This window comes from Luteimonas terricola (assembly GCF_004352845.1).
Taxonomy (GTDB): domain Bacteria; phylum Pseudomonadota; class Gammaproteobacteria; order Xanthomonadales; family Xanthomonadaceae; genus Luteimonas; species Luteimonas terricola.
In genome coordinates, this window is record NZ_SJRX01000010.1 from 1 (window position 1) to 48,107 (window position 48,107).

General features: G+C 69.4%; 47 protein-coding genes. 22 read left to right on the forward strand and 25 right to left on the reverse strand.

Going from position 1 to position 48,107, the window contains the following annotated elements; all coding sequences use genetic code 11:
* Positions 1-129: 129 nt before the first annotated feature.
* Together E2169_RS14675 and E2169_RS12865 are read right to left on the reverse strand one after the other, a co-directional pair.
* Positions 130-429: a type II toxin-antitoxin system RelE/ParE family toxin gene (locus E2169_RS14675; RefSeq protein WP_132987021.1), complete on the reverse strand. Its 300-nt coding sequence runs from the start codon at positions 427-429 to the stop codon at positions 130-132.
* On the reverse strand, positions 426-701 hold the full coding sequence (locus tag E2169_RS12865; RefSeq protein ID WP_229659218.1) for a type II toxin-antitoxin system ParD family antitoxin: 276 nt from the start codon (positions 699-701) through the stop codon (positions 426-428). The genes E2169_RS14675 and E2169_RS12865 overlap by 4 nt, the downstream gene beginning before the upstream one ends.
* A 142-nt stretch (positions 702-843) precedes the next feature.
* Between E2169_RS12865 and E2169_RS14505 the strand changes: the two genes are divergently transcribed.
* From E2169_RS14505 to E2169_RS12880, 3 genes are all read left to right on the forward strand, one after another.
* Positions 844-1,272 carry a pyrimidine dimer DNA glycosylase/endonuclease V gene (locus E2169_RS14505; RefSeq protein ID WP_132987022.1) on the forward strand — a complete coding sequence of 143 codons (429 nt, stop codon included), beginning with the start codon at positions 844-846 and terminating at the stop codon, positions 1,270-1,272.
* A 21-nt stretch (positions 1,273-1,293) separates the two neighbouring features.
* The gene (locus E2169_RS12875; RefSeq protein WP_132987023.1) at positions 1,294-2,067 is read left to right on the forward strand and encodes a sulfite exporter TauE/SafE family protein; all 774 of its coding nucleotides are present in this window, start codon (positions 1,294-1,296) and stop codon (positions 2,065-2,067) included.
* Positions 2,068-2,330: 263 nt separating this feature from the next.
* Positions 2,331-2,552 (forward strand): hypothetical protein, encoded by a 222-nt coding sequence (locus E2169_RS12880; protein ID WP_132987024.1) that lies wholly within the window; start codon positions 2,331-2,333, stop codon positions 2,550-2,552.
* Between the two features lie 8 nt (positions 2,553-2,560).
* On the opposite strand, the gene E2169_RS14575 is transcribed toward E2169_RS12880, so the two are convergent.
* Positions 2,561-2,986 carry a hypothetical protein gene (locus E2169_RS14575; protein WP_308422606.1) on the reverse strand — a complete coding sequence of 142 codons (426 nt, stop codon included), beginning with the start codon at positions 2,984-2,986 and terminating at the stop codon, positions 2,561-2,563.
* Between E2169_RS14575 and E2169_RS14580 the strand changes: the two genes are divergently transcribed.
* The 5 genes from E2169_RS14580 (at position 2,981) to betT (ending at position 7,113) form a co-directional block, all read left to right on the forward strand.
* On the forward strand, positions 2,981-3,091 hold the full coding sequence (locus E2169_RS14580; RefSeq protein ID WP_308422604.1) for a hypothetical protein: 111 nt from the start codon (positions 2,981-2,983) through the stop codon (positions 3,089-3,091). The genes E2169_RS14575 and E2169_RS14580 overlap by 6 nt on opposite strands.
* 47 nt (positions 3,092-3,138) lie before the next feature.
* Positions 3,139-3,315: a DUF1203 domain-containing protein gene (locus E2169_RS14585; RefSeq protein ID WP_308422603.1), complete on the forward strand. Its 177-nt coding sequence runs from the start codon at positions 3,139-3,141 to the stop codon at positions 3,313-3,315.
* A 70-nt stretch (positions 3,316-3,385) separates the two neighbouring features.
* Positions 3,386-3,979 carry a M23 family metallopeptidase gene (locus tag E2169_RS12890; protein ID WP_165942425.1) on the forward strand — a complete coding sequence of 198 codons (594 nt, stop codon included), beginning with the start codon at positions 3,386-3,388 and terminating at the stop codon, positions 3,977-3,979.
* Positions 3,980-4,071: 92 nt separating this feature from the next.
* Positions 4,072-4,278 (forward strand): hypothetical protein, encoded by a 207-nt coding sequence (locus E2169_RS12895; protein WP_132987026.1) that lies wholly within the window; start codon positions 4,072-4,074, stop codon positions 4,276-4,278.
* 558 nt (positions 4,279-4,836) lie between these two features.
* On the forward strand, positions 4,837-7,113 hold the full coding sequence (betT, locus tag E2169_RS12905; RefSeq protein WP_132987027.1) for a choline BCCT transporter BetT: 2,277 nt from the start codon (positions 4,837-4,839) through the stop codon (positions 7,111-7,113).
* 40 nt (positions 7,114-7,153) lie between these two features.
* Here the strand turns inward: betT and E2169_RS12910 are convergent, their stop codons facing one another.
* Together E2169_RS12910 and E2169_RS12915 are read right to left on the reverse strand one after the other, a co-directional pair.
* Complete coding sequence (locus E2169_RS12910) at positions 7,154-10,015, reverse strand: TonB-dependent receptor plug domain-containing protein (RefSeq protein ID WP_132987028.1); 2,862 nt, start codon at positions 10,013-10,015, stop codon at positions 7,154-7,156.
* Positions 10,016-10,126: 111 nt separating this feature from the next.
* Entirely contained in the window at positions 10,127-10,924 is a 798-nt protein-coding gene (locus tag E2169_RS12915; RefSeq protein ID WP_229659219.1) for a sulfite exporter TauE/SafE family protein, read from the reverse strand.
* Positions 10,925-10,973: 49 nt separating this feature from the next.
* Here E2169_RS12915 and E2169_RS12920 point away from each other — a divergent pair, with 49 nt between their 5' ends.
* Positions 10,974-12,929 (forward strand): lytic transglycosylase domain-containing protein, encoded by a 1,956-nt coding sequence (locus tag E2169_RS12920; RefSeq protein WP_132987030.1) that lies wholly within the window; start codon positions 10,974-10,976, stop codon positions 12,927-12,929.
* A gap of 7 nt (positions 12,930-12,936) precedes the next feature.
* Entirely contained in the window at positions 12,937-14,217 is a 1,281-nt protein-coding gene (locus tag E2169_RS12925) for a multifunctional CCA addition/repair protein (protein ID WP_132987031.1), read from the forward strand.
* Here the strand turns inward: E2169_RS12925 and E2169_RS12930 are convergent.
* Together E2169_RS12930 and E2169_RS12935 are read right to left on the reverse strand one after the other, a co-directional pair.
* Positions 14,177-14,599 carry a VanZ family protein gene (locus E2169_RS12930; protein ID WP_370465153.1) on the reverse strand — a complete coding sequence of 141 codons (423 nt, stop codon included), beginning with the start codon at positions 14,597-14,599 and terminating at the stop codon, positions 14,177-14,179. The two genes, E2169_RS12925 and E2169_RS12930, sit on opposite strands and share 41 nt — an antisense overlap.
* A complete protein-coding gene (locus tag E2169_RS12935) occupies positions 14,596-15,780 on the reverse strand; it encodes a class I SAM-dependent methyltransferase (RefSeq protein WP_132987032.1) in 1,185 nt (394 codons plus the stop codon). The genes E2169_RS12930 and E2169_RS12935 overlap by 4 nt, the downstream gene beginning before the upstream one ends.
* 87 nt (positions 15,781-15,867) lie before the next feature.
* Here E2169_RS12935 and E2169_RS12940 point away from each other — a divergent pair, with 87 nt between their 5' ends.
* Entirely contained in the window at positions 15,868-16,605 is a 738-nt protein-coding gene (locus E2169_RS12940; RefSeq protein ID WP_132987033.1) for a pteridine reductase, read from the forward strand.
* Between the two features lie 26 nt (positions 16,606-16,631).
* Here E2169_RS12940 and E2169_RS12945 read toward each other — a convergent pair whose 3' ends face one another.
* From E2169_RS12945 to tsaD, 5 genes are all read right to left on the reverse strand, one after another.
* On the reverse strand, positions 16,632-17,465 hold the full coding sequence (locus E2169_RS12945) for a DUF6159 family protein (RefSeq protein ID WP_132987034.1): 834 nt from the start codon (positions 17,463-17,465) through the stop codon (positions 16,632-16,634).
* 67 nt (positions 17,466-17,532) lie between these two features.
* Positions 17,533-18,060, reverse strand: coding sequence for a 2-amino-4-hydroxy-6-hydroxymethyldihydropteridine diphosphokinase (gene folK, locus E2169_RS12950; RefSeq protein WP_132987035.1), 528 nt, complete (start codon positions 18,058-18,060; stop codon positions 17,533-17,535).
* On the reverse strand, positions 18,060-19,364 hold the full coding sequence (locus E2169_RS12955; RefSeq protein ID WP_132987036.1) for a mechanosensitive ion channel family protein: 1,305 nt from the start codon (positions 19,362-19,364) through the stop codon (positions 18,060-18,062). The genes folK and E2169_RS12955 overlap by 1 nt, the downstream gene beginning before the upstream one ends.
* 24 nt (positions 19,365-19,388) lie before the next feature.
* On the reverse strand, positions 19,389-19,745 hold the full coding sequence (folB, locus tag E2169_RS12960; protein ID WP_132987037.1) for a dihydroneopterin aldolase: 357 nt from the start codon (positions 19,743-19,745) through the stop codon (positions 19,389-19,391).
* A gap of 28 nt (positions 19,746-19,773) precedes the next feature.
* Complete coding sequence (gene tsaD, locus E2169_RS12965) at positions 19,774-20,832, reverse strand: tRNA (adenosine(37)-N6)-threonylcarbamoyltransferase complex transferase subunit TsaD (protein ID WP_132987038.1); 1,059 nt, start codon at positions 20,830-20,832, stop codon at positions 19,774-19,776.
* 132 nt (positions 20,833-20,964) lie between these two features.
* On the opposite strand from tsaD, the gene rpsU reads away from it, so the two are divergent.
* The 6 genes from rpsU to E2169_RS12995 all read left to right on the forward strand — a co-directional run bounded on the left by rpsU (position 20,965) and on the right by E2169_RS12995 (position 26,426).
* Complete coding sequence (rpsU, locus tag E2169_RS12970) at positions 20,965-21,180, forward strand: 30S ribosomal protein S21 (protein ID WP_132987039.1); 216 nt, start codon at positions 20,965-20,967, stop codon at positions 21,178-21,180.
* A gap of 104 nt (positions 21,181-21,284) precedes the next feature.
* The gene (locus E2169_RS12975; RefSeq protein WP_132987040.1) at positions 21,285-21,731 is read left to right on the forward strand and encodes a GatB/YqeY domain-containing protein; all 447 of its coding nucleotides are present in this window, start codon (positions 21,285-21,287) and stop codon (positions 21,729-21,731) included.
* A 125-nt stretch (positions 21,732-21,856) separates the two neighbouring features.
* On the forward strand, positions 21,857-22,801 hold the full coding sequence (locus E2169_RS12980; protein WP_132987041.1) for a YihY/virulence factor BrkB family protein: 945 nt from the start codon (positions 21,857-21,859) through the stop codon (positions 22,799-22,801).
* A 97-nt stretch (positions 22,802-22,898) separates the two neighbouring features.
* Positions 22,899-24,638, forward strand: a complete 1,740-nt coding sequence (dnaG, locus tag E2169_RS12985; RefSeq protein ID WP_132987042.1) for a DNA primase — start codon at positions 22,899-22,901, stop codon at positions 24,636-24,638.
* A 120-nt stretch (positions 24,639-24,758) separates the two neighbouring features.
* Entirely contained in the window at positions 24,759-26,009 is a 1,251-nt protein-coding gene (locus tag E2169_RS12990; protein ID WP_132987043.1) for a DNA/RNA non-specific endonuclease, read from the forward strand.
* 15 nt (positions 26,010-26,024) lie between these two features.
* Positions 26,025-26,426, forward strand: coding sequence for a hypothetical protein (locus E2169_RS12995; protein WP_132987044.1), 402 nt, complete (start codon positions 26,025-26,027; stop codon positions 26,424-26,426).
* A gap of 280 nt (positions 26,427-26,706) precedes the next feature.
* Here the strand turns inward: E2169_RS12995 and cyoE are convergent, their stop codons facing one another.
* Genes cyoE through E2169_RS13015 form a run of 4 tightly spaced genes read right to left on the reverse strand, consistent with a single transcriptional unit; the run spans position 26,707 to position 30,113 of the window.
* Complete coding sequence (gene cyoE / locus E2169_RS13000) at positions 26,707-27,627, reverse strand: heme o synthase (protein WP_132987045.1); 921 nt, start codon at positions 27,625-27,627, stop codon at positions 26,707-26,709.
* A 1-nt stretch (position 27,628) separates the two neighbouring features.
* Positions 27,629-28,807 carry a COX15/CtaA family protein gene (locus tag E2169_RS13005; protein WP_132987046.1) on the reverse strand — a complete coding sequence of 393 codons (1,179 nt, stop codon included), beginning with the start codon at positions 28,805-28,807 and terminating at the stop codon, positions 27,629-27,631.
* Positions 28,807-29,397, reverse strand: coding sequence for a hypothetical protein (locus tag E2169_RS13010; RefSeq protein ID WP_132987047.1), 591 nt, complete (start codon positions 29,395-29,397; stop codon positions 28,807-28,809). The genes E2169_RS13005 and E2169_RS13010 overlap by 1 nt, the downstream gene beginning before the upstream one ends.
* Positions 29,394-30,113: an SURF1 family protein gene (locus E2169_RS13015; RefSeq protein WP_132987048.1), complete on the reverse strand. Its 720-nt coding sequence runs from the start codon at positions 30,111-30,113 to the stop codon at positions 29,394-29,396. The genes E2169_RS13010 and E2169_RS13015 overlap by 4 nt, the downstream gene beginning before the upstream one ends.
* Before the next feature lie 62 nt (positions 30,114-30,175).
* Between E2169_RS13015 and E2169_RS13020 the strand changes: the two genes are divergently transcribed.
* A complete protein-coding gene (locus tag E2169_RS13020) occupies positions 30,176-30,394 on the forward strand; it encodes a twin transmembrane helix small protein (RefSeq protein ID WP_132987049.1) in 219 nt (72 codons plus the stop codon).
* 102 nt (positions 30,395-30,496) lie between these two features.
* Here E2169_RS13020 and E2169_RS13025 read toward each other — a convergent pair whose 3' ends face one another.
* The 5 genes from E2169_RS13025 to coxB are packed head-to-tail and all read right to left on the reverse strand — an operon-like array spanning position 30,497 to position 34,669.
* Positions 30,497-31,381: a cytochrome c oxidase subunit 3 gene (locus E2169_RS13025; protein WP_132987050.1), complete on the reverse strand. Its 885-nt coding sequence runs from the start codon at positions 31,379-31,381 to the stop codon at positions 30,497-30,499.
* Positions 31,382-31,400: 19 nt separating this feature from the next.
* A complete protein-coding gene (locus E2169_RS13030; protein ID WP_132987051.1) occupies positions 31,401-31,994 on the reverse strand; it encodes a cytochrome c oxidase assembly protein in 594 nt (197 codons plus the stop codon).
* Positions 31,991-32,131: a hypothetical protein gene (locus E2169_RS14290; protein WP_165942426.1), complete on the reverse strand. Its 141-nt coding sequence runs from the start codon at positions 32,129-32,131 to the stop codon at positions 31,991-31,993. Before E2169_RS14290 ends, E2169_RS13030 begins: the two co-directional genes overlap by 4 nt.
* Positions 32,115-33,776, reverse strand: a complete 1,662-nt coding sequence (gene ctaD, locus E2169_RS13035; protein ID WP_132987052.1) for a cytochrome c oxidase subunit I — start codon at positions 33,774-33,776, stop codon at positions 32,115-32,117. The genes E2169_RS14290 and ctaD overlap by 17 nt, the downstream gene beginning before the upstream one ends.
* Positions 33,777-33,805: 29 nt before the next feature.
* Positions 33,806-34,669, reverse strand: a complete 864-nt coding sequence (gene coxB, locus E2169_RS13040) for a cytochrome c oxidase subunit II (protein ID WP_132987053.1) — start codon at positions 34,667-34,669, stop codon at positions 33,806-33,808.
* A gap of 244 nt (positions 34,670-34,913) precedes the next feature.
* On the opposite strand from coxB, the gene putA reads away from it, so the two are divergent.
* Entirely contained in the window at positions 34,914-38,075 is a 3,162-nt protein-coding gene (gene putA, locus E2169_RS13045) for a bifunctional proline dehydrogenase/L-glutamate gamma-semialdehyde dehydrogenase PutA (protein WP_229659220.1), read from the forward strand.
* Positions 38,076-38,555: 480 nt separating this feature from the next.
* On the opposite strand, the gene E2169_RS13050 is transcribed toward putA, so the two are convergent.
* A complete protein-coding gene (locus tag E2169_RS13050; RefSeq protein ID WP_132987054.1) occupies positions 38,556-39,896 on the reverse strand; it encodes an OmpP1/FadL family transporter in 1,341 nt (446 codons plus the stop codon).
* Between the two features lie 208 nt (positions 39,897-40,104).
* Here E2169_RS13050 and E2169_RS13055 point away from each other — a divergent pair, with 208 nt between their 5' ends.
* Entirely contained in the window at positions 40,105-40,797 is a 693-nt protein-coding gene (locus tag E2169_RS13055; RefSeq protein WP_132987055.1) for a rhomboid family intramembrane serine protease, read from the forward strand.
* A 7-nt stretch (positions 40,798-40,804) separates the two neighbouring features.
* Here the strand turns inward: E2169_RS13055 and E2169_RS13060 are convergent, their stop codons facing one another.
* The 3 genes from E2169_RS13060 to gpmI form a co-directional block, all read right to left on the reverse strand.
* The gene (locus tag E2169_RS13060; RefSeq protein ID WP_132987056.1) at positions 40,805-42,250 is read right to left on the reverse strand and encodes a S41 family peptidase; all 1,446 of its coding nucleotides are present in this window, start codon (positions 42,248-42,250) and stop codon (positions 40,805-40,807) included.
* A gap of 82 nt (positions 42,251-42,332) precedes the next feature.
* On the reverse strand, positions 42,333-43,631 hold the full coding sequence (locus E2169_RS13065; protein WP_132987057.1) for a murein hydrolase activator EnvC family protein: 1,299 nt from the start codon (positions 43,629-43,631) through the stop codon (positions 42,333-42,335).
* Complete coding sequence (gene gpmI / locus E2169_RS13070; RefSeq protein WP_229659221.1) at positions 43,628-45,172, reverse strand: 2,3-bisphosphoglycerate-independent phosphoglycerate mutase; 1,545 nt, start codon at positions 45,170-45,172, stop codon at positions 43,628-43,630. The genes E2169_RS13065 and gpmI overlap by 4 nt, the downstream gene beginning before the upstream one ends.
* Before the next feature lie 71 nt (positions 45,173-45,243).
* On the opposite strand from gpmI, the gene E2169_RS13075 reads away from it, so the two are divergent.
* Positions 45,244-45,921 (forward strand): hypothetical protein, encoded by a 678-nt coding sequence (locus E2169_RS13075; protein WP_165942427.1) that lies wholly within the window; start codon positions 45,244-45,246, stop codon positions 45,919-45,921.
* A gap of 70 nt (positions 45,922-45,991) precedes the next feature.
* Positions 45,992-47,683 (forward strand): M28 family metallopeptidase, encoded by a 1,692-nt coding sequence (locus E2169_RS13080; RefSeq protein WP_132987060.1) that lies wholly within the window; start codon positions 45,992-45,994, stop codon positions 47,681-47,683.
* The last annotated feature ends 424 nt before the right edge of the window (positions 47,684-48,107 follow it).

Genomic DNA, 48,107 nt, shown 5'->3' on the forward strand with positions numbered 1-48,107 from the left:
TTCGGGCGCAGGGCGCGAGATCCGGCGTGCGGCCCCTGCTGAATTACGGTGGTCTGACACCGAGGCGTTATCGGGCGCGCACGTCGGGCTCTCGGCGCCTACGGTAGGGGAAACTCAAGACATAAGGCGTTAGGCGCCAATATTCGAGTCCACGTCCATCGTCGCGTGGAGAATACGAACGATCAGCAGCTCGTTCTCACTCGGTTGCTTGTAGTAGATCACATGCACCCCATGAGGAAACTTCCGGTAGCCTTCTCGGATCTCGTCGCAAGCCCTTCCCATTAGTGGGTTCTTCGCCAACGAACGAAAGACTTGATCCACTTCCTTCAAGTACGCATTGCGCTGCCGCACCCCCCACCGGCTCTGCGTAAACCGCGCAATCGACCTTAGGTCGGCCTGCGCCGACCTAGTTAAGTCAAAGTGCCTCACTGCTGTTCCGAGTCTAGCTCTGCGATGAGCGACTCATAGCTATATTTGGATCGCCCGCTTCGTTCACCGGCAATCAGCGCGTTCCGTAGAACTTCCAACTTGCTTTCGGTAATCTCGAGCAAACGCAGCCCGGCTCGGACAACTTCACTGGCAGAACCGTATCGACCCGTGTCTACCTGGCCCGCAATGAATTGCTCAAAATGATCACCCAAGCTGACGCTCGTATTTCTGGCCATGACGTCCTCCTTTATCTGTACCAGATATTGGTACATCAGGCTGCGCGTGTCAATCGGCGCCTAACAAGTCGTTCAAGCCGACACCGCTTCGGGGCGCAAACCACATGGCAGATAAAGCTTGCCATGTGCTTCATGCCCCTACGCAGCGCGGCTTAACTCTGGCGTTAGGCGCCACTGCATGCGTCTCTGGTCACTGCATCCAAAATATCTAGATCCGCAAGGGCTCGTTGCACTCTGGCGTGAGACATTGCTCGCCAAGGCAGTGCTCCGTGGCCAGACGCGCGGCTACACTCGCCATCCTCAGTTGGAGCGCTTCAAAGCACATCCACACCCGCGCTCGGCCATGAATTCGTATCTGGCCGCTGTCCATGCCGAGGCAACTTATCGAGGCTACGCTTTCGACCGCTCCAAGGTCGGCCCAGTCCGGGCTGTTCAACCAATCCCTGTCAGCGCGGGCCAGGTTGCATATGAGTGGTTGCATTTGCAAAGCAAGCTTTCCGTTCGCAGTCCCGCCGTGCTTGTCCAATGGAGCGGCGTGCTCACTCCAGCGTGCCACCCGCTGTTTCGTCCGCAACCCGGGCCCGTGGCATCATGGGAGCGGGCGTAAGGAGATCGCGGTGATTGCAGCATGAGCTACTTGATCATCTGCACCGTAGCGTTGCTGGCATCAGCCTTGACGTTCTTCTCCGGCTTCGGTCTGGGCACCCTGCTACTGCCAGCCTTTGCATTGTTCTTTCCCATCGAGCAGGCCGTTGCGCTTACCGCAATCGTTCATTTCCTCAACAGTCTCTTCAAACTCGCATTGACCGGACGGCACGCTGACCGACATGTCGTCGTCCGTTTTGGCCTTCCGGCCATAGTCATGTCATTCCTTGGTGCATGGATCCTGGTCTGGCTCGCCGGCATTGACCCTGTGTTCTCTTACTCAGCCTTCGGTCGATTGGTGTCGGTTACGCCGGTCAAGCTGGTGGTGGGTTTGCTCCTTCTGCTGTTCGCCTCGCTGGAGTTCATTCCGCGATTTCGAAACCTGTCTTTTGGAGCGCAGTTCATGCCCTTGGGTGGCTTGCTCAGCGGGTTCTTTGGTGGCCTTTCCGGCATGCAAGGTGCGCTTCGCTCGGCGTTTCTGTCCCGCGCGGGACTGACCAAAGAGGCATTTATTGCAACCGGCGTGGTCATCGCCTGCCTCATCGACTTTTCGCGCCTGGCCATCTACTCCACCGCGCTTGCCCGTGAGAGCGCAGACTTCAATTACGGCTTGTTGGCGGCGGCAGTTCTGGCGGCGTTCGCTGGGGCGGCCCTTGGCAACAACTACCTCAAGAAAATGACCATGCCGGGCATCCAGCGTATTGTCGCTGCCATGCTGTTTGTGGTTGCTTTGGGTCTCGTTTCAGGGCTGTTGTAGTCGGGGCGCTGCCGCGATGTACTACTCCCGCTTTGGCTTCCTCGTACCATGAGTCCTTCGCAGCGCAGGGCTGACAGTTCATTCAAGCCGGACCCGCTTCGCGACCCGGCCTGGTTCTGAAATTGGGCCGCCGGGAGGTTTCGTCGCCGTATTTGGCGCTTGATCCAGGGCTCCGGCCGTTCCATCGCAAGGATGGTTGCCACGCCACACCTGGACTGCAACCCTTTGCGTCTCCAGGTCCGATCCCGCGAAGGAGCAGCGTTGTGAGAACACTCATTGCCATGGTTGCCTGGTGCATTCTCTTTGTCCTGTGCTGGCCATTGGCCCTGCTGGCGTTGGTTCTATGGCCAATCGCCTGGCTGCTTGCCCTGCCGTTTCGCCTGGTTGGCATTACTTTCTCCGCCATGTTCGCGTTCTTGCAGGCCATCCTGCTTCTCCCTGCCCGCCTCCTTGGCTGGCGGCCCGGACAAGCAGCTGCTGCCTGACAATTCGTTCAAGGGGATGCCGTTCGGTGGGTCTCCTCCGAATGCGAACTCGGGTGAGGAAGTTGCATGCCGTATGGGCGTGGAGGTATCGGAAAGCCATCTGGCAAAGAGCATGCGTCTCTACGGAGTACACCGACGATGTTTCCTGACAGTTCGCCCAAGCCGACCCCCTTCGGGGCGCGGCCTGATTCAGGCCTTGGAGCCAGGATGAAAAGTCCGAATTCGGCGAGTATCTGCAGCCTGACCATGTGAGGGTAGCGATCTTCCAACTGGTCGGCATCGACCACAAACAGTTTGAACCACTTTTTCCGCTGTCTGATGCGGAACTGAAAGGCCGAGGCAACGTCAGACGCATTGCCGACAGTGACCAGGGATTCCCTTGCCGCGTCAGTCTGGAGGATGCTGCTGCAGGCGACGAACTTCTTCTGTTGCATTACCTGCATCAACCGGCAAGCTCTCCCTATCGTGCCTCAGGCCCGATCTATGTCCGACGTCGACAAACAAGGCGCATTCTTGCTCCCGGCCTTGTTCCGGCTTAGTGACACGCCGCATCATCTCTATACGGGCATATGGCTCGGATCACATGATGCTCTCCGCAGATGTACAGGATGGTTCCGGCGTAACCCGCGCCCTGGAGAAACTTTTTACTGATCATGCCGTGTCGTATGTGCACCTGCATAACGCCAGGCAGGGCTGCTTCCCATGTCACGCAAGACGTGTTCAGCCATGCCTGGCGGTGCCAAGTCCCTGCGGGAAGTCATGAGGACTTTCTGGCTTTCAAGTCCGGCGCGGCCGACTGTAAGTTACCTCCAGCCATAGCCCTGGACACAAGCATGCGCACGTCCGCACTTCTCCTGCTTGCAATCACCGCTGCCCCTTCCCATGCGGAGCAGGCGACGGTCTCTACGCCAGATACGATCGAGCAGGTGCTGGCCCGCCCTCTGTTCAATGACCCCTACATGTGTTCCGAGCACGCTGCGGGCGAACTCCCCTATCCCGGAGATGACCTCGGGCAGGACTGCATGATCACCGCATTCGATGAAGGCAAAGAGCCACTCTTTCTCAGGCTGTATAGAACCGACGGATCAGAGAACGAAGACTGGTACGGATGGAACCGTCCCGTCTACTCACCTTGCGACTGCGATGTAGTCGGGATCCATGTGAATCCATTGACGAATCAGCCAGGCAAGCAGAATGAAAGCCGCGCTTCCGGCGTTGTCCTGAAAACATCGGATGGCACGATGTTCGCCGTGGCTCATCTGCAAGGGTTCGTAGTAGAAGAGGGTTCCCGCCTGAAGGCGGGCGATCAGATCGGCTTTGTCGGGAACAATGGCTACGCCAGGGCACCCCATGTGCATATAGGAGCATGGCGCGGAAAGCAGGCACTGCAGCTCCGCTGGGACCAGCGCGCCATGAGAATCCACTAATCCGGTCACGAACCTGCTCCGTTTGCCCCACGACGTACCCACTTCGCGGACCGGCTTGGTTCAAGCGCCAGTCCCCAGGAACCAAGGCCCATATGTCTCTCTCACTTGGAACTATCATTCTTTCCGCGGCGGCCCTGCTGCTGGCCTTGATCACCATCCTGGCGATTCGCTCAGGCCAGCTCCTTTGGTATCCCGCTCTCATTCAAGCCAGCCGCTCAGAACATCCCGGCTTGTTCTGGACGATTACTGCAATCCAGATCGTCGGGGTGGCCGCTTTAGCCTGGCTGGCCTTTTCTTGATGTTTGTCGGGTTTCCATGCCCCAGGGCACACGGCACGCGAGTTGTCCAGAAGGTCTTTAACGGCATTGCATGAGTGATCATGACTGCAAAGAAGACAGCGAAAGTCCCGCTCGTTTCCGGCGGCAATCCCCAGATCCCCAAGGGCTACGGCAACGCCCCCGTGCAGGCCTGCATCTCGGCCATGCCGGGCTGGAAGAGCGATGTCGGTCGCCGCCTGGACGCACTCGTCGAGCGCACCGTCCCCGGCGTGTGCAAGGCAGTCAAGTGGAACTCGCCCTTCTACGGCACAAAGGACGCCACCTCCCGGCACGTCGAAGCACGAGGACGTCCGCTACCTCGACATCCACGAGGGCAAGTTCGACGAGGAACAGTTCGTCGACTGGGTCGGGCAGGCCAGCCAGCTGCCTGGCGAGCGGATGTAGTGCCCGTTGGCGGACGAGGACAACGGGGGGGGGCGGCCTTCCGGCGTACTATTCATGCAGACGGATACCGGGCAAGTTCATGATCGCGTCCAGCTTCCGCCGTAGGAGGCGGCTTGCCCCGGAAAGGAATGAGCGATGCCCGTAGAGCCGCCGGACGACGAAGCCTCCAACGCAACCCCATCGGACGCACAGCGCCCCGGGGCCCAAGGTGCGAATCCACCCCCACCCCTTGAACGCAGCCGCTTCGGCGGCACGGGGCGGCGGCATGAGCGCGCGTCCGACGATGACGCGCCGGTCTCGCGCAGCGACCTGAGCAAGGGTCCGCAGGAACTGCTCGAGCACCGCACGGCGAGGATCAACTGGAGCGTGCTCTCGATTTCATCGGTGGTGATCGTCGCCTTCTCGATCTGGGCGATCCTGGTGCCCGCCGAGGCGCGCGCGACGATGAAGGCGGCGGTCGACTGGATCGCCTACAACCTGGGCTGGTACTACGTGCTCACGATGACGCTTGTCGTCGGCTTCGTGCTCTGGGTCGCGCTGTCCAAGGAAGGCAACGTGCGGCTCGGTCCCGACCATTCGCGGCCGCAGTACGGGCTCACGACCTGGGTCGCGATGCTGTTCGCCGCGGGCGTGGGCATCGACATGCTGTTCTACTCGGTGACCGGCCCGGTGGTGCAGTACATGTATCCGCCGTCGGGCGACGGCGCGACGGCCGCCGCGATGCAGGATGCGGTGGTCTGGACGATGTTCCACTACGGCATCGCCGGCTGGTCGATGTATGCGCTGCTGGGCATGGCGATGGGCTACTTCGCCTACCGCTGGGGCATGCCGCTGTCGATCCGCGCCGCGCTCTACCCCCTGCTCGGCAAGCGTGTGCGCGGCCCCCTGGGCGACGGCATCAGCATCATCGCGCTGGTCGGCACGGTGTTCGGCGTGGCCACGTCGATGGGCATCGGCGTGGTGCTGCTGAACGTCGGGTTCTCGCTGATCTTCGGGCTGGAGCAGGGCCTGTCGCTGCAGATCGCGCTGGTGGTCGGGGCGGTGGTGTTGACCATCGCGGCCACGACGTCAGGCGTCGACCGCGGCATCCGCTGGATCTCGGAGCTCAACCTCTGGAGCGCGGTGGCGATGATGGTGTACATCCTCGTCACCGGGCAGACCGCGTTCCTCATGAACGCGCTGGTGGAGAACATCGGCCGCTTCTTCCTCACCCTGCCCGCGCGCACGCTCCAGACCTTCGCCTACGAGCCCGGCGGCGCCGACTGGATGGGCGGATGGACGCTGTTCTTCTGGGCGTTCTGGCTCGCATGGGGGCCATTCGTCGGCGTGTTCCTGGCCCGCATCTCGCGCGGACGCACGCTGCGCGAGTTCGTGATCGCGGCGATCACCGCGCCGGTGCTGTGCGATTTCATCATCGTGTCGTTCTTTGGAAATTCGGCGCTGTTCCAGGTGCTGCAGGGCAATACCGGATTCGCCGAGCTCGCGGTCGCGAGCCCCGAGCGCGGCTGGTATGCGCTGCTGGAGATGTTCCCGGGCGCGATGTTCCTCATCGGCCTGGCGACGTTGTCGGGCCTGCTGTTCTACCTCACGAGCGCCAACTCCGGCGCGATGGTGATGTCGAACTTCTCGGCGTCCATTCCGGATCCGTCGCACGACGGACCCAAATGGCTGCGCATCTTCTGGGCCGTGCTCACCGCGGTGCTCACGGTGGCGATGCTGCTGGCGGGCGGCGTGACCACGATGGAGTACGCGACGCTCATCTTCGCCCTGCCGGTGACGATCATCGCGTACCTGGTGATGGCGTCGTTCCACAAGGTGCTGCGGATGGAGCGGGCCGAACGCGAGGGCCAGGTGCTGCGCAGGCCGTCCATGGCGCCGATCGGCGGACACGTTCCGGAGCGCTCGTGGAAGCAGCGGCTCGAACAGCTGCGCGCGTATCCATCGCTGCGGCAGGTCACCCAGTTCCTCGACCGCACGGTGCGGCCGGCGCTCGACGAGGTCGGCACCGAGTTCCGCAACCAGGGCTACGCGGTCGAGCAGACCACCATTCCCAACGCGCACGGCATCGAGGAGCCGGTGCTGCGGGTATCGATGGACGCCTTCCGCGCCTTCCATTACCAGGTCGCCATCGTCGAGGCGCCGGTGCCGATGTTCAGCGGCCGCATGTCGCGCGAGACCGACGTCTACTACCGGCTCGAGGTGTTCACGCAGACCGGTTCCGGTGGCTACGACCTGACGGGCCTCACCAGGCAGCAGGTGATCGACGACGTGCTCGACCGCTACGAGGCGCACCTCGCGTTCCTCACCTTCTCCTCGGAGACGGATACCGCCTCGGTGCTGACGCCTGCGATCCTGCCCAAGGACCAGCAGTCGGCAATTCCCGGGGGCGCGGGAGGCGTCCAGCAGCCGTGAGGCACGGGCGCGGCCCTGCGACGGGCCGCGCCCTGACCGCTCAGAACCTCAACCCCACGCGTGCGTAGAAGAACCGCCCCGGCAGGTCGTAGGTCGCCGCGTCGTAGCCGTTGAGCGAGCAGCTCAGGCAGATCGGCGGGTCCTCTCCGGTGACGTTGTTCACGCCCAGCGACACGCGCATCCCACGCATCCATGCGTCGCTGTTCCAGGACAGCTGAAGGTCATGGTAGGTGGTGGCATCCAGGGTGTTGAGGTCGTTGGCGCTGTCGTCGCAGATGTCGAAGCCGATGGCGCCGCCGCAGGATTCACGCAGTTCATCGATGTGGCGCACCGTCCAGGCGACTGCCCAGGGGCCCTTGCTCCACTGCGTGGACAGCGTCGACGTCCATTCCGGGATCGCGCTGTTGTTGACCTCGACGCCGGGCGCCCGCGGCTCGGCCTGGCCGGATTCGTTGACCAGCTCGTACTCGCCCACGAAGGTGGCCTTGGCGTCGAAGCGCAGCTGGCCCCAGTCCTGCTCGGGCAGCAGCCAGCCCAGGCTCAGGTCCCAGCCGTCGGTGCGGATGGTGCCGAGGTTGTCGAGGATGTCGTCGAAGCGGATGATCTGGCCGCGTTCGCTGCGGTCGTAGGACGCGCACGAGAAGGGGTCGGCATCGAACACGCAGCGGTTGAGGATGACCTGGGCGTCGGGTGCCTGGATGGCGTCCTCGATGGTGTGCTTGTAGAAGGTCAGGCCCAGGTCCATGCGCTCGGACCACGTGGCGTTGGAGGCGAACGAAGGACTCCAGACCGCACCCAGCATCACGCTGCGGCTGGTCTCGGGCTGCAGGTCGGCATTGCCCGAGGTCACCACCGAGATCTGCGGGTTGGTCTGCACGTAGTCCGGGGGCACGCCCTGTGCCACGCACTCGGGCCGGGTGGCACCGGCGCCGGAGCAGGGGTCGACCAGGGTGGCGTCGAAGCGCGACAGCGTGCCGTACAGCTCGCCGATGGACGGCGCGCGGAAGCCCTGCGCGAACGAGCCGCGCAGCACGAGCTCCTCCGCCACCTGCCAGCGCAGGCCGAGCTTGCCGGTGCTCTCGCCGCCGAAGGTGGAGTAGTCGGAGTAGCGGCCGGCGATGCTCATGTCGAGCGCGCTGCCGCGCTCGGGGTTGGACATCAGCGGTATCGCCACCTCGGCATAGATTTCGTTGACGTCGTAATCACCCGCCGTGGGCCCCGAGGGGACGCCGTTGTACTCGCCGGCCACGGTGATCGGGTCGGGCTGGTAGCGGCCTTCGTACTTGCGGTACTCGTAGCCGGCCGCGAAGCCGAGCGGGCCCGCGGGCAGCTGGAACAGCGCGCCTGTGATGTTGGCCGACACCAGGGTGAGGGTGTTCTCGCTCTCGTCGCGGACCACGGGCTGGATGAAGGCGAGCATCTCCGGAGTGATGGTGCCCGCGCCGCCGAACAGGTTCAGCGGCACGCAACCGGCGATGGCGGCGCAGGCGGTGGGATCGCCCAGGGCTTCGTTGATGCGGCGCAGGTTGTAGCTGCCGTAGTTGGTCTGCTCGGCGCTGCTCTCGCTGCGCACCACGTTCACGTCCCAGCTCCACGGGCGATCGCGCACGTCGAAGCTGCCGTCCAGGCCGGCGGCGACGTACCAGGTCTCGACGTCCTGCTCGTAGCGGCGCGGACCGCCTTCGACCGGGCGGCGGCCGAGCAGGAACAGGTTCGGATCGGCGCCCATCGTGGTGAGGTCGAAGCCGAAGGGGTTGTGCGGATTCAGCGCCGAGATCACCAGGCTGCTTTCGCCCCAGTGGTTGTAGATGCCGGCGTCGGTGCCGAGGAAGAAGGGCTCCGGCGCGGCCTGGTTCGCCGACTGCCGTTCGTTGTACAGCGCGCGGATGTAACCGCCGACGCTGTCGGTGAAGGCGAAGCGCGCCTGCGCGAACACCGTCTTGCGCTCCGACGGCGTCAGCAGCAGGTTGTAGGGCGCGAAGTTGAAGCGGTCTGCGGTGGCGAAGCAGTGGAAGCCGTCGGTGCGCGCGCACTCCTGTCCGGGCACGAACGTCGGATCGGTGACTCCGGTGTTGGTGGTCAGGTCGTGCACCAGGCCGGTGTCGGGGTCGAGGAAGACGAAGCGCCCCTGCGGCGTGGCCGAGCTGCCGTTGGACAGCCCCGTGCCGGGGACCGGGATGCTGGCCGGGCCGTACTCCAGCGAGGAGATTTCTTCCTGCTTGAAGTAGGAGGCGCCGACGAACCACTGCAGCCGGTCGGTGCCACCGCCGTAGCCCATGTCGGCGCCCCAGGTGTCGCCACCCAGGTCGTCGTAGGTGCCGTAATGCAGTTCGATGTCGCCGCCCTGCACGTTCTTGCGGGTGATGATGTTGACCACGCCGGCGATGGCATCGGAGCCGTAGATCGACGAGGCGCCGTCTTCCAGCACTTCGATGCGGTCGACCAGCGCCAGCGGGATGGTGTTGAGGTCCACCGCCGAACCCACGCCCGAACCGGACGACTCGTTGACCCAGCGGATGCCGTCCACCAGCACCAGCACGCGCTTGGGACCCAGGTGGCGCAGGTCGACCGTGGCCGCGCCCGCGCCCACGCCGCCACCATCGGGCGGGAAGCCGAAGTTGCCGCTGGAGTTGAACTTGGTGTTGAGCCCGGCGCCGCTGGCGGTCAGGTTCTGGACGATGTCGGACACCGACTTGAAGCCGCTGCGGTCAATGTCCTCGCGGGTGAGCACCTGCACCGGCACATGGGTCTCGAGCTCGGACTGCTTGATGCGCGAGCCGGTGACGGTGACCGAGTCGAGGGTGGTGGGGTCGGCGTCCTGCGCGGAAGCGGCGACCGGAACGATCAGGGGCAACGCGGCGCAGATGGCGACCGCGAGCAGGCGAGGCTGGGGGATGACCATGGATCTCTCCTGGTGGCGTTGGCGCCGACCCGTTGCCCCCGTGCCGTCGGCAGCCCAGTTGTAAACAAAACGTAAAACGACGGCAAGCCCTGGGGTTGACCCTTGGTCGGATCAGCCGCCCAGGACCAGGCTCAGGCCCACGACCACCAGGAAGGCCGCGAACACGCGCCTCAGCGCCGGCCCGCTGATCGCATGCGCCAGGCGCGTGCCCCAGGGCGCGGCCAGCACCGAGGTCATGGCCACGCCGATGGCGGCCGGCAGGTAGACATAGCCCACCGCGCCCTCGGGGAGTCCGCCGGGCGGCGCGTTCAGGGCGTAGCCCAGCGCGCTGCCGATGGCGATCGCCACGCCGCAGGCGGACGAGGTGCCCACCGCGCGCACCGGGCGCACGCCGCGCCACACCAGCAGCGGCACGGTCATGCTGCCGCCGCCGATGCCGACCACCGCCGACAGCGCGCCGATGCCGCCGCCGACCGCGGTCCACGGCAGGCCGGTGGGCGCCACGTCGCTGCCGGCATCGACGCGGACACCGCCGAAGGCCATCTGCAGGCCCGCGACCAGGCAGTACACGGCAACGATCCAGCGCAGCACGATGCCCTCCAGCCCCACCGCGAGCAGGCTGCCCAGCCAGCCGCCGACCAGCAGGCCCGGCAGCATCCAGCGCACGGTGGGCCACAGCACGCCGCCGCGCCGGTGGTGCGACCACGCCGACGACAGCGCGGTGAACACGATGCTGGCCATCGAGCTGGCCAGTGCGGCGTGCATGGCGAGCTCCACGGGCACGCCCAGCAGCGGCAGCAGCCAGGCCAGCGCCGCCACCAGCACCAGGCCGCCGCCGATACCGAGCAGGCCGGCGGATACGCCGACGACGATGCCCAGCAGCGGAAACATCCAGAACCCTTCGATCACATCTCTTCCTTCAAGATGGGCAGCCGACCCATTCGCCATGGTCCTCTGCATGACGCCAGGAAAGCTCACCATCTTACTGAGCGCGCTGTTCGCGCTGCCACTCGCCACGGTTCCGCAGGCGCGGGCGCAGGCGCTTGCCGACGACGACCTCGCGCGGCGCGCGCTCACCGCCGCCGAGATCGGCCAGCCGATCCCGCCGCTGCGCGCCGACCACCCGCTGCAGGGCTGGATCGGGCACGCCCGACTGAACCGCGATCGCGCCAACCTGACCCGGGCGCAGGCACAGGACTTCCTCGACCGCCACCGCGGACAGGCGGTGGCGTCGACCTTCCGCGCCGCATGGCTGGGGGAACTGGCGCGCCGCAAGGACTGGACGGGGTTCCGCGCGGCCTGGGAGCCGGGGACCGGCTCCGCGACCCTGGCCTGCAACGCGCTGGAGGCCCGGCTGCACACGGGCGCGGCCGATGCCGAGTGGACCGCCGAGGTCCAGGAGCTGTGGCGCGGCGCCGGACGCTCGCAGCCCGATGCCTGCGATCCGGTGTTCGACGCCCTGGCCGGGCGCGGCGGCCTGGACGATGCGCTGCGCTGGGCGCGCATCGAGGCCGCGATCGCCGAAGGACAGCCGGGCGTGGTGCGTGCCGCCGCCCGCGGACTGCCGGCCGACGACCGGCGCCAGGCGGAGGCCTACGCCGCCTACCTCGGCCACGCCGACGCCCGCGCGACGGCGTGGCCGAAGACCGCGCGCAGCCGCCTGGCGGCGTCACACGGCCTGGCCACGCTGGCCCGCTCCAACCCGGACGCCGCCGAAACGCTGCTGCCGCAGGTGGCGCAGGCGCTGCAGTTCACCGATGCCGACCGCAACCGCGTGCTCTACCAGGTCGCGCTGTGGACGGTGGCGTCCTACAACGAGGGCGGCGCGCGGCGCCTGGCCGCCGTGCCCGGGTCGGCCTATGACGAGCGCCTGCACGAATGGCGCGTGCGCGAAGCGATGTCGCGTTCGGACTGGCCCGCGGCGCTGGCGGCGATCGGGCAGATGACGCCCGGGCAGCGCGGCCAGTCGCGCTGGACCTACTTCGCCGCGCGCCTGCGCGAACTCTCCGGCGACCGCGCCGGGGCACGCCCGCTGTACGCGGCCGCCGCGCGCGACGCCGACTTCCACGGCTTCCTGGCCGCCGACCGCATCGACCAGCCCTATGCGCTGTGTCCGCTGGAACACGGCGGCAGCGCCGCCGAGCAGGCCGCGGTGGCCGCGGAGCCGGCGATGCAGCGCGCGATGGCGCTGTTCCGGATCGGACGCGCCGCCTGGGCCACGCGCGAATGGAGCGATGCGCTGTCGCGCTTCAGCGACCGCCAGCGCCAGATGGCGGTGGAGATGGCGCAGGCCAACGGCTGGTTCGACCGCGGCGTGTTCGGCCTGGTCAACGCCGGCGGCGAGCGCAAGCCGGACGAACTGCGCCTGTACACGCTGCGCTTCCCGCTGCACCACGACGCGCTGATCCGCGCCGAGAGCGCGCGCAACAACCTGGACGCGGCCTGGGTCGCGGCCGAGATCCGCGCCGAAAGCGTGTTCAATCCGCGCGCGCGCTCGCCGGCCAACGCCCGGGGGCTGATGCAGGTGCTGCCCGAGACCGGCGCCGGCGTGGCGCGTCGCCTGGGCATTCCGTGGTCGGGCGCCGAGTCGCTGTTCGACCCGGCCACCAACGTCCGCATCGGCACCGCCTACCTGCGCGAGATGAAGGACAGGTACACCCTGCCCTACGTCGCCATCGCCGCCTACAACGCCGGCCCCACGCCGACCGCGCGCTGGCAGGCGCAGCGCCCGGGCATGGACGCCGACTTCTGGATCGAAACCATCACCTACAAGGAGACCCGCGACTACGTGGCGCGCGTGCTCGCCTTCAGCGTGATCTACGACTGGCGGCTGGGCGACCAGGCGGTGCCGGTGAGCGACCGCATGCACGGGCGCGCGGCACCCACGCGCAAGCCCTTTGCCTGCCCGGCATGATGGCGGGATGGAGATCTATCTCGTAGGGGGTGCGGTGCGCGACCGGTTGCTGGGGCAGCCGGCGGGCGACCGTGATTTCGTCGTCGTCGGCTCGACGCCGGACGCGATGCTGGCGCAGGGCTTCCGCGCGGTGGGCCGGGACTTCCCCGTGTTCCTGCATCCCGACACCGGCGAGGAACACGCGCTGGCGCGCACCGAGCGCAAGTCCGCGCGCGGCCACCGCGGCTTCGTGGTCGACGCTGCGCCGACGGTGACGCTGGAAGAGGACCTCGGCCGACGCGACTTCACCATCAACGCCATCGCCGAGCGCAGCGACGGCAGCCTGGTCGATCCTCATGACGGCCAGCGCGACATCCAGGCGCGGGTGCTGCGCCACGTCGGGCCGGCCTTCGCCGAGGATCCGCTGCGCGTGCTGCGCGCGGCGCGCTTCATGGCGCGCTTCGCGCCGCTGGGGTTCTCCGTGGCCGACGAAACCACCGCCCTGATGCGCGAGATGGTGGCCGGCGGCGAGCTTGCGGAGCTGGTGCCCGAGCGCGTGTGGCAGGAACTGGTGCGCGCGCTGCGTTCGAAAAAGCCTTCCGCCTTCCTGCGCACGCTCCGCGACTGCGGCGCGCTGGCGGCCGTACTGCCGGAGGTCGATGCGCTCTATGGCGTGCCCCAGCGCCCCGAGTACCACCCCGAGGTGGACACCGGCGTGCACATCGAACTCGTCTGCGACATGGCCGCGCAGCTGGCGCCGGGCGACGACGAAGTCGGCTTCGCGGCCCTGGTGCACGATCTCGGCAAGGCGCTCACGCCCGCCAACGAGCTGCCGCGCCACATCCAGCACGAACGGCGCGGCGTAGCCCCGGTGCGCACGCTGTGCGAGCGGCTGCGGGCGCCGGCCGCGCACCGCGACCTGGCCCTGGTCGCCTGCCGTGAGCACCTCAACGTGCACCGCCTGGCCGAACTGCGCGACCAGACCGTGCACGACCTGCTCACGCGCTGCGACGGCTTCCGCAGGCCCGAGCGCATCCATCGCCTGGCCACCGTGTGCGAGGCCGACAAGCGGGGCCGCGCCGGCCTGGCCGACACGCCCTATCCGCAGGCGGACGAACTCGTGCGCCTGCGCGACGCCGCCGCCGCGGTCACCGGCGCGGACATCGCCGACCAGGGTCTGCAAGGACCCGCCTTCGGCGCTGCCCTGCGCGAAGCGCGCATCGCCGCGATCGCCGCCGCGCGCACGCTGCGCACGACCGGCGGCGCGGTCAGCCCGGGACCTGGCGAAACAGCCGCGCCTCGATCCTGAGCAGCAGGTCGTCGAGCGGCGTCAGCCGCGTGCCGAGGCCGGCGATCACGCCCAGGGTGTTGGCCAGGGCGTCCCAGCGGTCGGCCATGCGCGTGCCCGTGAACGCGCCCTGGGCGTGCTCCAGGCCGATGCCCAGCAGCACCAGGCCAAGCCCGGCACCCAGCAGCGCCGGCCAGCGCGAGAACAGCTGCACCGCACTCGCCGCCAGCACGAAATAGGCCAGGAAGTGGTGCAGCTTGTCGCTGCCGGGAGGCGACGGCAGGTCGGGCGCCGGCATCATCGAAAACACCACCACCGCGGCGATCGCCAGGCACCACAGCGCGCACCAGGCCCGGGGATAGCGCAGCGGCTTGAGCGAGCGCCCGGGGCGCAGCCGGCTCACAGGCGGAAGCTCAGGTCGCCGCCCAGGAACGCGGCCTCGAACGGCACCCCGCGCTCGAAGCCCATGGCCTGGAAGCGCTCGCCCATGCCGGTGGGCAGGGTCAGCTGCTGCACCTGGCGGCGCAGGGCGTAGCGCGCGGTGTCGTTGGCGGCCTGCTCTTCCTGTGCGGCCAGGCGCTGCTCCAGGCCGTTGCCGATCAGGAACATGGCCTGGCTGCAGTAGCCGGCGAAGTCGAAGCCGACGCCGGTGCCGGCCTCGGCGAGCGCCGTGAAGTCCACCGAAGCGGTGATGTCCTGCAGGCCCACGCGCGCGAACACGTCGTCGACCACGTGGTGGCGGTGGAAGGCGCGCAGCGTGCCGCGGCCGCGGGTGGCGGCGTAGTACTCGCGGCGCGGGTAGCCATAGTCGATGAACAGCATCGCGCCGGCCTCCATGCCGCCCATCACTGCCTGCACCCAGTAGGGCAGCTGCGGCAGCAGCTCGGAGCGGTAGCCGTCGGGGAAGGCGCCCTCGTCGCGCTGGCGCTCGACGTGGCGCACGGCGGCGGACATCAGCGCATCGGCCGGCACCTCGACGGTGGTGAAGCCGCCGCCGGGCGCGCTGGCCACGCCTTCCTCCAGCACCTCGCCCTTGCGGATCACGAAGCGCGGCGTGGGCAGGGCGTCGATCACCTCGTTGGCGAACAGCACGCCCTGCCAGGCTTCGTCGAGGGGTCGGTCCAGCCACTCCACGCGCGCGGACAGCGCTTCGGGGAGGCGCTGTTGCAGCCGCTCGCGCTGGCGCTCGCGCAGGTCGGCGCTGGGTTCGAGGATGGCGTAGCGCGCGGGCATCGCATCGATCGCCGCGAGGTGCCCGATCGCGGCTTCAGCAAAGGCGCCGCTGCCACCGCCGATCTCGAGGAAGGTGGCAGCGTCGCCCAGCTGGCGCAGCGCCGGCGCGAACGCTTCGGCCACGCATTCGGCGAACAGGCTGCCCAGCTCCGGCGCGGTGACGAAGTCGCCGGCGCGGCCGAACTTGGTGCTGCCGGCGCTGTAGTAGCCAAGGCCCGGCGCGTACAGCGCCAGCTCCATGAACCGGGAGAAAGGGATCGCGCCGCCGGCATCGGCGATCACGGCGTGGACCAGCTGGCGCAGGCGGTCGCTGTGCGCCTGGGCGTCGGGATCGAGCGGGGGAATGGACATGGGGGATTCCGTTGCGTACGTGCGACAGGATACGGAAACGCGCGTCGCCGGACGTTATGGTGTCGCCTCCAGATCACGGAGCCAGCCATGCCAGGAGGCCACCCCGCAGCACTCGTCACCGGCGCCGCACGCCGCCTGGGCGCGGCCATCGCACGCCGCCTGCACGCCGCCGGCTACGACCTGGCGCTGCACTACCGCGGCTCCGCGGCCGAGGCCGCCGCGCTGGCCGCGGAGCTTGAGGCGACTCGCGCGGGCAGCGTACTGTTGCTGCAGGCGGAACTCGCCGAGTTCGACCGCCTGCCGGAGCTGGTGGCGCGCACGGTGGGCCGCTTCGGCCGCCTGGATGCCCTGGTCAACAACGCATCCGAATTCGTCCCGGACACCTTCGGTTCCATTCATCCCGACCACTGGGACCGGATGATGGCGGTGAACGCCAAGGCGCCGTTCTTCCTCGCCCAGGCGGCCGCACCGCACCTGCGCGCGGCGCGCGGCGCCATCGTCAACCTCTCCGACATCTACGCCCGCGACCCGCGCGAAGACCTTGCCGCGTACGCCATCAGCAAGGGTGCGCTGGAGTCCGCGACCCGTGCCCTGGCCGTGGCCATGGCGCCGGAAGTGCGCGTGAACGCGGTGGCGCCGGGCGCCATCCTCTGGCCCGACGACGGCATCGACCCCGTGCTGCAGGAGCGGCTGCTGGCGAAGACCCCGGTCGGCCGCACCGGCACGCCGGACGAGATCGCCGCCGCCGTGCTCTGGCTGCTGCGCGACGCCGGCTACACCACCGGCACCGTGCTGGCCGTCGACGGCGGCCGCGGGGCGCGCTGAGACCGCGCCCCGCGCGCCTTCAGCCTTCAGCGCTTCGGCAGGAACGCAGTGGCGATGTCGGTGCCGCGGAACGCCTCGGGCACCTCGTGCGAGACGGCATAGCGGTACAGCACCGCCGAATAGATCCCGGTCAGCGCCGCCTGGTACACGGCCAGCAGCAGCACGCCCAGCAGGCACACCGCGCCGACGACGAACGCCAGCGCCACCGAAGCCTGCGCCGCCAGTACCACCAGCCCCACCGACAGCAGCACGGCGACGAACGTCAGCAGGCCGAACGCGGCGCCGATGCCGACCTGGCCCACGGCGTTCTCGCCCCAGGTGCGCTTGAGCAGGGTGACGCTCTGCTTGAGCGCGTCGACCGGCCCGATGTCGCGGCTGACCAGCACCGGCACCACCAGGAAGGTCGCCAGCGTCCAGGCGAGCCCCAGGCCGCTGCCGATCAGGCGCACGATGAAGTTGTTGTCCTTGCCCTTGAGCGCCTGCAACAGCACGCCGACGGTGGCGGCGATGGCGGCATAGCCGAAGATCGCGCGCAGCCGCGAGCGCGCCGCGGACAGGCCGTCGGACAGCGTCGGGTCGCCGCCCTCCAGGCGGATCATCGCCGCGCCCACCAGCGCGCAGTTGAAGAAGATGATCACGCTGTAGGTGCAGAAGTAGAAGACGAAGCCGACCAGCACCCCGCCCACGCTGAGGCCTCCGCTGAACAGCTTCAGGGCCAGCACCGGCAGCGCGAAAGTGGCCATCACCAGCAGCGTGGCCAGGCCGGACAGCACCGGGAACAGCATCAGCTCGCGGTCCGAACGCAGCACCGCCGCGCTCGCCTTCACCATCTCCCAGCTGCGCGAGAATTTGTCGAACATGGGTCTCTCCCTCCGTTGGCCCCGACGCCCGCCACGACCGGTGGCCGTGGTACCGCGTCATGCTCACCTAGACGGCGGCGGCCCCGGAAGTGTGACCCCCTGTTTCGGCCGCGGGCAACGTGACTTCGCGCATCGCCACGTCGCGCTCGCCCGACCTGGCCCACAGCTCGGCCAGCGTGCGACCGCTGGCCGGCTCCACGATGTCCGGCGCGATCTCCGCCAGCGGACGCAGCACGAAGGCGTGGCGCAGTTCGCCCCGCGGCAGGCGCAGGTTGCCGGGGCCGCTGCACACCAGGTCGTCGAACAGGACGATGTCGATGTCGAGCGTGCGGTCGCCGTAGCGCGGGCCGCTGCGGTCGCGGCCGTGGGCGTCCTCGAGCGCGTGCAGCCAGTCGTTGAGCGCCTGCGGATCGAGGTCGCTGTCGATGACCGCGGCGGCGTTGACGAAGTCCGCGCCGTCGAAGCCCACCGCCGGCGTGCGATAGGCCGCCGAGGCGAGGATGTCGCCAAAGCGCGCGCGCAAGGCGGCGAACGCGATCGCGATATGCCGCTCGGGCTCGACGTTGCTGCCCAGGCTGAGGCAGGCGCGACCCATCAGGCGGGATCCGCTTCCGCGCCGTCCACCGCAGCGCCGGCCTGTGCACCGGACGCCCGCTCGTCGCGCAGGCGCACTTCCACCGGCGCGTCGCCGTGCGCCTGGAACACGCGCAGGCCGAATTCGGGGAGGATTGCCAGCAGGTGGTCGAAGATGTCCGACTGGATGCCTTCGTACGCCGCCCAGGCCACGTCCGAAGTGAAGCAGTAGATCTCCAGCGGCAGGCCGGCTTCAGTGGGTTGCAGCTGGCGCACCAGCAGGGTCATGTCCTGATGCACGCCCGGGTGGCTGCGCAGGTACTGCTCGACGTAGGCGCGGAAGGTGCCGAGGTTGGTGACCCGGCGTCGGTTGACGGGCTCCGCGCCGCGCTCGGCCAGTTTCGCGTTCCAGTCCTGCAGCTCGGTGGACTTGCCGTCGAGATAGGCATCGAGCAGGCGGAAGCGGCGGAAGCGCGCGACTTCATCGCTGTCGAGGAAGCGGGTCGAATGCTGGTCGAGGTAGATCGCCCGCTTGATGCGCCGCCCGCCGGACTCGGTCATGCCGCGCCAGTTCTTGAACGAGTCGCTGATCAGCTTGCGCGTGGGGACCGTGGTGATGGTCTTGTCCCAGTTCTGCACGGTGACCGTGTGCAGGGCGATGTCCATGACGTCGCCGTCGGCGTTCTGGCTGGGCATCTCGATCCAGTCGCCGATGCGCACGCGGCCGTCGCCGCTGATCTGCAGGCTGGCCGCGAACGACAGGATCGTGTCCTGGAAGATCAGCATCAGCACCGCGCTGGCCGCGCCCAGGCCGGTGAGCACGTGCACCAGGTCGACGCCCGCAAGCAGCGCCACCGAGGCCAGCGCCGCCATCACCAGGGCGATGATCTTGGCGACCTGCAGGTAGCCCTTGATCGGCTTGTCGCGCGCGTCCGGGCGGCGTTCGTAGACCTCGTTCGCGACGTCCAGCGCATGGCCAACGGCCAGTGCGACGGTGAAGATCACAAACACCTGGCACAGGCCCGCGACCAGCGCCACCAAGCGCGGTGGCAGGTCGGGCACCAGCGCGATGCCGGCGCCGATGACCAGCGCCGGGACCACGTTGGCCAGGCGCGAGACCACGCGCATGCGGCTGATCGAGTCGCCGTTGTGGCCGGCCAGCGCGGCGACCCGCGCGATCACGTGGCGCAGGCCGCGCAGCAGGATGCGCTTGGTGATGAAGTTCGCCAGCCATGCCACCAGCAGCAGCGCGGCGAGCATCAGCAGGGTGTAGGCCCAGGGATACGGCGCGAGCGTTTCGCGCAGCGCCTCGAATCGAGCTTGCATGGGATCTCCGCTACTTCGGGGGGGTCAGCCGGCCCGGCCGCGTTCGATGACCACGCCCACGGCGCGCGCGCCGCGCACGGCGCCGGGCTTGCTGAGCTTCAATCGTAACCAGTCGACCTTGAACTCGCCGATGACGATGTCCGCGCAGCGCTCGGCCAGCGTCTCCACCAGGCCGAAATCCGACTGTGAGACGTACTCCACCAGGCGCTTGCTGACGGCCTTGTAGTTCAGCGTGTCGGCGATGTCGTCGCTGGCCGCCGGCACGCGGTTGTCGAAGCCCATCTCGAGGTCGAACACCAGCGTCTGGCGGATGCGGCGCTCCCAGTCGTAGATGCCGATCAGGGCCTCGATCTCGAGGCCTTCGATGAAGACGTGGTCCATGGCGCGCGGTCCGGGCGGGTGCACCAGCTTAACGCGGCGCCGCGGCGGACCCGTGCGCGGGCACGACCTCGGGCAGGGTCGCCATGTCCCAGCGCGGGGTGACGTGCACGGCGTCGGAGGCGCGCTGGCCGGCCTCGAGGCGCAGCGCGCCGGCGAAGGCGATCATCGCGCCGTTGTCGGTGCACAGCTCGGGGCGCGGGAAGCAGGCGCGGCCGCCGCGCTTGCCGGCCATGTCGTGCAGCCGCGCGCGCAGCCGCGTGTTGGCGCCGACGCCGCCGGCCACCACCAGGGTGTCGCAGCCGGCTTCGTCCAGCGCGCGTTCGCACTTGATCGCCAGGGTGTCGACCACCGCGTCCTCGAAGGCACGGGCGATGTCGGCGCGGGTGGCGTCGGACCGGTCGCTGTCGCGCCAGGCCAGCATCACCTGGGTCTTGAGACCGCTGAAGCTGAAGTCCAGGCCGGGGCGCCTGGTCATCGGCCGCGGGAAGCGGTAGCGGCCGGGCGTGCCGGCCTCGGCCAGCGCCGCCAGCTGCGGCCCCCCGGGATAGGGCAGGCCCATGAGCTTGGCGGTCTTGTCGAAGGCCTCGCCGGCGGCGTCGTCGAGGGTTTCGCCGAGCAGGCGGTAGCGGCCGATGGCGTCCACGGCCACCAGTTGGGTGTGGCCGCCGGACACCAGCAGGGCCACGAACGGCGGCTCCGGGGGGTCGTCCTCCATCAGCGGCGCCAGCAGGTGGCCTTCCATGTGGTGCACGGCCACGGCCGGCAGCTCCAGGGCCCAGGCCAATGATCGCGCCACCCCGGCGCCGACCAGCAGCGCGCCGACCAGGCCCGGGCCGGCGGTATAGGCCACGCCCTCCAGATCGCCCACGCCCAGCCCGGCCTCGGCCAGGGTCTGGCGGATCAGCGGCAGCAGCTTGCGGACGTGGTCGCGGCTGGCCAGCTCCGGCACCACGCCGCCGTATTCGGCGTGCAGGGCGATCTGGCTGTAGACGGCATGCGCGCGCAGGCCGGCCGCGCCCGTCCGGCCGGTGTCGTACACGGCGACGCCGGTCTCATCGCAGCTGGTTTCGATTCCGAGGACGATCATGGGGTCTTGGGGGTGCGCTGGTCGCAGCTACGGCTGCGACCCGGACTGGAGCATTTGCGCGCGATGGCGGACTGGGGCATCATACGCGGCTCGCCGGGGGGAAACCGGCGCATTCCCAGACCAGAGATTCCAATGCCCAGCGTCAAAGTCCGCGAAAACGAGCCCTTCGAGTTTGCCCTCCGCCGCTTCAAGCGCACCTGCGAAAAGGCCGGCGTCCTGGCCGAGACCCGCAAGCGCGAGTACTACGAGAAGCCGACCCAGGAGCGCAAGCGCAAGGCTGCCGCGGCGGTGAAGCGCCAGGCCCGTCGCACCTCGCGCGACGTCACCAAGCGCCAGCGCATGTACTGATCCGGCCTGCCGGCGCTCGCGCGCCGCGGTCGGTATCGTCCCCTGAAGCCGGCACGCGCAAGCGTCGCCGGCTTCTCGTGTTTCATGCAACCGGAGAATCCCCGATGAGCCTCAAGCAGCGCCTGACCGACGACATGAAGGCGGCCATGAAGGCCGGCGACAAGGCCAGCCTGGGCGTGATCCGCCTGATGAATGCCGCGATCAAGCAGCGCGAGGTCGACGAACGCATCGAGCTCGACGACGCCCAGGTACTCGTCGCGCTGGAGAAGATGCTCAAGCAGCGCCGGGACTCGGTGACCCAGTTCGAAGCCGCCAGCCGCGAGGACCTGGCCGTGATCGAGCGCGCCGAGATCGAGGTCATCCAGCGCTACCTGCCCGAGAAGATGGGCGAAGCCGAGATCCAGGCCGCCGTCGACGCCGCCATCGCCGAAACCGGCGCCAGCGGCCCGGCCGACATGGGCAAGCTGATGGGCGTGCTCAAGCCGAAGCTCGCCGGCCAGGCCGACATGGGCCAGGTGTCGGCGCTGGTGAAGAAGGCGCTGGCCGGCTGAAATGCCCGCCTTGCCGTGGGGAGCCGCCATGGCGGTGCCCTGTGGGAGCCGCCATGGCGGCGATCGCGGCTGTAGCCGGCCCCACAGCACGTCGCGTCCACGGGGCCGCCCGCATCCTCCACGCCATGGCTGAATTCATCACCGGACGCCTGAAGGCGGGCTTCGACCGGCTGCAGCAGTCGCTGCCCTGGGCGATCGCGCAGCGCTTCGTCGAGGTCGACATCCTCACCCACGCGGCCTCGCTGACCTTCTTCGCGCTGCTGTCGCTGGCACCGCTGCTGGTGCTGCTGCTGTGGCTGACGGCTTCGCTCTATCCCGAAGCCCAGGACGCGCTGCTGGTGCAGGTACAGGCGATCGCCGGCAGCGGGGCCAGCGTGGTGGCCACGACCGTGCTGGAGAACGCGCGCGCCGAGCCCGACGTCGGCTCGCTGGCCGGCCTGTGGAGCACGCTGCTGCTGTTCTTCGGCGCAACCGCGGTGTTCGCGCGCCTGCAGGGCACGCTCAATGCGATCTTCCACACCGATGGCGCCAGGCTGCGCGGCGGCCTGCGCGCGTGGCTGCGCAAGCGCGTGTTCTCGCTGGGCGTGGTGATCGCCCTGGGCTTCCTGCTGCTGGTCTCCGCGGCCCTGACCACGGCCCTGGAGATCGCCTTCGGTGGCTCGCCCACCCTGCCAGTGCTGGGCAACCTGGCGGCGCTGGCCCTGTACGCGCTCGCGTTCGCGCTCATGTACCACTACCTGCCCGACCGTCGCGTGCGCTGGCGCCAGGCCTTCCTTGGCGGGCTGCTGACGGCGCTGCTGTTCGTGCTGGGGCGCTGGGGCATCGGCCTGTACATCGCCGAGGCCGCCCCGGGCAGCGCCTACGGGGCGATGGGCACCCTGGTGGTGCTGCTGGTGTGGCTGTACTACGCCGCGGTGGTGTTCTTCGTGGGCGCGATGATCACCGCGGTGATCGACGAGCGCTGGCGGTTGGGCAACGTGCGCAGGAAGCTGGATGAGCGGGCGGTGCGGCAGCGGAAGGCAGCAGCTGCGGCCGATCAGGGATTACCGGACGGTCCTTCGGCGGGCTGAGCCGGAGCGGTCCGCGTGGGGACGGCACCTTCCCCCGCTGTGCGGGGACCGGGTTGCGGGTTCCGGTGTGGCCGTGCGTGCGATCATGGCAGGAGCCATGGCACGCCTCTCCGACGCCTTCATCGACGACCTGCTCGCCCGGACGGACATTGTCGAGGTGATCGCCGCGCGCGTGCCGCTGAAGCGCCAGGGCCGCGAGTACTCGGCGCGCTGTCCGTTCCACGACGAGCGCTCGCCTTCGTTCACGGTGTCGCCGAACAAGCAGTTCTACCACTGCTTCGGCTGCGGCGCGCATGGCACCGCGATCTCGTTCCTGATGAACTACGACCGCCTCGAGTTCCTCGATGCGATCGACGAGCTGGCGCGGCGCGCGGGTATCGAAGTGCCGCGCGAAACCCGCCAGCACAACGAGAACCCCGACACCCGCGACATGTACACGGTGCTCGACGAGGCCGCGCGCTTCTACCGAGGCGCGCTGGCATCCGGCAGCGAGGCCGCGGCCTATCTCGACCGCCGCGGCGTGGACGCCTCGATCCGCGAGCAGTTCGGCATCGGCTACGCGCCAGGCGGCTTCTCCGCGCTCAAGGACGCGCTCGGTACCGACCCGCGCCGCGTCTCGCTGCTCGAGCGCACCGGCATGCTGTCGAAGAACGACCGCGGCCACGTCTACGACAAGTTCCGCGAGCGGGTGATGTTCCCGATCCACGACCGCCGTGGCCGCACCATCGCCTTCGGTGGCCGCGTGCTGAAGGCGGAGGATTCGCCCAAGTACCTCAACTCGCCCGAGACGCCGCTGTTCCACAAGGGGCGCGAACTCTACGGCCTGTGGCAGGTGCGCCAGGCCAACCAGAACATCGCGCGCCTGATCGTGGTCGAGGGCTATATGGACGTGGTGGCGCTGTTCCAGCACGGCATCACCCAGGCGGTGGCCACGCTGGGCACGGCGACCACGCCCGACCACGCCGAGCTGCTGTTCCGCAACGCGCCCGACGTCTACTTCTGCTTCGACGGCGACGCCGCCGGCCGCCGCGCCGCGACGCGCGCGATGGAATCGGTGCTGCCGCGGATGAAGGACGGCCGCCAGGCCTTCTTCCTGTTCCTGCCCGACGGCGAGGATCCGGACACGATCGTCCGCAACGAAGGCGCGCCCGGTTTCGATGCGCGCCTGGCCGATGCCACGCCGCTGTCGCAGTTCCTGTTCGACAGCCTGGCCGAGGACGGCATCAACCTGGCCACGCTCGACGGCAAGGCGCGGCTGGCCGAGCGCGCCAAGCCGATGCTCGCCCAGCTGCCCGATGGCGCCTTCGCCGACCTGATGCAGCAGCGGCTGACCGAACTGACCGGCGTGGGCGCGCGCGCATCCGCGCCGAACGTGCACGTGCCGGCCTCGCGTGCCCGCCGCGCGCCCGCGGGCAACGCACCCAGGCGCAGCATGGTGCGCGGCGCCATCACCCTGCTGCTGCAGCGCCCGCAGCTGGCGCTGGAACTGCAGCCGCCCTACCGCTTCGTGGCCCTGCGCCAGCCCGGCATCGAACTGCTGACCGAACTCGTGGCCACCGTCAGCGCGCGGCCGGACATCGGCACCGGTGCCCTGCTCGCCCACTTCGAGGGCCGCGAGGAGGCCGGCGCGCTGCAGAAGCTCGCCAGCCTCGACCTGCCCGGCGACGAGGCCGGCTGGCGCCTGGAGTTCATCGACGCCATCGGCCAGCTCGACCGCCAGACCCTGCGCCAGCGCGTCGACGAGCTGCTGGAGAAGCAGCGCGACGGCGGCCTGGACGCGGTCGACAAGGCCGAGCTGCGCGAGCTGCTGCAGGCCGGCGGGAACGCAACGGGCTGAGCGCCGCCCGGCACCTGCCGTCATTGAACCGTCATCCGGCACAGGGGTTTTCCCCAATGGCGGCGTCGGCCAACGCCGCGTAACGTCGTCGGCACGCTTACCACCGCTGTGCCAGACGCCATGTCGTTCGAAGCCAACAGCCTGATTTGTCCCCTGCCCCCGCCGCAGCCCTGGCGCGACTTCATCGGCGGCCTGCTGCGCCCAGACGCCGGCAAGGCGCCCGAACTCGATCCGGCCCTGCTCGACGCCCCGCCCGGCGAGGTCGCCTTCGATCTCGACCCGGCCAGCGTGCGCATCACCGACGAGAAGACCGGGCAGTGGAACACCACCTACGAAGCCCGCGGCGAGATGAGCGTGCGCGGCCCCGACGGCGCCGCCACCGAAGTGCCCGTGCGCTACGAGGTTTCGCTGCGCAACGAAGAGGCCTCGCCGAGGGCGATGCAGGCGGTCAACCCCTTCGACCCGTCCACCATCCCGCCGCGCACGCGCATCGAGGTGCATGGTGCGGACTATGTCGGCACCGCGCTGGAGCCGGCCTTCCGCGAACTCGCCGGCGCCAACGGCCTCGCCTCCATCGAAGACCTGCGCCTGTCGCTGGAAATGACGGAGAAGAAAGGCCTGCGCGTGATGACCGGCTCCGAGCAGCTGTTCGACGCCCCGCGCGACGGCGGCCCGGGCTCCCCCGCGCTGGAGCGCGAGGACTTCACCCGCCACACCAGCCTGCTGGCCGACCCCGCCGGCGCCGACCTGGCCCAGTACAAGCGCATGTTCCTGACCGGCCAGGTGCCCGACAACACCGTGGTGCTGGTCGAGGACGTCGAGCCGGGCGAAGTCCACGGCACCGTGACCGAAGCCGGCTCGGGCGAAGTCAACGACATCACCTGGACGCTCGACGCCGAAGGCCGCCCCACCGGCGCCGAGGCCGTGCTGACCTGGGAGCCCTCGAGCCGCGGCCGCGACTCCGACCGCATCGAGGCCAGCGCCCAGAGCAGGTTCCGCACCGACAACGACATGAAGGGCAGCGGCGACGATGTCGGCCACCTCATGGCCTACCGCTTCGCGCAGGGCCATGGCGAAGTGAACATGTTCCCGCAGTTCAGCAACTTCAACCAGGGCGCCTACGCCCGGATGGAGCAGGAGTGGAGCGACTGGCTGGGCGCGGGCATGGACGTGCGGATCGACATCGACCTGGTACGCAACGATTCGCACCGGCCGGATGAAGTCCACGTCGATTACGAAGTGGTCGATCCGGCCACCGGCAATGTCGTCTACGACCCCTCGCTGATCGCCTTCGGCAACAGCGCCGGCCAGTCCTTCGACGCCATCGCCTCGAACCGGATGCCGGACATGATCGACAGGGCCGCCGCCTGACGGCAGACTGCCCCCATGCACGCAGGCCCCGCGCTGGACCGGAACGAACTGATCGCCCGCATCGGCCGCCTGCTGGTGGCCGATCCCGCCGTGTCCGACGGCGAATGGCACGGCTATGCGTTGATCGTCCGCTACGGCGACGGCGCCATCGCACGGCGCATGACCGGCTTCCGCTACGCCGCCGACGGTGGCCACGAGGGCGCGACGCCGTCCAACGACGCACTGGGCCCCGCCTTCGACGACCTGCGCGATGCCACCCGCATTCCCGGCAAGGAACCCTGGGGCGCCTGCGTGCTGCGCCTGTGGCGCGACAGCGGCCGCATGGCGGCGGAATTCGAGTACGACACGCCGGAACAGTGGGAGATCACGCCGGCGACGCTTGCGGAAGTCGCGGGGCGGGCGCGACCGGGCGAGTAGCGGAAGCCAGAGCTTTTTTGCCACGGATTTGCGCGCACTTACACGGATAGAGCGAAGAGAAGGAAAAGGCGAAAAGCGTTTGGCCACGGATTTGCGCGGATGACGCGGATCTGGCTGAGGCAAGGTTGTAGCCGCGAATCCAATTTTGAAAGAAAACTGGTGCAGGGCGCAGTGGTCGGGCTGCGCCTCGCACTGATCCGCGTCATCCGCGCAAATCCGTGGCCAAAGAAAGCTTTTGCTCTACCCGTGTAAGTCCGCGCAAATCCGTGGCAAAAAGCTTTCAACCCACCCGCTGCAGCTCGAACAGCGGCCCCGGCTGCAGGTAGGGCAGCAGCCAGTGGTCCACCAGCAGGAACGCGAACAGCGCCATCAGGTAGACCACCGAGTAGTTGAACACCCGCATGGCGAAGAACTCGTCCGGCGGGTCCATCAGCCGCCACGCGTGCCACAGGAACACGATGCCCAGCACCAGCGCGCCGCCGAGGTAGAACAGGCCGCTCATGCCCGCCACCCAGGGCAGGATGGTCACCGCCACCAGCAGCACCGTGTACAGCAGGATCTGCCAGCGCGTGTACTGCACGCCGTGGGTCACCGGCAGCATCGGCACCAGCGCGCGCGCGTAGTCCTCGCGGCGGAAGATCGCCAGCGCCCAGAAGTGCGGCGGCGTCCACACGAAGATGATCAGCACCAGCAGCAGCGCGTGCGCCCAGTCCCATTCGTTCTTCATGCCGGTGACCGCGGCCCAGCCCAGCAGCGGCGGCGCGGCCCCGGCGATGCCGCCGATGACGATGTTCTGCGGCGTGGCGCGCTTGAGGAAGCCGGTGTAGACGACGGCGTAGCCGATCAGCGAGGCGAAGGTCAGCAGCGCCGTGATCGGGTTCACCAGCGCGATCAGGATCGTCATCGAGGCCGCGCCCAGCAACACCGCGAACGCCAGCACCTGCGCCGGCGCCAGAGTGCCGGTGGCCAGCGGGCGGTTGGCGGTGCGCACCATCATCTTGTCGATGCGCTGGTCGATGAGGTGGTTGATCGCCGCAGCCGAAGCCGCGGCCAGCCAGATGCCGATGAAGCCGGCCACCGCCTGCCGTAGCGGCGGCAGCCCCGGCACGGCCAGGAACATGCCCACCAGCGCGGTGAACACGATCAGCGCCACCACCCGCGGCTTGGTCAGCTCCCAGTACTGGTCGATATTGGCGCGCATCTCAGTCCACTCCCCGCAGGCGCGCCAGCAGCGACACCAGCACGAACACCAGCAGCGCGGCGCCGCCGTTGTGCAGCACCGCCACCGGCAGCGGCAGCGACAGCTTCACGTTGAGGATACCGAGCGTGACCTGGGCGACGGTGAGCAGCGCCAGCGCCCCGCCCCAGGTGCGCAGCCCGGGCGTGCGCAGCATGCGCACCGCGGCCCACAGCAGCGCCACGGTCGCGGCCACGGCGCCGATGCGATGCGCCATCTGGATCGCGATGCGCGCGGCGCCGTCGAGCACACCGCCCTCGTAGTCCACGCCGATGCCGCGCCAGAGCACGAAGCCTTCGCGGAAATCGGTCGGCGGCAGCCACAGGCCGGCGCACTGCGGGAAGTTCTCGATCGACCAGCTGCCGGCGCCGCAGGACAGCGCGGCGTAGTTGGCGCTGACCCAGCCACCCAGCGCGACCTGCACGCCAAGCACCGCCAGCGCAGCCCACAACAGACATCGGAGCCGGCCGGCATAGGCCAGCACGATCGGCCGGTTGGTGGCGCGCCAGGCCATCCATGTGATCAGCGAGAACGTCAGCAGGCCGCCGAGCAGGTGGGCCATCACCACCACGGGCTTGAGCAGCCAGGTCACCGTCCACATGCCGAGCAGGGCCTGGAAGATGATCACCGCCAGCGTGAGCGCGGATTCCCGGCCCAGGTCGCCCCCGCGCCAGCGCAGCGCGGCGGCAAGCAGGATGGCTTCGCCGGCCACCGCCAGCGCCGAGGCCGCGACGTGCGCCCCTGCCATGTAGGTGGGAATGGCGACGGCCACCAGGCCGGACGCGACCAGGACCTGGGCGATGCCGTGGCGACGCCGGCGCGCGGCCAGCAGGGCCATGCCGAGCACCAGCAACCCGAGGATGGCGGCGACATGGCGGTGCACCTGCTCGCGCCAGGCCTTGTGGTCTTCGAACGGCCGGATGGCGCTGGCGGCGTGGTCGACCACGTGCTGGGCGACCTTTGGCCAGGTGGCGCGGCCATAGCAGGTCGGCCAGTCGGGACAACTCAGGCCGGCGTGCGACAGGCGCACGAAGGCGCCGAACACGATCACGCCCAGCGCCAGCGCCACGGCCAGCCAGGCGATGCGGCGGAAGTGGCGGTGGATGTGGTGGACCCCGTGCTGCGGGACGTGGCGTTCAGTCATCACTTCAGTTTCAGCAGGCGCGCCAGGTCGGTGCGCAGGTGGCCGGGATCGAAGCCGGGCGCGTAGCGCAGGATGACGAAGCCGTTGGGGTCGACAACATACACCGGTGCGCCGTCGGGGCCACCCGCGTCGAGACCCGGGAACTGCACGGTGAACCCGGGAGCCGGCTCGATCACGTTCCACACACGGTTGCGCAGCGCGCCTTCGGGCGGCGTGCCGACCCAGAGGATGTGCACGTGATCGGCCCTGTGGCCGAACAGTCGCCAGACCTTGTCCAGGTCGTGGCTCAGCGACACGCAGGCGTCGGTGCAGTCCGCCGGCGGGGCAACCACGATCCGCCAGGTGCGTTCGGCGGGATTCCAGTCGTACTCACCGCCGTCGACCAGGCGCGGCACCACGTCGCGCAGGTCGCCCGGCGGATCCAGCAGCTCGCCGTGGTTCTTCATGCCGGCAGGCTGCCAGCCGGTGAAGCGCAGCGCGCCCGCGACCAGCGCGCTGCCGAAGAACACCACCACGATCAGCACCAGCAGCGTCCGGTTGCGGTTGCGCTCGCGCACGGGGATGGTCGGAGCGGGAGAAGGGTCGTTCATGTGCGGGGCCTGCGGAAAGTGAGGACCAGGGCGGTGGCGAGCACCGCGAGGGCGAGTGCGAACCACTGCACTGCGTAGCCGAAGTGGCGCTCCGGCGGCAAGGTATTGGGAAGCACGTCGAGATCGCGGGGGTAGCCGAAGCCGGCCTCCGGATCGAGCTTGAGCACGCGCGGGGCGAGTCCGGGCTGGTGCAGCGGGGCGGCCAGCGCAGCCGGATCCAGGCCGACGGCGAGCAGGGTGCCGTCGTCCTGCACCGCCATGCCGGCGGGGCCGATGCCGTGCGAGGGCGGCGGCACCAGCAGGCCCGCGACCTCGCGGTGGCCCGCCGGTCGCGCCACGTCGGGCAGCGTACGGTCACCGGGCAGCGGCAGCCAGCCCAGCTCGACCAGCAGCGGCTGGCTCCCGGACTCGGGCACGAACACGCGGTAGACCCGCACCCCGGCGCGCCCGCCACGCTGCTGGTTGTCGAGCAGCACGGCGGGAACCTCGGCGAAGTGGCCGCCACCGGCGGCCCAATCGTAGCCGCGGCCCCGGTCCGCATCGGCTGCGGCACCCAGCGCCAGTGGCGCCCGTGCGGCGATGGTGGCCGCGACCGCGTCGAGCATCGACTGCTTCTCGTGCTGGCGATCGAGCTGCCAGTTGCCGAGCGCGATGAAGCCCGCGATGACCGCAAGCGCCAGCGTCCAGCCCATCACCATGGTGCCGCGCGGACTCATCTCAGCACGCCGCGCTGGTGCCATACTGGCGCGATCGCAACGGCCCCGTGGAGGCCAACCGCATGAGTGACTCGCTCAAAACCCTGCTCATCATCGCCTTCCTGATCGTGATCGTTTGGAACCTCGGCGCCGGGCTGTACTACATGCTGGTCGACAAGGGCACCACCAAGCGCACCGTGAACGCGCTCACCCGGCGCATCGCGCTGTCCGTGATCCTGATCCTGATCGTGGTCCTGTCGATCTGGATGGGGTGGATCACGCCCCACGGCGTCCAGGGCTGATCCCTTTATCCCTGAGCGCCAAGGGCGCTCCGCGCAGACACGAAGGCCGGCAATCGCCGGCCTTCGTCATTCCATGACGGACGCCCCTGGGGGCGACCCCGGTCAGACCACGTAGACGAACAGGAACAGCATCAGCCAGACCACGTCGACGAAGTGCCAGTACCAGGCCACCGCTTCGAACGCGAAATGGTTGTCCTTGGTGAAATGCCCCTTGGCGCAGCGGAACCAGATGATCGCGAGCATGATCGTGCCCAGCGTCACGTGCGCGCCGTGGAAGCCGGTGAGCATGAAGAAGGTCGAGCCGTAGATGCCCGAGCCCATGGTCAGGTTGAGGTCGCGGTAGGCGTGGATGTATTCCTCGACCTGGAAGAACAGGAACAGGCAGCCCAGCAGCACCGTCAGCCCCAGGAACACCAGCAGCTGGCGGCGGTTGTCGGCCTTCAGCGCGTGGTGGGCGATGGTCAAGGTCACGCCCGAGGTCAGCAGGATCAGGGTGTTGAGCAGCGGCAGGCCCCAGGCCGGGATGGTCTGGAAGACACCACCGACCTCGCCCGGGCCGGCCGTCGGCCAGGCCGTGCTGTAGCCCTCCCACAGCAGGGCATTGGTCATCACGCCGTCGCCGGCGCCGCCCAGCCACGGCAGCGACAGCTGGCGCGCGTAGAACAGGGCGCCGAAGAACGCGGCGAAGAACATCACCTCGGAGAAGATGAACCACACCATCCCCATCCGGAACGAACCGTCGACCTGGCGGTTGTGGAAGCCGGAGACCGATTCCAGGATCACGTCGGCGAACCACTTGAACAGGATCAGGATCAGGCCCGCGCAGCCGACGAAGAACATCGTCCGCCCCCAGGACACCTCGTTGAACCAGCTCGCCAGCCCGAAGAAGAGGACGAACAGCGCCATCGACGCGAACAGTGGCCACTTGCTGTCGTGGGGGACGAAGTAGACATTCGGGTCTCGGTGATCGGCTTGGGCCTGGGCCATGTCGGTATCCGTTGCTGGGTCAGGGTGCCGCGTGCGGCACGGACGACGGCGCCGCGACCAGGGCGGTGGCTTGCTCGCGCTCGGTCAGGACGTCGTTCTTGAAGAAAGTGTAGGACAGGGTGATCGTCTTGACGTCGGCGGGCAGCGACGGGTCGATGATGAAGCGCACCGGCATGTCGCGGGTCTCGCCCGCGGTCAGCGTCTGCGCGGTGAAGCAGAAGCACTCGGTCTTGGCGAAGTAACCCGAGGCGCGCGCCGGCGCCACCGAGGGCGTGGCGGTGCCGACGATGGAGTGGTCACTGTCGTTGTGGGCGTAATAGGTCGTCTCGTACTGCTCGCCCACCTGCACCTGCATGCGCACCTGGTTGGGCCGGAACGACCACGGCAGCGACGAGTTCACGCCGCCGTCGAACTCCACCGTGACCATGCGCGCCTCGGCCGCCGCGCCCGACAGCGTGCTGGCGTCGACCGCGGTGTTGTCCAGGCGGATGCCGAAGACCTTCTCGCAGGCGATGCGGTACAGCGGCACCAGCGAGAAGGTGAACGCGAACGCGACCGCCGCGGCGAGCACCATCTTGCCGATGCCGGCGGTGTTGGACGCCTTGCCACTCATGACGCGAGTACTCCGGACAGGATGAAGGCGATGTAGATCGCCAGCGCCACGGCGCCCAGGATCAAGGCCATGCGCGCCGCGCGCCGCCGCTGCGCGGCGATGCGCTCGGGATCGTGCTTGTCAGGCGCGGCTGGCATCGTTGACGGGCTCGAGCTCATGGCCTTCCGGGTCCAGGTCACCGTGGGCGAGGTCGCCCGGACGGATCACCGGCGGCGTGGTGAAGGTGTGGTGCGGCGCCGGCGAAGGCAGGGTCCATTCCAGGCCACGGGCGCCTTCCCACGGGCGCGCAGGCGCCAGGGCGCCCTTCTTCAGCGAGTGGTACAGGATGCCGAACATCATGAAGGGCGTCACGAACATGCCGAAGGCGCCGATCGAGCTGATCAGGTTCCAGTCGGCGAACACCACGTTGTAGTCCGGGATGCGGCGCGGCATGCCGGCCAGGCCCAGGAAGTGCTGCGGGAAGAACAGCACGTTGACGAACACCATCGTCCACCAGAAGTGGAACTTGCCCCAGGCCTCGTTGTACATGCGGCCGGTCCACTTCGGCCACCAGTAGTAGACCGCGCCGATCAGCGCCAGCACCGAGCCGGTGACCAGCACGTAGTGGAAGTGCGCGACCACGAAGTAGGTGTCGTGGTACTGGAAGTCCGCGGGCACGATGGCGAGCATCACGCCGGAGAAGCCGCCGATCGAGAACAGGATCACGAAGGCGATCGAGAACAGCATCGGCGTCTCGAACGTGAGCGAGCCCTTCCACATGGTGCCGACCCAGTTGAAGATCTTCACGCCCGTGGGCACGGCGATCAGCATGGTCGCGTACATGAAGTAGATTTCGCCGCCCAGCGGCATGCCGGCCGTGAACATGTGGTGCGCCCACACGATGAACGACAGGAAGGCGATCGCGGCGGTGGCGTAGACCATGGCCTGGTAGCCGAACAGCGGCTTGCGGCTGAAGGTCGGGATGATCTCCGAGACCACGCCGAACGCCGGCAGGATCATGATGTAGACCTCGGGGTGCCCGAAGAACCAGAAGATGTGCTGGTACATCACCGGATCACCACCACCGGCTGCATTGAAGAAGCTCGTCCCGAAGAACTTGTCGGTGAGCAGCATCGTCACCGCGCCCGCCAGCACCGGCATCACCGCGATCAGCAGGAACGCGGTGATCAGCCAGGTCCACGGGAAGATCGGCATCTTCAGCAGGTCCACGCCCGGCGCGCGCATGTTGAGGATGGTGGCGATGACGTTGATCGCGCCCATGATCGAGCTGATGCCCATCATGTGGATGGCGAAGATCACGAACGCCATGCTGGAGCCGCCCTGCAGCGACAGCGGCGGATAGAGCGTCCAGCCGCCGGCCGGCCCGCCACCGGGCAGGAACAGCGTCATCAGCAACATCGCGAACGCGAACGGCAGGATCCAGAACGACCAGTTGTTCATGCGCGGCAGCGCCATGTCCGGCGCGCCGATCTGCAACGGGATCATCCAGTTGGCCAGGCCGACGAAGGCCGGCATCACGCCGCCGAAGATCATCACCAGCGCGTGCATCGACGTCATCTGGTTGAAGAAATGCGGGGTGACGGCCTGCAGGCCCGGCACCGCCAGCTCCCAGCGGATGACCACGCTCATCGCCGCGCCGATGATGAACATCGTGAAGCTGAAGAGCAGGTACAGCGTGCCGATGTCCTTGTGGTTCGTGGAGAAGAACCAGCGCTCGACGAAGCCCTGCTTGTGTTCGTGGTGGTCGTCGTGGACGGCGACGGTAGCGGTATCGGTGGCCATGGACGTGCCTTGCCTCTAGGTTCGTTCGATCAGCCGGCCGCGGGCGCGGCGACGGCGGAAGCGGCCTGCGCGGCCACGGGTGCTGCCTTGGCCTTCTCGGCCTGCAGCCACTGTTCGTACTCGGGGATCGGCAGCGCGCGCACCACGATCGGCATGAAGCCGTGGTCCTTGCCGCAGAGCTCGGCGCACTGGCCGCGGTAGACGCCGGGCTCGTTGATCTGGGTCCAGTGCTCGTTGACGATGCCCGGCACGGCGTCCTGCTTCCAGCCCAGCGCCGGCACCCACCAGGAGTGGATGACGTCGTCGGCGGTGATCACGAAGCGGATCTTGGTGTCCACGGGCACCACCAGCTCGTTGTCGACGTCGAGCAGGTAGTAGGGATTGGCGGCCAGGCTGGGGCGCTCGCCGCTCTGGCGGATGCGGTCGCTCTCGCGGTCCATGCGGCTGACGATGGAGACGTCTTCGCCGAGGTAGTCGTACTTCCACATCCACTGGTAGCCGGTGACCTTGACGGTCATGGCGGAATCGCGCGTGTCGTACATCGCGACCAGCTTGGTTGTGGCCGGCCAGGCCATGATCACCAGCAGGATCACCGGGATCACCGTCCACACGACTTCGGCCTTGAGGTTGTGGCTCCACTTGGCCGCCACGGCCCCCTTCGATTTGCGGAAGGCGAAGATCGCGTAGGCCATGGCGCCGAACACGATCACGCTGATGCCCACGCAGACCCACAGCACAAGCATGTGCGCGTCATAGGCGTTCTGCGACGAGGAGGTCACGCCGGGCGTCATGTTCAGCTGCCACCGCGTCGGGTCGGCGGACTGCGCCAGGGCCGCCAGGGGCACCGCGGCGACGGCCGCCAGAATCCACCGCAAGAATCGCGCCTGCATCATGCTGCAACCCCAAATGTCGTCGATCGCGGCCCGGATGGCCGCTTGCTGGAACGGTTGTGGGAGAGCCCTCCCCGTCGGCAGCTTGCCCCCTGGAAGGACCGACCGCACCCCATGCGGGGCGCTCGATCCATGTGATGGTAGCGGTCCCCCTACCGGACCGGCAAGCGCGGGCGACGCGTGGCCGCTCCCCCGGACCGCCCTTTCACCCGGTCCGACAGCTAGAATTTGCGTACCCCACTCCGTTGTGAAGACCGTGCCCGACCTCCCCCTTGGCGACCTGCTGCCGCCCGACCCGCTGCGCGCGGCCATCACCCGACACTGGCTGGCAGACGAAGCCACCCGGGTCCGGGCCCTGCTTGACGAAGCCCGCCAGCCGCCCGCCGAGGCCGCCGCCATCGCCGCCACCGCCGCCGACCTGGTGCGCCGGGTGCGCGCACGGGCGCTCGACCAGGGCGTGGTGGAGTCCTTCATGCGCCAGTACGACCTCGGCAGCGAAGAGGGCGTGCTGCTGATGTGCGTGGCCGAGGCCCTGCTGCGCATCCCGGACGCGGACACCACCGACAAACTGATCCGCGACAAGCTCGGCGAGGCCGACTGGAAGCGGCACATGGGCCAGTCGGAGTCGGTGCTGGTGAACGCCTCCACCTGGGGGCTGATGCTCACCGGCCACCTGGTCGACCTGGCCGACGACACCAAGCGCGACGTCCACGGCGCCTTCAAGCGCCTGGCCGGGCGCGTCGGCGAACCCGTGATCCGGCTGGCGGTGCGCCAGGCGATGAAGATCATGGGCCACCAGTTCGTGATGGGGCAGACCATCGGCGAGGCCCTGTCGCGCGCGCGCAAGGGCCGCAACGCCAACTACCGCTATTCCTTCGACATGCTCGGCGAGGCGGCGCTCACGCAGCAGGATGCCGACCGCTACCTCGAGGCCTATCGCAGCGCCATCGACGCCATCGGCCGCGGCGCGGGGCCCTCCGCCGACGAGATCGTCGCACCTTCGATCTCGGTCAAGCTCTCCGCCCTGCATCCGCGCTACGAGCACGCCAAGCGCGAACGGGTGCTGGCCGAGCTGGCGCCACGGCTGCTCGACCTCGCGCAGCGCGCCAAGGGCCACGGCATCGGCCTGACCGTCGACGCCGAGGAAGCCGACCGCCTGGAGCTGTCGCTGGACGTGTTCGAGGCCGCCTGGCTCGACGACTCGCTGGCCGGATGGAACGGCCTGGGCATCGTGGTGCAGGCCTACCAGAAGCGCGCGCCGTTCGTGATCGACTGGACCGCCGGCCTCGCCGGCCGAGGCGGCCGCCGGATCGCGGTGCGCCTGGTCAAGGGCGCCTACTGGGATGCCGAGATCAAGCGCGCGCAGGTCGAGGGCCAACCCGGCTACCCGGTGTTCACGCGCAAGCCCAACACCGACGTCAGCTACCTCGCCTGCGCGCGCCGCCTGCTCGACGCCGGCGAGGTGGTGTTCCCGATGTTCGCCACCCACAACGCGCAGACCATCGCCGCCGTGCACCGCCTGGCCGCCGGGCGGCCATTCGAGTTCCAGAAGCTGCACGGCATGGGCGACGACCTCTACGACGAGGTGATCCCGGCCGACCGCCTCGGCGTGCCCTGCCGCGTGTACGCGCCGGTGGGCAGCCACGAGGACCTGTTGCCCTATCTGGTGCGGCGCCTGCTCGAGAACGGCGCCAACTCCAGCTTCGTCAACCGCATCACCGACGAGGACGTCGCGATCGAGGACCTGGTCCGCGACCCGGTCGAGGTCGTGGCCGCGTTCGATCCGATCCCGCACCCCCGCATTCCGCTCCCGGCCGACATGCTCCGCAGCCAGGGCACCGACAGGACCAATTCCATGGGCATCAACCTCGCCAACGACGACGACCTGCAGAACCTGGCCGCGGCGATCGCCGCCGAGCCCACCGACTGGCAGGCCGTGCCGCTGGTCCCGGGCGCCACCAGCGCCGCCGACTGGACCGAGGTCACCAGCCCCGCCGACCGCCGCCGCCGCGTCGGCCGCTGGCAGGCCGCCGACGCCGCCACCGTGGAGCGCGCGATGGCCAACGCGGTGGCCGCACAGCCGGCCTGGGACGCGACCCCCGTCGCCAGCCGCGCCGCCCTGCTCGAGCACGCCGCCGACCTGCTGGAGCAGCGCATGCCGCGCTACATGGCGCTGTGCACGATGGAGGCCGGCAAGACCATTCCCGACGGCGTGGCCGAAGTGCGCGAAGCAGTCGATTTCCTGCGCTACTACGCCGGCCAGGCGCGCGGCATTTCCGCGCCCGAAGCCCTGCCCGGCCCGACCGGCGAAACCAACACCCTGCAGCTGGCCGGGCGCGGCGTGTTCGCCTGCATCTCGCCGTGGAACTTCCCGCTGGCGATCTTCATCGGCCAGGTCGCCGCGGCCCTGGTCACCGGCAACACCGTGCTGGCCAAGCCCGCCGAGCAGACCACCCTGGTCGGCTTCGAAGCGGTGAAGCTCCTGCACGAGGCCGGCGTTCCCGAGACAGTGCTGCAGCTCGTGCCCGGCGACGGTGCCAGCGTGGGCGCCGCGCTGACCGGCGACCCGCGCATCGCCGGCGTGGTGTTCACCGGCTCCAACGGCACCGCGCTTGCGATCAACCGCGCGCTGGCCGCGCGCGACGGCGCGATCGGCACCCTGATCGCCGAGACCGGCGGCCAGAACGCGATGATCGCCGACTCCTCGGCGCTGCCCGAGCAGCTGATCAAGGACGTGATGGCCTCGGCCTTCACCTCCGCCGGCCAGCGCTGCTCGGCCGCGCGCGTGCTGTTCGTGCAGGACGACATCGCCGACAAAGTCATCACCATGCTGGCCGGCGCGATGGCCGAGCTCAAGGTCGGCGATCCCGGCCAGCTGTCGACCGACGTCGGCCCGGTGATCGATGCCGACGCGCTGGGCATGCTCGACCGCCACGCCGAACGCATGCAGGGCGAGGCCCGGCTGATCGCGCAGGCCGCCATGGGGGACGACACGGCGCACGGCACGTTCTTCGCGCCGCGCGCGTGGGAACTGAAGTCGCTGTCGCAGCTCGACCGCGAGAACTTCGGCCCCGCGCTGCACGTGATCCGCTGGAAGGCCAGCGAGCTCGACCAGGTGATCGACGCCATCAACACCACCGGCTACGGCCTGACCCTGGGCATCCACTCGCGCATCGACGAAACCGTCGAGCTGATCGCCGCGCGGGCCCGGGTCGGCAACGTCTACGTCAACCGCAACCAGGTCGGCGCGGTGGTGGGGACGCAGCCCTTTGGCGGGCAGCGGCTGTCCGGGACCGGCCCCAAGGCCGGCGGCCCGCACTACCTGCCGCGCTTCACCACCGAGAAGGTCGTGACCATCAACACCACCGCCGCCGGTGGCAACGCCTCGCTGCTGACGCTGGGCGACTGATCCGCACAGCCAGCGGCACGAATGAAAAAGGTTCATCTCCCGACTGAGGGAATGGCGCGCCATTGATGCTCTCGGGCGCCGGGTGCCAAGGCCCTTGAGTGCTCATGTCCCCCGGCGCCGGCCTGCGGCCAGCGCCTCCTCCTTGACTTCGCTCTCAAGGGCCTTGGCACCCGGTGCGCAGCAATACGCGGTGGCCCCACGAGCAAAGCCGGTGTCCCCGCGCACCTGCAGCAACGCCGAGCCCCGTCGTGGCCGGGCGGCCTTCGCGGGGAAGTCAAGGAGGAGGCATCCGCCGCCAGGCGGATGCCGGGGGACATGAGCCGCGACGGCCTCCCGGCCGCGGCGGGGCCCTCCAGCTCACGGCGGGGCGTAGCGAAAGAAGCAGACACTCCTCGTCGGAACCGTTTCCCCGGAGATGGGAGATGAACCAAGAAAAAGCCCCGCGTGGGCGGGGCTTTTTCGTGATCGTGGAAGCGCCGGTCAGAACCGGTACTTCGCCGACACGCCGAACAGGTTGGCGTCGCCGTCGTAGGGACCGGTGATGGTGCTGCCGCCGCTGCTGAAATCGACCTTCGGGTCGTCCGGCTTCAGATGGGTGAAGGCGAAGTCCACTTCCATCGCGTCGCTGACCGCCCAGGTGGCGCCGATCGAGTACCAGCGGCGATCGTCGTCGGGCAGGCGCGGGGTGCGGTGCTCGATGCTGGTCGGGGTTTCGTCGTGGGCCACGCCGCCGCGCAGGATCCAGGCCTCGTTGAGCCTGTACTCGGCGCCGATCGACATGAACGCGGTGTCTTCCCAGCCGAAGGGCTCGACCGAATCCGGGTCGCCGTTGTCGAACTGGATGCGCACTTCCTCCAGCGACGACCAGCCGGTCTGCGTCCAGTTGGCCATCATCGCGAAGCGGTCGGTGAAGTCGTAGCGGGCGACCACGGCCAGGGTCGACGGGGTGGTCAGCTTGGCACCGACACCACCGTTGTTGAACAGCTGGGCGGTGACCGGGTTGCTGTTGAACACCGCGCGCACGTCGCCGGGCACGGCCCATTCCACGTTGCCGCGGAGCTCGTAGTCGATCTCGGACTGGTAGCTGACGCCCAGCGCCAGGCGGTCGGTCGGCCGGACGTTGACGCCGACCAGCCAGCCGAAGCCGGTGTCGTCGCCCTCGACGTCGGCATGGCCGTCACGGGCCTGCGGGACGGCGAAGGGCAGCGGGCGGGTGGCGGGATTGGAGAACAGCAGGGTGCCGAAGTCGACCGCCTTGGACAGGCTCACGTCGGCCTTGGAGTACACGGCGCCGATGCCGACCGACACGCGGTCGGTGAGGTCCAGCGCCGCCGACAGCGTCAGGTTCACGATCTGCACATCGGAGGTGTCGGCGAAGTAGCGGCCCTGCCATTCGCGCCCGTACTCGGTCTTCAGGCCGAACGGCGCGCTGACCATGGCGCCCAGCGCGACGCCGTTGTCGAGCTTGTGGATCACCGAGAACGCCGGGATCGGAGTCACGTCGCCGGCGTTGCCGCCGTTGCCGCCGGTCAGCGGGCGCCCGAGCGCGTCGGTGCCGGTGCCCTCGAAGGTGTAGCTGAGGTCGATGACCGACAGGTCGGCCTGGACCGTGGTGCCTTCGAAGTGGGCCATGGTGGCCGGATTGTTGACCACGACCGAGGCGTCGCCTTCATTGACGCCGGAGCCGGCGAATGCCGCGCCGAGGCCCTTGACGCTGTTTTCCTTGAGCTGGAAGCCCGACGCATGGACCGGGGCCAGGGCCAGCGCGCCGGCAATGCCGAGCGCAAGGGCCGAAGCCTGGAGAAGAGGGGGGGTACGCATTACTGGGGGACTCCTGACAAAGTGGCTTGCGGTAGGTGCGCCCGCGGCGGCCGGGCGGTGTGTCCCGCCCTGGTCCACGCGCCGGAAGATTCCCTCCGACCGTGACGCCGGCGCACTATACCGTGGCGGATGGTGATGCAGCGGTGTCACGCGTCACGCCCGTCACCGGTTATCTTGGCGCTCCCGGACCCTGGCCCGACCGCCACGCATGTTCGTTTCCATCCCGACGCGTTCACGTCCCGCGCTGCGCTGGGCAACGCCGCTGCTGTGCACGACCCTGTGGGCGGTCTACCTGTGGGCCAGCACGCGCCCGGAGACGATGGAGCAGGCACTGATGGCGCGCTGGGGCGCGCTCACCGGCGGCCTGGCCCCGGGCGACCTGCTGGCCTCGTGGTCCGACGGCGAGCGCGGCCTGCGCCTGCTCACCGCGCTGTTCGTGCACGCCGACTGGGCGCACCTGCTCGGCAACCTGGTGTTCCTGCTGATCTTCGGCCTGCCGGCCGAGCGCGTGATGGGACCGCTGAGGCTGCTCGCCCTGTTCATGGTGGGCGGCGCGGTCGCCAACCTGGCCACGGTGCTCGTGATCGACACCCCCGACCGCCTCGTGATCGGCGCCAGCGGCGCGGTGTCGGCGCTGATCGGCGCCTATCTCGCGCTGTTCCCCCGCGCCCATCTGGGCGTGGTGCTGCCGCTGGGCCTGTTCCTCGAGTTCGTGCGCGCGCCGGCCTCGCTGCTGATCGGGATCTGGGCCCTGCTGCAGGTGCTGTTCGCCTATATCGGCCCGGCATTCGGGGCCGTGGCGTGGTCGGCGCACGCGGTGGGCTTCGTCTTCGGCGCCCTGTTCGCCCTGCTCTCGCGGCGCGCCATCGCGCGCCGCCTGCGCCGCCAGAAGGGTTACTGAGCCCGGCTCACGGCCCGGGCTGCGGCTCTGGTTCGGGTTCCGGTTCCGGCGCCGATTGCGGCGCCGGTCGCGCCTCCGGCGGGACGCAGGAGCCGCCTTCGGCCAGCCGGCGCAGCACGGCCATGGCGGCCTTGACCGGCTCCTCGCCGGCGAGCACTTCGCCGGGACCATTGTCCTCGTCGCCATCCGCCGCGAGGTGTCCGCGCAGCGCGGCTTCGCCGAAGACGCCGACGGCTTCGCCCTTGCCGTCGATCACCACGTCGGGTTCGATGCCACGGGCCTGGATGGAGGTGCCGTCGGGCGTGTAATAACGCGCGGTGGTGAGCTTGACCGCGTCGCCGTTGTCGAGCGGCATCACCGTCTGCACGGAGCCCTTGCCGAAGGTGCGGCTGCCGACGACGCAGGCGCGACCGTTGTCGCCCAGGGCCCCGGCCAGGACTTCCGAAGCGCTGGCGGAACCGGCGTCGACCAGGACCACCACCGGCCGGCCGCCCATGCGGTCGCCCGGCGTGGCGCTGAACGCGGTATCGCCGACCTGGATGCGGCCGCGGGTGCTGACGATGCCACCGGTCTCGAGCAGGTCGTCGGCGATCTGCACCGCCGAGGTGAGCAGGCCGCCGGGGTTGCTGCGCAGGTCGATCAGCAGTCCGCGCAGGCCGGCGCCGCCGGCCTCGGCGTTGAGCCGGTCCAGGGTGTCGCCGAAGTCCGAGGCGGTGTCGACCTGGAACCCTGCGACGCGCACGTAGCCGAAGCCGGGTTCGCGGATGCTGCCGCGCACGCTGGGCGAGCGGATCACCGCGCGCGCCACGCGCAGCTCCAGCGGCTCGGCCTCGCCTTCGCGGACGATGGTGACCCCGACCTCGGTGCCCGGCGGCCCGCGCAGCGGCCCACGGCCCTCGTGGCTGTCCAGCGTCAGGGCCTCGCCGTCCACGGCGACGATCAGGTCGCCGGAGCGGATGCCGGCGCGCTGCGCCGGGCTGTCGTCCATCGGCGCGACCACGCGCATGCGGCCGTCGGGCAGCTGCATCACCTCCACGCCGATGCCTTCATAGGCGCCGGTCGTGCCCTCCTCGAACGCTTCGGCGTCGCTGCGCTGCAGGTAGGCGCTGTGCGGGTCGAGGTCCAGCAGCAGGCCGCGGATCGCCGCCTGCATCAGCTCGTGGTCATCGACCTCGTCGACGTGGCCGGCACGCACGGCGTTGAACACCAGCACGAAGCGGCTGATCTCCTCCAGCGGTACCGTGCTGGCTGGGGATGCATCGGATTCCTGACGGACCGCTTCGGCCGGGTCGACCGGAGCCTCGGGTTCGGCCGGGGCGGCATCATCCACCGGCTCCCCGGCATCCTGCGTCGCGGGCGGCGCGTCCTGCGGCGGCTCCGGCGGCACCTCCTGCGCGGCGGCGGGCAGGACCAGCAGGCTGGCGAGGGCGAGCGTCAACAGGCTGGCGCGCATGCGGAACTCCGGTCGGGACAGTGATGGGACAGCGCGCCGCGGCGCGGGTTCCGATTATGCCGCCCGAGCGCGATGGCGCGGTTCAGCGCTTCTGCAGCCAGGCGCCGGGGTCGACCGGCTTGCCTGCGCGGCGCAGCTCGAAATACAGGGCCGCACGCCCCTGGCCGCCGGAGGTGCCGACGGTGGACACGGCGTCGCCGCGGCGGACGCGGTCGCCGGGACCCTTGAGCAGGCTGTCGTTGTGCGCGTACAGGCTCATGTAGCCGTTGCCGTGGTCGATGATCAGGATCAGGCCGTAGCCGGTCATCCATTCCGCGAACACCACCGTGCCCTCGGCGACCGCGGTGACCGGGGTGCCGGCCGCGGCGGCGACCAGCACGCCCGAACTGCGGCGGCCGTCGGGCATGCGCGCGCCATAGCCGGCCAGCAGGCTGCCGGTCAGCGGCCAGGACAGGCCGCCGACCTGCACCGCCGCCGTGCGCGCCACCGCCACCCTGGGCGCGTCCGGCACCGGGCTGCCGGGGGCGGTACCGCCCGGCGTGCCGGTCTCGCGCCTTGCCGCCGCGGCGCGACGCGCCGCTTCGGCCTTTCGTTCGGCCTCGGCCTTGCGCGCCGCTTCGCGCAGGCGCGCGAGCAGGGTTTCAAGCGACTTTGCGTCCGCGCCCAGCGCCTTCTCGCGGTCGCTGCGATCCTGGTAGCGGGCGTCAAGCGCGGCAACCGCCTTGGCACGCTCGCCGCGCTCGCGTTCCAGCGCGGCGGCCTGTGCGCGCTGGCGCGCGCCGGCTTCGGCCAACGCCGCGCGTTCGTCGGCGATGGACTGCTCCATCGCCTCCAGCCCGGCGAGCTCGTTCGACAGTTCGGTGATGCGCGCGCTGCGGCCGCGCTGCAGGTAGCCGTGGTAGGCCAGGCTGCGGTTGGCGCTGGCGACGTCGTCCTGCGCCAGCAGCAGCTTCAAGGGCGCGGCGCCGCCGACGGTGTAGGCCGCGCGCAGCAGGCCCGCGAGCTCGGTGCGCTGCGCCGACATGCTCTCGGCCAGGACGTCGCGCCGCGCCTCCAGCTCCGCCAGCGCCTGCTGCTGGCGCACCAGTGCGGCCTCGGTTTCGGCCAGCTCGCGGGCGTTGCGGGCCACGCGCTCGTCGGCATCGCGCAGCGCGCGGCTGGCCTCGCCGCGCTGGCCCTCGATGCGGCGGCGCTCGCGCCCCACCTGGTTGAGTTCGCGCTTGACGTTCTCGAGCCTGCGCTGCGCGTCGCGGCTGTCCTGCGCCGCCAGCGGGCCGGCCGGAAGCAGCAGCAGCGCCAGCAGCGCCAGCAGCAGGACGAACACCGCGGCCGGTACCGGCACGCGGGAGGGGCGGCGCAGCCTGGCCGCCGGGGCGCTCACGCCAGCAGGCTGCTGCCGGTCATCTCCGCCGGCTTCGCCACGCCCAGCAGGTCGAGCATGGTCGGCGCCAGGTCGCGCAGGGCGCCACCGGCGCGCACGCGCACGCCGCTGCGATGGCCGACGTAGACCAGGTCCACCGGGCCGACGGTGTGCGAAGTATGCGGCTGGCCGGTCTCCGGGTCGCGCATCATCTCGACATTGCCGTGGTCGGCGGTGACCAGCAGCTCGCCACCCTGCGCGGCGACCGCGGCGGCAACGTCGCCCAGCGCCTTGTCCACCGCCTCGACGGCCTTGATCGCGGCCTGCAGGTCGCCGGTGTGGCCGACCATGTCGGGATTGGCGAAGTTGCAGACCACGGCGTCGAAGCGGCCGGAGTCGATCGCGGCGACCAGCTTGGCGGTGACCTCGGGGCAGCTCATCTCCGGCTGCAGGTCGTAGGTCGCGACCTGCGGGCTCGGCACCAGGATGCGCTCCTCGCCGGCGAACGGCGTCTCGCGGCCGCCGTTGAAGAAGAAGGTGACGTGGGCGTACTTCTCGGTCTCGGCGATGCGCAGCTGGGTGAGGCCGTTCGCACCCAGCACCTCGCCCAGCGTGTTGCGCAGGTCGTCGGGCGGGAACGCCAGCGGCGCCGGCAGGGTGGCGTCGTATTCGGTCAGGCAGGTGAAGCGCGCCAGCGCCGGCCGGCGCGCGTCGAAACCGTCGAACGCCGGCGACACGAAGGCGGCGCTGAGCTGGCGCGCGCGGTCGGCGCGGAAGTTCATGAACACCACGACGTCGCCGTCGCGCACCGGGCCGGCGCCGGCGATGACGGTGGGCGCCACGAACTCGTCGTTCTCGCCGCGCGCGTAGGCGGCGTCGAGCGCGGCCATGGCGTCCGGCGCGTGATGGTCGGATTGTGCTTCGGCGATCGCGTCCCAGGCCCGCTGCACCCGGTCCCAGCGCCGGTCGCGGTCCATGGCGTAATAGCGCCCGCTCACGCTGGCGATGCACGCGTTCCCCGCCGCGGCGCAGGCGTCGGCCAGTGCGCGCAGGCTGGGGGCGGCCGAGCGCGGCGGCATGTCGCGGCCGTCGGTGAAGGCATGGACGGCCACGCGCGCCACGCCCTCGCGCCTGGCCAGTTCCAGCATGGCGAACAGGTGCGCCTCGTGGCTGTGCACGCCGCCCGGGGACAGCAGGCCCATCACGTGCAGGGTGCCGCCGCCCGCGTTCGCCGCCGCGCACGCCGCGCGCAGTTCGTCGTTGTCGAAAAAGCTGCCCTCGGCGATCGCGGCGTCGATGCGCGTGAGGTCCTGGTAGACCACGCGCCCGGCGCCGATGTTCATGTGCCCGACCTCGGAGTTGCCCATCTGGCCGTCGGGCAGGCCGACGTGGGTGCCCTCGGTGTGCACCAGGGCGTGCGGATGGGCGGCGAACAGGCGGCGCCAGTTGGGGATGTCGGCCAGCGCCAGGGCGTTGTCGCGGGGATCGTCGCGGTGGCCCCAGCCGTCGAGGATCAGCAACACCACCGGCGTGCGGCGGCGGACGGAGACAGGTTCTGGCACGACGTTCGACCCTGTGACGATGGACAGATGCATTGTACCGCCGGCGGGTCCAGACTCGCCCCATGACCAGCATCCGCACCCTTTGTCTCGCCCTGGTGCTCGTTGCCTTCGCGCATGCCGGATCGGCACTGGCGGCGGAGGACATCGTGCGCACCAACGGGGCGGTCGCCACCACCGCCGGCGGCAAGTACGACCGCCTGGCGACCACCAACGGCAGCATCCGCCTGGCCGACGGCGTGACCGCCGGGCCGGCATCGACCGTCAACGGCAGCATCACCGCCGGCAACGACGTCACCGGCGAACGCCTGTCCACGGTCAACGGCAGCATCCGCATCGGCGAGCGCGCGCGCATCTCGGGCAGCGTCGAAACCGTGAACGGCAGCGTGCTGATCGATCGCGGCAGCCGGATCGGCGGCGACGTCGGCAACGTCAACGGCGCCATGGGCCTGATCGCGACCGAGGTCCTCGGGGACATCGAGATGTCCAATGGCGACCTCACCGTCGGCATCGGTTCGCACGTCCACGGCGGCGTGCGCGTGCGCAAGGCGGGCAGCAACTGGATGCCGATCCGCGTCAGCACGCGGCGCCAGCGCGTGATCATCGGCCCCGGCGCGGTGGTCGAGGGCCCGCTTGCGTTCGAGCGCGAGGTGGTGCTGTACGTGCACGACACCGCGCGCATCGGCGAAGTCACCGGCGCGGAGCCGGTGCGCTATTCAACGCCCACCGCGCCGCCCCGCGGCGAAGACTGACGCCCCCCGCGCCCCGCCCGGGCGCCGAACGCATAGAATCGGGGATTCCCCAGACGCAGGACCCGAACGAATGCGACCAACCCACCTCGTGCTCAGCCTCGCCGTCACCGCGGTGCTGGCTGCATGCAGCGGCGAGCCCGCACCCGCCAACGGCGGCACCCAGTCCACGGCCGCCACCAGCCACGCCTTCAGCCCCGAGCTGGACAAGAGCGACTTCGCCGAAATGGTGCGGACGTTGTCCTCCGACGAATTCGAGGGTCGCGCGCCCGGCTCGCCCGGCGGCGAGATGACCGTCGAGTACATCAAGGCCCAGTACGAGCGCATCGGGCTCGCGCCCGGCGGCGACGACGGCACCTTCTTCCAGACCGTGCCGATGGTCGAGACCACCGCGGACGAATCCACCGTCCTGCGCATGGACGTGGCCGGCAAGGCCGGCGAGCTGCAGTTCGGCACCGACATGGTGATCGGCACCCGCACCGGCGAGACCGAAGTCAAGGTCGCCGACAGCGACCTGGTGTTCGTCGGTTACGGCGTCGACGCGCCGGAGCTGGGCTGGAACGACTACGCCGGCATCGACGTCAAGGGCAAGACCGTGGTCATCCTGGTCAACGACCCGGGCTTCCACGCCAACGACGAGACGCTGTTCGAAGGCGAGCGCATGACCTATTACGGGCGCTGGACCTACAAGTTCGAAGAGGCCGCGCGCAAGGGCGCCGCCGCCGCGCTGATCATCCACGACACGGCCGGCGCTTCCTACGGCTGGGACGTGGTGAAGAACTCCTGGTCCGGCCCGCAGTTCGACCTGCGCGCCTCCGACGATCCGGAGCCGCGCCTGCCGGCCCAGGGCTGGCTGAGCGCCGAGGCCGCGACGCAGCTCTTTGCCGATGCCGGCCAGGACCTCGAGGCGCTGTACACCGCCGCCAACCAGCGCGGCTTCAGCGCCGTCCCGCTGGACGCGCGCGTGTCCTTCGACCTCGCCAGCAGCACCCGCGAGAGCTCGTCGCGCAACGTCATCGGCGTCCTGCGCGGCAGCGAGGCGCCGGACGAGGCCATCGTCTACATGGGCCACTGGGACCACCTCGGCAAGCACGAAGGCGAGGGCGACACGATCTACAACGGCGCCATCGACAACGCCACCGGCATCGCCGGCATCATCGAGATCGCGGAGAAGTTCCAGGCGGACGGCCAGCCGAAGCGCTCGATCGCCTTCGTCGCCGTGACCCTGGAGGAGTCCGGCCTGCTGGGCTCGAAGTACCAGGTTGCGCACCCGGCGTTCCCGCTGGAGAACACCGTGGCGGTGGTGAACCTCGACGCCATGAGCGTGGCCGGTCCGTCGCGCGACATGGTGGTGGTCGGCAAGGGCAACTCCGAGCTGGAGGACGTGCTCAAGACCTTCACCGACGCCCAGGACCGCACCATCGTGAGCGAAGGCAACCCGGCCGGCGGCTTCTTCTTCCGCTCCGACCACTTCAACTACGCCAAGGCCGGCGTGCCCGCGCTGTACGCCAAGGGCGGCGACGATCTGCTCGACGGCGGCCCGGAGGCCGGTACGGCGTATGCGAAGCACTACACCGAGGTCGCGTACCACAAGCCGGCGGACGAGTTCGATCCGTCGTGGAACCTCGACGGTGTGATCCAGGACCTCGAGGTGCTCTACGGCGTCGGCCGCACCCTGGCCGACGACGGCAGCTGGCCGAACTGGTACGAAGGCAACGCCTTCAAGGCCGCGCGTGACGACATGCGCGCGGGCAGCGGCGACTGATTGCCGGGCGGCCGGATGGCGGCAGCGCCATTCCGGTCCGGGTTTTCATGATGACGGCGCCTTCGAGGCGCCGTCATTTTTCAGGTTCATCTCCCAGGTCCGGGGAAGCGGTTCCGACGAGGAGTGTCTGCTTCCTTCGCCATGCTTCGTCGTGACCGTGAGGGGCCCCGTCGCGGCCGGGAGGCCTTCGCGGCTCATGTCCTCCGGCATCCGCCTGGCGGCGGATGCCTCCACCTTGACTTCCCCGCGAAGGCCTCCCGGCCCCGGCGGGGCTCGGCGTTGCTGCAGGTGCGCGGGGACACCGGCTTTGCTCCTGGGGCCACCGCGTATTGCTGCGCACCGGGTGCCACGGCCCTTGAGAGCGAAGTCAAGGTGGAGGCGATGGCCGCAGGCCAGCGCCGGGGGACATGAGCACTCAAGGGCC

Coding starts and splice junctions, on each gene's coding strand:
- E2169_RS12865 (WP_229659218.1), bottom strand. CDS start 701: ATGTACCAATATCTGGTACAGATAAAGGAGGACGTCATGGCCAGAAAT.
- E2169_RS14505 (WP_132987022.1), top strand. CDS start 844: ATGCGTCTCTGGTCACTGCATCCAAAATATCTAGATCCGCAAGGGCTC.
- E2169_RS12875 (WP_132987023.1), top strand. CDS start 1,294: ATGAGCTACTTGATCATCTGCACCGTAGCGTTGCTGGCATCAGCCTTG.
- E2169_RS14575 (WP_308422606.1), bottom strand. CDS start 2,986: ATGCAACAGAAGAAGTTCGTCGCCTGCAGCAGCATCCTCCAGACTGAC.
- E2169_RS14585 (WP_308422603.1), top strand. CDS start 3,139: ATGCTCTCCGCAGATGTACAGGATGGTTCCGGCGTAACCCGCGCCCTG.
- E2169_RS12890 (WP_165942425.1), top strand. CDS start 3,386: ATGCGCACGTCCGCACTTCTCCTGCTTGCAATCACCGCTGCCCCTTCC.
- E2169_RS12895 (WP_132987026.1), top strand. CDS start 4,072: ATGTCTCTCTCACTTGGAACTATCATTCTTTCCGCGGCGGCCCTGCTG.
- betT (WP_132987027.1), top strand. CDS start 4,837: ATGCCCGTAGAGCCGCCGGACGACGAAGCCTCCAACGCAACCCCATCG.
- E2169_RS12910 (WP_132987028.1), bottom strand. CDS start 10,015: ATGGTCATCCCCCAGCCTCGCCTGCTCGCGGTCGCCATCTGCGCCGCG.
- E2169_RS12920 (WP_132987030.1), top strand. CDS start 10,974: ATGACGCCAGGAAAGCTCACCATCTTACTGAGCGCGCTGTTCGCGCTG.
- E2169_RS12925 (WP_132987031.1), top strand. CDS start 12,937: ATGGAGATCTATCTCGTAGGGGGTGCGGTGCGCGACCGGTTGCTGGGG.
- E2169_RS12935 (WP_132987032.1), bottom strand. CDS start 15,780: ATGTCCATTCCCCCGCTCGATCCCGACGCCCAGGCGCACAGCGACCGC.
- E2169_RS12940 (WP_132987033.1), top strand. CDS start 15,868: ATGCCAGGAGGCCACCCCGCAGCACTCGTCACCGGCGCCGCACGCCGC.
- E2169_RS12945 (WP_132987034.1), bottom strand. CDS start 17,465: ATGTTCGACAAATTCTCGCGCAGCTGGGAGATGGTGAAGGCGAGCGCG.
- folK (WP_132987035.1), bottom strand. CDS start 18,060: ATGGGTCGCGCCTGCCTCAGCCTGGGCAGCAACGTCGAGCCCGAGCGG.
- E2169_RS12955 (WP_132987036.1), bottom strand. CDS start 19,364: ATGCAAGCTCGATTCGAGGCGCTGCGCGAAACGCTCGCGCCGTATCCC.
- folB (WP_132987037.1), bottom strand. CDS start 19,745: ATGGACCACGTCTTCATCGAAGGCCTCGAGATCGAGGCCCTGATCGGC.
- tsaD (WP_132987038.1), bottom strand. CDS start 20,832: ATGATCGTCCTCGGAATCGAAACCAGCTGCGATGAGACCGGCGTCGCC.
- rpsU (WP_132987039.1), top strand. CDS start 20,965: ATGCCCAGCGTCAAAGTCCGCGAAAACGAGCCCTTCGAGTTTGCCCTC.
- E2169_RS12975 (WP_132987040.1), top strand. CDS start 21,285: ATGAGCCTCAAGCAGCGCCTGACCGACGACATGAAGGCGGCCATGAAG.
- E2169_RS12980 (WP_132987041.1), top strand. CDS start 21,857: ATGGCTGAATTCATCACCGGACGCCTGAAGGCGGGCTTCGACCGGCTG.
- dnaG (WP_132987042.1), top strand. CDS start 22,899: ATGGCACGCCTCTCCGACGCCTTCATCGACGACCTGCTCGCCCGGACG.
- E2169_RS12990 (WP_132987043.1), top strand. CDS start 24,759: ATGTCGTTCGAAGCCAACAGCCTGATTTGTCCCCTGCCCCCGCCGCAG.
- E2169_RS12995 (WP_132987044.1), top strand. CDS start 26,025: ATGCACGCAGGCCCCGCGCTGGACCGGAACGAACTGATCGCCCGCATC.
- cyoE (WP_132987045.1), bottom strand. CDS start 27,627: ATGCGCGCCAATATCGACCAGTACTGGGAGCTGACCAAGCCGCGGGTG.
- E2169_RS13005 (WP_132987046.1), bottom strand. CDS start 28,807: ATGACTGAACGCCACGTCCCGCAGCACGGGGTCCACCACATCCACCGC.
- E2169_RS13010 (WP_132987047.1), bottom strand. CDS start 29,397: ATGAACGACCCTTCTCCCGCTCCGACCATCCCCGTGCGCGAGCGCAAC.
- E2169_RS13015 (WP_132987048.1), bottom strand. CDS start 30,113: ATGAGTCCGCGCGGCACCATGGTGATGGGCTGGACGCTGGCGCTTGCG.
- E2169_RS13020 (WP_132987049.1), top strand. CDS start 30,176: ATGAGTGACTCGCTCAAAACCCTGCTCATCATCGCCTTCCTGATCGTG.
- E2169_RS13025 (WP_132987050.1), bottom strand. CDS start 31,381: ATGGCCCAGGCCCAAGCCGATCACCGAGACCCGAATGTCTACTTCGTC.
- E2169_RS13030 (WP_132987051.1), bottom strand. CDS start 31,994: ATGAGTGGCAAGGCGTCCAACACCGCCGGCATCGGCAAGATGGTGCTC.
- E2169_RS14290 (WP_165942426.1), bottom strand. CDS start 32,131: ATGCCAGCCGCGCCTGACAAGCACGATCCCGAGCGCATCGCCGCGCAG.
- ctaD (WP_132987052.1), bottom strand. CDS start 33,776: ATGGCCACCGATACCGCTACCGTCGCCGTCCACGACGACCACCACGAA.
- coxB (WP_132987053.1), bottom strand. CDS start 34,669: ATGATGCAGGCGCGATTCTTGCGGTGGATTCTGGCGGCCGTCGCCGCG.
- E2169_RS13050 (WP_132987054.1), bottom strand. CDS start 39,896: ATGCGTACCCCCCCTCTTCTCCAGGCTTCGGCCCTTGCGCTCGGCATT.
- E2169_RS13055 (WP_132987055.1), top strand. CDS start 40,105: ATGTTCGTTTCCATCCCGACGCGTTCACGTCCCGCGCTGCGCTGGGCA.
- E2169_RS13060 (WP_132987056.1), bottom strand. CDS start 42,250: ATGCGCGCCAGCCTGTTGACGCTCGCCCTCGCCAGCCTGCTGGTCCTG.
- E2169_RS13080 (WP_132987060.1), top strand. CDS start 45,992: ATGCGACCAACCCACCTCGTGCTCAGCCTCGCCGTCACCGCGGTGCTG.